Source organism: Microvirga sp. P4_A5 (assembly GCF_056402495.1).
This window is the reverse complement of the sequence record NZ_JBFUHH010000024.1, coordinates 1-46,555: the sequence shown is the minus strand read 5'-3', so window position 1 is coordinate 46,555 and position 46,555 is coordinate 1. Positions and strand designations below refer to the sequence as shown.

Here is a 46,555-nt window from a genome sequence, read left to right as displayed (position 1 = left end):
GGCCGGGGCAGCGGCCGGCGCGCCGAGCGCGTCGAGGAGCTTCTTGGCATCGAACATGGAATCCCCCACGAATCCCCAGGATGTCGCGAAAAACGGAAGGTCGCGAAAACGATAGTTAAAATCGCCGAAGCGGCAAGTTCTTTTGGGGCGCCTGCAGGTCTGGCGAAATTGGTGCCAGATTTGACGGGCAGGCTAGAAGATCATCCCGAGCATGCTCCAGACCATCATGGCGCCCATCATGTAATAGATCCATTTGGGCATGCCGGCGGAGGTCGCGCGCACGCTTTGTCCGTCCACCGCGTTGATGAGTTCGGCCTGCACCTGCTGGCCCTTGAGAACCAGGAGGGTCAGCCCCTGGATGGCCTCGGCCTGGGCGTTCAGAAGCGCCGTCGCGTGGGGATGCTGGGCCTGCGGCTCGCTCTCGTTGAGGTGGGAAAGCGACGTCCCGATCTTGCCGATCGCGCTGCGCATCACGTCGAAATTCTGGCTCTGCTCGGCCAGCAGCAGCCGCGCCTGCGTGATCGGGTCGTGGGTGTGCTTCTGCGCCGCCTGCGACAGGTGCTGCATGAGGCCGTCGGGCCCCTGCGCAATGACGCTGCGGACCGCCTTGCCGGCATCGGACGCGAGCGCGGCCTGCGTCATGCCGACGGCCTTGCCGACGAGTTTGCCGGCATCCGGGGTGAAGATGGGTTCGCGGGTCTGTTCCATGCTCGAGCCTCTGGCGATATCGCGTCGATGAAAGCGCTTCCTAGCCGTTTTATCGCCGAAAAGCTACACTCTATCGTTCGGCCCGATTATTCCTCTGCGGAAGGAGCTTGGCTGTGCGCTCGAACACGCCGCGAAAACTTGTTCGGGATCGTTCTATCCCAACAGTTTCCGGGCATGCCAGCGCAGATGATCTTCCATGAAGGTTGCGATGAAGTAGTACGAATGATCGTACGCCTCCTGCCGGCGAAGCCGGAGATCGATACCGGCCTTGCGGCAGGCTGCGTCGAGAAGCTCCGGCTTGAGCTGCTCCTTGAGAAATCCGTCGGCCGTTCCCTGATCGACCAGAATTTCCGGCACCCGCGCCCCGTCCTCGATCAACGCGCAGGCATCGTAGGAGCGCCATGCGGATTTGTCGGGGCCGAGATAGGCCGAGAGAGCCTTTTCACCCCAGGGGCAACGCATCGGCGACGCGATGGGCGCGAAAGCCGAGACGGCGGCGAAGCGGTCGGGATTGCGCAGCGCGATGGTGAGAGCGCCGTGCCCGCCCATGGAGTGTCCGGTGATTCCCTGCCGTTCCATGTTGGCCGGAAGATCCGCTTCCACCAAGGCCGGCAATTCCCGCTCCAGATAGGAGCACATGCGGTAATTCGCGGCCCATGGCGCGCGGGTCGCATCCAGGTAGAACCCTGCCCCAAGTCCGAGATCGTAAGCCCCGTCCGGATCGTCCGGAACGGCATCGCCGCGCGGGCTGGTGTCGGGGGCGATCACCATCAGGCCGAGTTCGGCCGCGACGCGCTGCGCGCCGGCCTTGGTGGTGAAATTCTCCTCCGTGCAGGTCAGCCCGGACAGGAACCACACCACCGGCACTTGCTTGTGCGCGGCCTGCGGGGGCACGAAGGCCGAGAAGCGCATCGGCGTTCCGGTCTCCAGCGATTGATGGCGATAGACGAATTGCGTGCCGCCGAAGCTTCGCGCCTGCGAGATAATTTCGAGGGGCAAATGTCTCTCCCGCTCAGTAGATGACGACGGAGCGGATCGACTTGCCCTCGTGCATGAGATCGAACGCGGTGTTGATTTCATCCAGCGGCATCGTATGGGTGATCAGGTCGTCGATGTTGATCTTGCCGTCCATGTACCAGTCGACGATCTTCGGCACGTCGGTGCGGCCCCGCGCGCCCCCGAAGGCGGTTCCCTTCCAAACGCGTCCGGTGACGAGCTGGAACGGCCGTGTCGAGATCTCCTTGCCGGCCTCGGCCACGCCGATGATGATGCTCTCGCCCCAGCCGCGATGGCAGCATTCCAGCGCCTGTCGCATCACATCGGTATTGCCGGTCGCATCGAACGAGAAATCGGCGCCGCCGCCGGTGAGATCCACGATCGCCTGAACCACCTTGTCGTTGCCGATCTCGCGCGGATTGATGAAATCCGTCATGCCGAACTTCTTCGCGATCTCCACCTTGGCGGGATTGATGTCGACTCCGATGATCTTGTCGGCCCCGACCATGCGGGCGCCCTGGATGACATTGAGGCCGATCCCGCCGAGGCCGAAGACCACAACGTTCGCGCCGGGCCACACCTTGGCCGTATAGATGACCGCGCCGATGCCGGTCGTGACGCCGCAGCCGATGTAACATATCTTGTCGAAGGGCGCGTCCTCGCGCACTTTTGCAAGGGCGATCTCCGGCAGCACGGTGAAATTCGCGAAGGTCGAGCAGCCCATATAGTGGAACACCGGCGCGTCGTCGCAGCGAAACCGGCTGGTTCCGTCGGGCATGACGCCCTGCCCCTGGGTGGCGCGGATGGCCGTGCAGAGATTGGTGCGACGGGACAGGCAGGATTTGCAGCTGCGGCATTCCGGCGTGTAGAGCGGGATCACGTGATCGCCGGGCTTCAGCGTGGTGACGCCCGCGCCCACTTCGCGCACGATGCCGGCTCCCTCATGTCCGAGAATGGCCGGAAACTTTCCCTCGGAATCGAGACCCGACAGAGTGTACGCATCCGTGTGGCAGACGCCCGTCGCCATGATCTCGACGAGCACTTCGCCGGCGCGCGGACCCTCCAACCGAACGGTCTCGATTGTCAGCGGCTTACCGGCCTCCCAGGCGACGGCGGCTCTGGTTTCCATGATGGCGTGCTCCTCGTGATTCTCCGCCGGACTATGAGAACCTGGGAGAAGCGCGGTCAAGGGACGCTGGCCGACGGGGAGGGGCTGCACATGGGACCGTGCTGCTGTATGTGGTCATCCAGCAGAATTGGTAAGGACCAGCATCGTGTCAGATCTCCGCGCCGCTATCATCCCGGTCACGCCCTTCCAGCAGAATTGCACCCTGCTGTGGTCCGACAGGACCAAGGTGGGAGCCGTGGTCGATCCGGGCGGCGATCTCGAACGCGTCCGCGACGCCATCGCCACGAACGGCGTCAAGGTCGAGAAAATCCTGCTGACGCACGGCCATATCGACCACGCGGGCGGCGCCGCGGAGCTGAGGGATGAGCTTGGCGTTCCGATTGAGGGTCCGCACGAGGCGGATCGTCCAATGCTCGATCATCTGACGGAGACCGGCCGCGCCTACGGCATCGCGAAGGCGCAAAATGTCATGCCCGATCGCTGGCTGGCGGAGGGTGACCAGGTCACGGTCGGCGATCTCACTCTGGATGTGCTGCATTGCCCTGGCCATTCGCCCGGCAGCGTCGTGTTCGTCGCGCCCGATCAGCGCTTCGCGCTCGTGGGCGACGTGCTGTTCAATGGTTCGGTGGGACGCTCCGACCTTCCCGGCGGCGACGGCGCCGCGCTGATCCGCTCCATCACCGACAAGCTCCTGCCCCTTGGCGACGACGTGGCGTTCATCTGCGGCCATGGACCCACCAGCACCATCGGGGCGGAGCGGAAAACAAATCCGTTCCTGCGGGGCGCTTAAGCGTCAGGCGGGATTTTCGGCGGCAGCACCCGGGCGAGATCCGACTCGCCCATGAGGCGATATTCGCCGGGACCGAGATCCTCCGGCAGGTCGAGCCCGCCGATGCGGTCGCGATGCAGAACCGTGACGTGATTTCCCATGGCGGCGAACATGCGCCGGACCTGATGGTAGCGTCCTTCGGTCAACGTCACGGCGACCTCCCTGTCCGACAGTTTTTCCATGATCACCGGCAGGAGCGGCTTGTCCTCGCCTTCCAGCATGAGCGTGCCGGATGCAAGAATGTCGGCCTCGTCGCCGCGCAACGGACGATCGAGCGTCACGCGATAGCGCTTCGACACATGATTGCGCGGTGCGATGATGCGATGCAGCAGCGCGCCGTCATCGGTAAGCAGCAGGAGACCCGAAGTTTCCTTGTCGAGGCGGCCGATCGTGGAAATGGCCGGGTCGCGGCGACGCCAACGCTCCGGCAGCAGATCGTAGACCAGCGGCCCGTTTTCCTTGTGCGAGCAGGTCACGCCGAGCGGCTTGTGGAGCATGAGGGCGAGGCCGGGCGGCGGATCTAGCGGCTTGCCGTTGATGCGGACCCGCGCCGTCAGCTCCGGCGCGATCGCCAGGCGTTGGTCGGGGTCGTCGAGCGCTTCACCGTCGAGGGTCACGCGGCCCGATTTCACCAAGTTCTGAACCTCGCGGCGCGACCCGTAGCCGAGATTGGCCAGAAGCCTGTCCAGGCGGAGCGTGGTGGGAAGCTTGCTCATTTGCGCGCCTCGAAGATCTTGTACCCTCCCGTCTCCGCAATCACGATGACGCGTTTGAAAAGAGGCTTCAATTCGGCCTCGTAGGGCAGGTGACGGTTGGCGACGAGCCAGCAGGAGCCGCCCGTGCGCAGCATCTCGGCGGCGCGGCGGATGAAGCTCACGCCGAGCGCCCGGTCCTCGGCGCCGCCATCGTGGAATGGCGGGTTCATCACCACGAAATTCAGCGATGCCAGACGCGGATCGGAGGCGCGGACGTCGCTCCAGCGGATCTCGGCGCGGGGGTCCTGCACGTTGCGCCGCGCCGCTTCCACCGCCCGCCGGTCGACATCGATGAGGGTGAGGTGCTGAACCTCCGGCGATCGCAGGATCGGTCCCGACAGATATCCGATGCCACAGCCGAGATCGGCGCCCCGTCCCGACAGGGCGGGGAGATGCTGCTCCAGCAACGCGCTTCCGGGATCGACGCGGTTCCAGCTGAAAATCCCAGGCTGCGACCACAGGCCGAGATCGGCGAGAAAACGCGGTGCGCCCTCTTCCATCGCCGCCTCGAGTCCGACCGGCGCTTGCGGGCGCTCCCCCGCACAGATCCGGTGATGGCGACGGGCGGTCTCGAAGACCTCGCAGCCGAAAGCCTTGAGCTCCTTGCCGAGCCGCGAACCGCCCTTGTCCTTGGGCGCCAGCACGGTCAGGCGTCCACCCGCCATCAGCGCCCGCAATGCGTGCGCAATGGCGTAGCGGCGCTCGATCGTCCCTGGAGGCGCCAGCATCGTCATGGCCGCAAGCGAACCGTCGGCCTGCGCCTCCAGGCTTTCCGACCCCGGCATCAGGGGGGAGAATTGGAGGGCTCCTGCGGGTCGTTCGGCGAGGTCGTCCGGCGGCACGCCATAGAGACCTTCGGGTCTTGCTTGGTCCACGATCATCCTGTCCACGGTGAATATCCGTGTCCCTATAGAACAGGACCGGGCGTCAGGGATACCGGGTTGGCGCGGTCCTCATCGTTCAGGAAACCGGCACCGACGCATAACGCGGATCGTCCACCTTCCGCATCCAGAGCGGCGTGGGGATGCTGTTCGCCCGGTAGAACGCCTCGATGCGCCGGCGGTTGGCCTCGCCCTGTCGCAGACCGAGAAACGACACCGCGTTCCAGCCGAAGAAGCGGTCGCTCACGGAGACAGGGTCTTTTTTCAGGTCAAGAAGGTCGAACACGGTCTCGAAGCGGGTCAGGTAGGTTTTGACCCGGTGGCCGAGCAGGCTTGTCATCGTCCAGTCGGTGCCGAACATCAGCCGGTCGTAGAGCGACGCCGAGCCCACTTTTAGCGAATAGCGCTGCAGGGTGCCAAGCCTCGTGCGCAACTCGTCGGGCTTGTCGAGGACCTCGCTGAAATAGCCCGAATCGGCATAGAGATTCTCGCCGGGCCGGCCCTTGCGCCGCATGAGGTCGATGTAGTGTTCGGCGGATTGCTGGCTCTGGTCCTCGACCGGATCGGTCTCGCCGAAATGCCCGAAATTGACGCGCAGACCCGGAAACAGGCGCAGCGCAGGTCTCCAGTGCCGCGCCGTGGCGAGTTCATCGTACTCGACGCAGGTGCCCATGGACTGGTTCGTGTGGGTCATGATGGGCACGTCGTCCCGCGCGCACCATTCATAGAGTTCCGCGAGCTTCTCATCGATCCGAAGACCGAGATTCGGCACCGACTTCAGATTGTCCGGAAGCCAGGTCCGTTGCCAGAAATCCGGATTCGCCTGCTGGATCTCCGCGTTCCCGTACGGTGCGAAACCCATCGGCGGATAGATCTTGACCCCGATAAAGCCTTGATGGTTCACGGCGTCCTGCACGATACCGAGCGGAGAGCGGCCTGACTCGCGCCTCTCCGCATGCATCACGGCGTGCATCGGGTCGAACGGCGCGAAGGCGTGGACTCGTCCCTGGGACAGCACGGTAATCTGCGACGTGAGGCCGATCTGTTGCTGGACGCTGGTCTTCGTCGGATTTCCTCCATCGAGCGGCCAATCGAAATCGAGAAGATGCGCGACGGCCAGATCGACATTCCGCTTCGGCCCCGTGCCGATGGTTCGCACATAGTCGATCCAGTTCACACACCGGTACTGGCCCTGCCGGATCATGAAGTAGAGGACGCCATTGAGGCTTCGGTCCCGCCCGCGGGAAATCGATGAGAGCATGCGCGGCGCCGGGCCGTCGAAATAGGTTTCGGCATCCGCCGGAAACGCGTCCAACTGGGCGTCGAAGTCGAAAAACCGCCGCGAGGCCGACGGCCCCATGAAGCGCCTGTTCGTATTGCGGAGGTCGAGAAGCGTGTCCCGGTAAGCTTCCTGCCGGAGTTCCCGGGCGACCGCCGCGACCTGGTCCTGCCCTGCTGCACTGGGCGTCGCGCAGGATGCCAGCGCCTCCCTGATCCGCGCCAGCGCCCGTGCTTCCTTGGCTTGGTCGGGCGTCAGCGTCCACAGCATGTTGTGCAGAACGTCGCTGAGGCCTTCGATGATCGCCCTGTATTTCGGATCGCGCACGATCACCTGCGTGAGGAGCTGTTTCACATGCACGTCCGACGCGTTGAACACATGCGCGTGGGCATCGATCGTCAGCGGCTGGTCCCGGTCGCCCTTGCGCGGATCGGGCGAGCACACGCTTTGGTCGGAGGGGAGATGGGCGCAGGAGGGAAGTCCCGCCAGGAGACTTCCGGACCCCAGAATGGCCAGTAGATCGCGGCGGCTGACCCCGTTGGCGAACATCAACCTACCCCAATTTTCCCTATCTATTTGGGCTGGTAAGTGATGGTATCATAACTTCCCGGCTTTGGGGATGACTTGATGAAACTTGATTCATCGTCAGTCAGTCTTACCCGTTTTGTTCCCGGTACACTTCTCGACTGGTCTGACGAATACGATCAACAAACGGACCAACCGTTACGTGAGGTGCATTCCGGCGCCCTGATGATTACTGACATCTCGGGCTTCACCCGGCTGACCGCGAAACTCTCACGCGACGGTGGCGGCGCGGGCGCCGAACATATCAGCGAAGTCCTGAATACATTCGTGACGCGGCTCGTGACGCTCATCGAGCAGCAGGGTGGCCACGTCCTCAGCTATGAGGGCGATTCCGTCGTCGCCGGCTGGAGGGTCGACCCGTCCCAGGACCTGGTCCTTGCGGCTTGGCGCGCCTGCTATTGCGCGCAGGTGCTGCACAAGCGGGCAGGCGGATACAAGGTCGGGAGCGATGTTCTGACGATCCGCTCCGGGGTGGCTGCCGGCACCACGCACCTGCTGCATGTGATGGCGAAAGCCGAAACCCGGCGTGTCATCCTCACAGGACCGGCCTACGATCAAGTTCTGCGATGCACGGCGCTCGCCGATAGCGGGGAGATCCTGGTTTCGGACGACACCTGGACGCATCTCGATTCCCACGCCGAGGGTGCCCCGACGGATCACGCCTCGGTGCGTCTCCTGACGGTCGACGTACCGCCCGCGACGCCCTCGTTCCAGGCGCCGGAGGCACGGCCGCCCCCGACGATCGATCCCGAACGTTACCTGTTGCCCGGATTGCGGACCCGTCTCGCATCGTCGCTCTCGCGCTGGCTCGGGGAATTGCGCACCATCACGGTCTCGTTCATCAGGCTCGGCGAGCCGGGCCTGATCGACGACCTTCCGCTGCTCGACCGGACCCTCGCCGGCCTTCATGCCGAAATCGACCGCTTCGACGGAGAGATTCTCAGGATCGACATATGTGACGGAGACCTGCGCGTACTCGTCGTCTTCGGCCTGCCCGGAAGCGCCCATCGGGACGATCCGAGACGGGCCGTGCTGTCGGCTCTTTCACTGAAATCCGGCCATCGACACGAAGGCATGCGGTTGTCGATCGGGATTGCCACCGGCGAGGCCTTTTGCGGCGCCATCGGTGCGCCCCATCGCGCCGAATACACGGTTATCGGCGAAGCGGTGAATCGCGGCGCCCGGCTCTCAGCCACCGCGGCCGGCCGCATCCTGACGGACGACACCACGGCGGCCGCGGCAGGCGATTTCGCGGTCTTCGAGGGGCCATGGCCCATCCAGGTTCCGGGCCTGCGCGTGGCCATCCGCAGCTTCGTGGCCCTTCATCCGGTCGAGGAGGGCCGCCGCCACGAGGCCAACGAGCTCGTAGGGCGGGCCACGGAACGAAAGGCCCTGGACGCCGTGCTCGACCGGATCGACCAGCCTCATCCGCGACCGTTGGTCATCGTGGGGGAAGCCGGAATCGGCAAATCCGCTCTCGTCGAGACTTTCATGGCGAGCTGCCGCGCGCGGGATGTCCGCGTCCTTTATGGCGCGGCCGACGACATCGAGCGGGCGAGTCCGTATTTTGCCTTCCGGTCGATCATCCGCAGCCAGCTCGGGCTGAAGGACGAAAAAGGCGCCGATGCGCTGGCGGCGATCAGTGAACGTCTGAGGGAACGAGAGGACTTGCTGCGGCTCACACCGCTGCTTCGCGATCTTCTCGACCTGGGTCCCGCCGAGAGCGCACCGATCGATCAATTGTCCGGCAGTTCCCGTTCCGACAGCCTGCGCCGCCTTCTGCGCGATATCCTTCTCGACCCGCATGTTTCCACTCGAACCGTGATGGTGATCGAGGACTTGCATTGGATCGACGGCGCCTCGCGCGCGCTGATCGCCGATCTCGTCCGCGATCCCGAGCGCATCGCCATCGTGCTGACGACGCGGGATCCGGCCGTGAGCGACGATATCCTGGGTTCCGAGGCTTATGCGCGACTCGATGTCCAGCCGCTCGACGAGCAGGATACCCTGGAGCTGGTGCGGCGTTCCCTGAAAGTCGCCGACGTGCCGGCCGCCACGCGCGAGCTCATCTGGGACCATACGGGCGGCAACCCGTTCTTCGTCGCGGAATTGTGCCGCGTCATCGATCAGCAGCAGCCCGCGATCCGCCGCGAGGTGCCGGTGCCCGATGAGCGTGCGATGGTGGCGTTGCCCCAATCGGCCCGGGCCGCGATCCTCAGCCGCACCGATGCGCTGCCGCCGGACGAGCAGGTTCTGCTCAAGATCGCGAGCGCGGCCGGGAGCGATTTTTCGGCGCGCGATCTGGGCATCATCGACATCGTGGGGGCGGCGAAGATCGACGTGGATGCCTGCATCCGCAGCCTGCTCGACCGTCAATTGCTGAAGCGGGCCGCCCACGCGCCCGACCGACTCGCCCTCGGCCACGCGATCATCCGCGATGTGGTGTATGAAAGCATGCTGCTCGAACATCGGCGCGAGGTTCATTCGGCGATTGCGCGCGCACACGAAGCGCAAGGGCCGCTCGAAACCGAGACCCTGTCCTACGTCCTGAGCCAGTGGCAGCGGGCCGGCAACCGGGCCAAGGTGTTCGATTACCTCGACCAGGTCGCCGAGCTGCGCCTGCGGCAGTTCGACAACGCCGCCACGATCGCCCACGCCGAGGAGTTCCTGAAGATCGCCGCCGAGGATCACGTGGCGATTCCGCCGCTTCGCCGGGCCATCGCCCACCTGCTGATCGGCGAAGCTCATGTGAATCTCGGCAGAGTCGATGCGGCCCTGGAGGGATACGAGAACGGCCTGCGGCTTCTCGACCTGCCGCTGCCCCGGACAGCGCCGGGGCTCGCGGCGGACCTCGTCCAGCAGATTTTTCGCCTGGCGATTCGGCGCCTGCGGCGGCCGGTCACCGCCTGGATCGACACCGCCGACGTCGCGCGCTCGATTCCCCCCGACGACCCGTTTCTTCGCGCCGCCAAGGCTCACCAGCACCTCACGCGGATCTATTACTTCCGGAGCGAGAAGGCCCGCCTGCTGCATGCGACCTTGCGCGCCACCAATCTCGCGGAACGCTATCCCCGCCTGACGCCGGTCTTGGCGGTGAATTACGCGAGCCTCGGCGCCATCTGCGGCGTGATCCCGCTGCGCCGCCAGGCCCGCACCTATCTGGGACTTGCTTCGCGCGTGGCAAAGCGCGTCGCAAGCCCGGCGACGGATTCGGAAGTCCGTCTTCTCACGGGTCTCTATGAGACCAGCGTGGCGGATTGGCGCGCGGCGCGGCAACATTTCGAGGCGGGACTCGACGACGCCACGCGCCTGGGGGACTGGCGCCGTTGGTCGGAGATCGCGGTCAGCCTGGAAACCATCACGAGCCCATGGTTCCTGACGCCGATCTATGCGGGCGAAGCGCCGTGGGTGGAACTCGTGGAATCCATCCGCTCGACGGGAAAAAGGCGCGATGACCTGCAGGTGCTCGGTTGCGGGCTCGTCGCCGGATTGCGCGGCTATTTGGTGTTGGGCAACACGCAAGCGGCGGGCGCGTGTCTCGCCGAGCTGCGCCAACTCGTGGAGGAGCATTCGTCCGGCCTCGAGATGATCCATCGGCTCGAGGCCGCCGCCTATCTGGCGGTCGATGCCTTCGCGCGCACCGACGACGCGGAGGCGCGAGACTGGCTCGACCGCGCCGGCTCCTATCTGGCAGCGATCAATCCGGCGATGAAGTCGCGCACCCTGCCGGCGCTCAGCGCGGTCTTCACGGCCGCGTCCGATCACGCGGGCGGCTCGGACGCGCCGCCGGTCCGCGACATCTGCGGAACGCTCGCCAAGACCGCGCATGCAAAACTGAAGCATTTTGCGCGCGTCTATCCGATCGGACGGCCGCGCGCATGCCTTTGCGGCGGCGATCTGGCCTTCGCACGCGGCCACCTGCCAAGGGCGGCGCATCTGTGGCGTCGCGCGCTTCAGGAAGCAATCCGGTGGGAGATGCCGGTCGATGGCTGCGAGGCGCTGAAACGCCTGCGGGCGACGGGCTCCCCGATCACCGGCGACGACCTCACGGCCGCCAGCCTGTTGCGGCGCATTCTTCCCGCGCGGGCGTCGGAATGGCGCGAATTGATGGAGGCGTCGCGTGTGGAAAGCGCGTGATCGCAGGCCTCGCGTTCTCGTTGTGCTGGCGCATTTCGACGAAACCCGCAATCCGCGCGGTCGTCCCCATTTCGTGCCGCAGGGCGTCGGCCACGCATTTCTCGCAGGCGCCTTCGACAGGCACAATGTCGAGGTGAGGATCTACAGCGAGTTCCACAGCGGACCGCTGCTGGACGAGAAAGCGCTCGGATGGCCCGACATGCTGGTGCTGACGGGCGTGACCTCGTCGTTCGATCGCATGAAGCAACTCACGGCTTATGTCCGAACGCTCTCGCCCGGCTGCGTGGTGGTGGCGGGCGGTCCTCCGGTGCGCAACCTGCCGGTCTTCGCAAAGCGTTATTTCGACTACGCCTGCCACGGGGATGTCGAGGAACTGAAAGACATCGCGGCCGCGGTGTTCGGCGAACAGGCGGTGTCGCCCCGCCATGAGCCGCGCTTCGATCTGCTGGCCTGGGGCGGGCCCGTGAATTACGTGGAATCGAGCCGCTACTGCAATTTCCGCTGCTCGTTCTGCGCGCTGACCGGAGAAGGCCGGGCCTACAGCCCCTACGATCTGGCGGCGATCGAGCGGCAGATCCGGTCCTATCGCCGCAAGAAGATCCTGCTGTTCGTCGACAACAATTTCTACGGCAACGACCGCGCGTTCTTCCGCCAGAAGCTCGATCTGTTGCGCGACCTGCGCCGCGAAGGCGTCGTGCCGGGATGGATCGCTCTCGTCACGGGCGATTTCTTCGCCGACAGCGACAACCTCGCGGCGGCCCGGGACGCCGGATGCCTCGGTCTGTTCTCGGGAATCGAGAGTCTCAGTTCGGATCAGATCAAGGTCTATAACAAGAAGCAGAATCTCATCCAGCCGCAGATCCGCATGATCGAGTCCTGCCTGGAGGCGGGGATCGTGTTCCAGTACGGGCTGATCTTCGACCCCTCGACGCAGCGCCTCGATGCGATGGGGCGCGAACTGGCGACCATCCTCGAGACCCCGTCGATTCCCTTGCCGGCCTTTCTCAGCCTCACCATCCCGCTCCTCGGCACGCCCTATTTCCAGAGCTGCGCCGACGAAGGTCGCTTCATGCCCCACGCCAAGCTGCGTGACATGGACGGCTTCACGCTGATGACCCGGCCGGTCGACGACCTGGAGGCAGTCGTGCCCTTCGTTCGCAACATGGAGAAGCTCGGAGGGCACAACCGGGATATCCTTCGCCACAGCCTCGGCTTCTACCGGACGTATCGCGCCGCGCTGTCGGCACGCCAGATGGTCGCCTCCCTGGCGAACGCCGCCCGTCTCTGCGTGCCGCACCTCGTCCACAACCGCCGCAACCTCGTGCCGCATCGGAACGAGACCCTGACCTACGTCACCACCACGCAACCGCTGGGGCCCCTCTACAGGCCCACGCTGCCGGTCGCCGAGCGCTATCGGGACCACTTCATGCCCACCATGGTGACGGATGAGCGGGGAGCTCTGCATCCGCACGTTCTGGCGAACGGCAGATCGGCCCGGGCGACGCCACCCCCCTCCGGCGCGCGGGCAGCCCTCTCCTGACGGGCGACGCCTCGATATCGCGCTTGAGGAAAGTCGCGTTTTCTTTATGGGTTGGCTCGGCTCCGCGAGGCCGCGATCGGACCCTGCCACGACACTCCCCCGAATGGGAGTATTCCGAAGGCCCGAATTGCGGCTAGATGGGCGCCGACCATGGCGACCCCTGGTCGCGAATGAAAATGCGCCGCGCGGTAAACCGTGCGCGGGGACCACACTCGGGAGACGGGAATGCGGGAGACGAGAATGAACCTGACCAACAAGACCCTCGGCATGGCGGCCGCCCTCGGCCTCGCAGCCTCGCCTGCCTTGGCGCAGGACAAGCTGAAAATCGGCCTTCTGCTGACCCTGTCGGGACCCTCCGCGGTGCTCGGCCAGCAGGCGCGCGACGGCTTCCAGCTCGCCGTCAAGGATCTCGGCGGCAAGCTCGGGGGACGGGACGTCGAGGTCATCGTCGTCGACGACGAACTCAAGCCCGACGTGGCGGTGACCAAGGTCAAGGGGCTTCTGGAACGCGATCAGGTGGATTTCGTGGTCGGCCCGATCTTCTCCAACGTGGCGGTGGCGGTCCACAAGCCCATCGTGGATTCGAAGACCTTCTACATCAGCACCAATGCGGGCCCGTCGAACCTCGCCGGCAAGAGCTGCAGCCCTTATTTCTTCGCAACCTCCTACCAGAACGACCAGAACCACGAGGTTCTGGGCAAGGTGGCGCAGGACCGCGGCTACAAGAAGGTCTACCTGCTGGCGCCGAACTATCAGGCCGGCAAGGATGCGCTCGCGGGCTTCAAGCGGCATTACAAGGGCGAGATCGTGGAGGAATCCTACGTTCCGCTCAACAATCTGGATTTCCAGTCCGAACTCGCGAAGATCGCCTCGCTGAAGCCGGATGCGATCTTCACCTTCATGCCGGGTGGCATGGGCGTGAACCTAGTCAAGCAATACCGCGCGGCGGGCCTTGCCGACCGCATCCCGTTCCTGTCGGCCTTCACGGTGGATGAATCGACCCTGCCGGCGCAGCAGGATGCGGCACTGGGCATGCTCGGCGGTTCCAACTGGGCACCGAACCTCGACACCCCGCAAAACAAGACATTCGTCGCAAGCTACGAGGCAGCATACAACGCGGTGCCGGGTTCGTATTCCATGCACGCCTACGATGCCGCCCTGTTGATCGACAGCGCGCTCAAGGCGACGGGCGGCAAGACCGACGACAAGGATGCGTTGCGCGCGGCCATCAAGAAGGCCGATTTCAAATCGCTTCGGGGCGATTTCAAGATCGGTCTCAACGGGTTCCCGGTCCAGAATTTCTATCTGGTGAAGGCCGCGAAACGCCCTGACGGCAAGTTCCAGACCGAGATCGTCGAAAAGGTCTTCGGTGATTATACCGACACCTACGCCAAGGAATGCACGACCAACTGACGATCAGCGGCCTCGCGGCCTCCGGCCCCGCCGGAGCCGCGCGGCCTTCGTCGATACGCCGTTTCGCCCATCACCAAGAGAACATCGGTTGGTGCGTTTGCCGCACTCGATCAAGCGCCAATGACACCGACACTTCTTCTCGTTCAGACCCTCAACGGTCTCCAGTTCGGCCTTATCCTGTTTCTCATCGCGGCGGGTCTCACGCTGGTGTTCGGCGTGATGGATTTCATCAACCTCGCGCACGGCGTCCAGTACATGGTGGGCGCGTATCTGATGGCGGGGTTCAGCGCGTGGACGGGGAATTTCGGCTTCGCGCTTCTGCTCGCCCTGCCCTCGGCGCTTGCGGTCGGCCTGCTGCTCGAGGCGTTGATTTTCCGCCATCTCTACGACCGCGATCATCTCGATCAGGTTCTTGCGACCTTCGGAATCATCCTGTTCCTGAACCAGGGCGTGAAGTTCGTCTGGGGCGCCGCGCCGCTCAACGTCCCCGTCCCCGAATGGCTGTCCGGCTCCGTCGAGATCGCCGATGGGCTGCTCTATCCCGTCTATCGCCTGGCCATCATCGCAGCGGGGCTCGCCGTCGCGGCGGTGCTTTACGGATTGGTGAATCACACCCGCGTGGGCATGCTGGTGCGCGCCGGCGCGTCGAACGCCCCCATGGTGTCGGCGCTGGGCGTCAATATCCGGCGGCTGTTCATGATCGTGTTCGGCTTCGGCGCGATGCTGGCAGGATTTGCGGGCGCCATGGTGGCGCCGATCCTGTCGGTCGAACCCGGCATGGGCGACAACATCCTGATCCTGGCTTTCGTGGTCATCGTCATCGGCGGCATCGGGTCGATCCGCGGGGCGTTTCTGGCAGCTCTCATGGTGGGTCTGGTGGATACGGTCGGCCGATCTTTCGCGCCCAATCTGCTGCGGCTGTTTCTCGATCCCGCCACCGCGAGCCAGACGGGGCGGGCGCTTGCTCCCATGCTGATCTACATCTTCATGGCCGCGATCCTGTTCTTATGGCCGTCCGGCCTTTTCCCGGCGAAACGCTAGGATGGCCATGTCCGACACCGCTCTCCCCCAAACGCCCCGCGCGCTCGCCTTCGTTCGGCGGTTCGACGTCGTGCCGGTCATTCTGTTCGGGCTTTTCGCCGCCGGGCCTTTCGTCGCCGCGGCGTCCGGTGCCGAGGGGTATGTGCTGTCGCTCCTGACCCGCGTGATGATCCTCGGTCTCGCCGCCCTGTCGCTCGATCTCATCCTTGGCTACGGCGCCCTGGTGAGTTTCGGCCATGCGGCCTTTCTCGGCATCGGCGCCTATGCGGTCGGAATTCTGTCGGCCCACGGATCGGAAGACCTGTTCGTGCAGGTCCCCGTCGCGCTGGCCGTCTCAGCGCTTTTCGCGCTTGTCACCGGGGCGCTCTCGCTGCGCACGCGGGGCGTCTATTTCATCATGATCACGCTTGCCTTCGGCCAGATGCTGTTCTTTCTCGCCACATCCCTCGCGGCCTATGGCGGCGACGACGGCATGACGTTGAGCGAGCGCAGCCGCGTCGCCGGAAGCGCGCTGATCGAGAACGACGCGGCTTTCTACTGGGTTTGTTTCGCGTCTCTGCTTGCCGCGTACGGACTTGCCCGCGCCATCGTGATTTCGCGCTTCGGCCGGGTTCTGCGCGGCACGCGCGACAACATGGTGCGGATGGAAGCGATCGGCTTTTCGCCTTTCCCATACCAGCTCGTCGCCTATGTCATCAGCGGCATGATGGCGGGCCTCGCCGGATGCCTGCTCGCCAATCAGAGCGAATTCGTCAGCCCCGCCTACATGACGTGGCAACGCTCGGGCGAACTGATCTTCATGGTGGTTCTGGGCGGGATCGGCACGCTTCATGGCGCCATCCTGGGCGCCGCGGCCTTCCTGCTGCTCGAGGAATTCCTGCCCGAAATCCTGCATGGAATCGGGTTCATGCTGCCGGACGAAGGCCGCGCGCATCTGGTGGAGAACTGGAAGATGATTTTCGGGCCCCTGTTGATCCTGATCGTGCTGTTTGCGCGGGGCGGCATCATGGGCCTGTGGCGGCGGCGCGCCTCATGACCGGCCCGGCGCTCGAACTGCGAACCTTGAGGAAATCGTTCGGCGCGCTCGTCGTCACCGACGACGTGAGCCTGTCGATCGAGGCGGGCGAGTTGCACGCCGTGATCGGCCCCAACGGTGCCGGCAAGACGACGCTGATCCACCAGATCTCGGGGCTTCTGCCGCCGGAATCCGGCGAAGTGCGCCTCGGCGGCGAGGACGTCACCAGCTTGACCGTCGATGAGCGCGTCCGGCGCGGACTGGCGCGCTCGTTCCAGATCACCTCGATCCTGCCGGGCTTCTCCGCGCTGGAGAACGTCGCCCTTGCCGTCCAGGCGCGCTCGGGTTCGAGCTTCCGGTTTTTCGGCGACGCGGCCGGGGAACGGCCATTGAACGAACCGGCGATGGAATGTCTCGATCAGGTCGGGCTCGCCCGACGCGCCTTGGTGAAAGCGGGCCTGCTGTCGCACGGGGAAAAGCGCCAGCTCGAACTTGCCATCGCGCTGGCGACCCGCCCCAAAGTGCTCCTCCTCGACGAACCGCTGGCGGGAACCGGCCATGACGAATCGCAGCGCGTGATCGAGATCCTGCGCGCCCTGAAAGGCCGCCTCACGATCCTGCTGATCGAGCATGACATGGAGGCGGTCTTCTCGCTGGCGGACCGCGTCAGCGTCCTGGTCTACGGCCGCGTCATCGCAACCGGGACGCCGCAGGCCATCCGCGCCAATGCGGAGGTTCGGCAGGCCTATCTCGGCGAGGAAGCGCTCTGATGCTCTCGGTCAGAGATCTCCAGGCGAGCTACGGCGCCGCGAAGGTTCTGTTCGGCGTCTCGCTCGACATTCAGGCCGGCGAGGTCGTGACGTTGCTGGGACGCAACGGGATGGGCAAGACCACGACGATCCGCGCCATCATGGGCCTTCTCCGGCCCCAGGGCGGAACGGTGGCGTTCGACGGCATCCCGCTGACCGGACGCGATCCTTACCGCGTGGCGCAGGCGGGGATCGGTCTCGTGCCCGAAGGCCGGCAGATTTTTCCCACCCTGAATGTCGAGGAAAACCTCATTGCGACGGCGTCGGCGCGGCATGGCACACGCCGTTGGGATCTCGATGCCGTGTACGACCTGTTCCCGCGCCTGCGGGAGCGCCGGGGCAATCTCGGATCACAATTGTCCGGCGGCGAACAGCAGATGCTCGCCATCGGACGCGCGCTGATGACCAATCCCAAGCTCATGATCCTCGACGAGGCCACCGAGGGCCTCGCGCCGCTGATCCGCGCCGAGATCTGGGATTGCCTCAAGAAGCTGAGGGACGAACGCCAGTCGATCCTCGTGATCGACAAGAACGTGGATGCGCTGGCGCGTTTCGCCGACCGGCATGTCATCATCGAAAAGGGCCGCTCGGTCTGGACCGGGACCAGCGCCGAACTCGCTGCCGACGCGAGCCTGAAAGACCGCTATCTCCACGTCTGAACGGATGCGCCACATGACCGAGCGGGACATCGATTTCGAGGCCCAGTACAACAACCGCGCGCGCGTTCCCGAGCACCCGACGCACATCGCCGCGTGGCACCGCGATGCGGCGGCGTACCGGGCCGGTGCGCGCTGCGAACTGGATCTCGCATATGGTCCCGGTGAACGGCAGCGGCTCGATCTCTTCCACCCGGATTCCGACAGCAAAGCGCCCGTGGTGTTCTTCATCCACGGCGGCTACTGGCAGGCGCTCGACAAATCCTCCGCCAGTCATCTGGCGCGGGGCGCCAATCTGCGCGGCTATTCGGTCGCGGTGCCGAGTTACGATCTGGCGCCGGGCTCGACCCTCGCTGAGATCGTCGCATGCATCGAGCGGGCCGCCGATTTCGTGGCCGAACGGACACGGCGCCCCCTCGTGGTGACAGGCCATTCGGCTGGCGGGCACCTGGCGGCCTGCCTGATGACGCGCCGCACCGGTTCACTCCGCCCGATCCGTGTCGGGATGCCGATTTCCGGCCTGTTCGATCTGGCGCCGCTGGTGTCGACATCGGTCAACAAGGCGCTCGGGCTAACGCCCGAGGAGGCTCGCCGGCAAAGTCCGCTTTTCAGGCCGCCGCAAGGCCGCCTTGTCGCGGTGGTGGGCGAGACCGAGAGCAGCGAGTATCACCGCCAGACATCCCAACTCGTCGAATCATGGAGCAAAGCCGGGATCGCCGCCCGCGTCGAAGTCGTCCCCGGCGCACACCATTTCGACGTCATCGCGGGCCTCGCCGATCCGGCGGACCCGCTCGTCGATATTCTGGTGGGCCTCGCAGCCGACGCCTGACGGGCCGCCGACCTATTTCAGCGCCTCCAGGCGCGCGCTCGCCGCGGCGATGCCGAGCGCCAGCGCACGGCCGTAGAGTTCCCGTGCACGCGCCGGGTCGCTGCGGATGCCGACGGCACCGATCGCCGCGAGCGCATTCGGGTCGAATGTCTCGGCCAGCAAGAAGATCGCCTGGGCGTTGCCGGCCTCCTGCGCCCGCTCGAGCAGCAAGCGCGCGCCGCTCACATCGCCGCCCCGAAAGAGCATGTCGGCGCGGGCCGTCAGGCGATCGTCCGCGGGAGACGGCGCCACAGGGCGAACCGGTGGCGGGGTCGCCGCGGGCGCGGCCAGAGTGCCGGTCGCCGGCGGCGCAGGGAGAGATTCCGACGGGGTGTCCGGGACACCGGTCGGCAAGGCGCGCTCGAACCCGAACATCCTCGGGGTCGCGCGGGTGCCCTGAAGCTTGCGCAGCGTTTCGATCTCGCGCTGCGCGTCCTCGGCGCGTGCCTTTTCGCGGGCAACGGCCTGCTGCAGATCGGCCATCGCGGTGGTGGTGGAGACGACGTCCCGCTCCCGCGCGGCGCGGAGCGTTTCGATTTCCTTCGTGGCCGTCATCAGATCACGCGCGCTCTTGCTCGCGCGCTCTTCCTCGGCTTTCAGCGATTTCGCCAGATCGGAAGCACCCGCCGCGGCCGTGCCGGCTTCCTTCTCCCGCTGCGATTTCAGCGCCGCGAGTTCCTGGCTGACTTGGGCGAGGTCGCGGGCGCTCGCATTCGCCCGTTCCTCCTGGGCTTTCAGGGCCTGCGCGAGGTTGCGGCTCTCGGCCGTGACGGACGCGGCCTGCTGCTCGCGCTGCGATTTCAGCGCGGCGAGTTCCTGCGAAACGCCGGCAAGTTCCCGGGTCGCCGCTTCGGCGCGCTCCGCCTGTTGCTTGACGCTGGCGGTGAGATCGTCCGTCGTGGCGGCGGCGGACGCGACCTCCTGCTCGCGCGAGGTTTTCAAGGCGAGAAAATCCGCCTTCATGGAGCTCAGTTCGTCGGAAAGCGCCGCCGATCGCCCGCGTTCCTGCTCCAGCGCCTCGGTCAGCGCCATCGTCGCGGCGGGGTCCGGACCCGCCGGAAGGGCCGCGTTCGGGACCGCAGCCGCGTCGCCGCCATCATCGGGCAGCGCCTGCAGCGCCGTCAGCAGAGCAGGAAATTTAAGCCAGTCGAGGAGGATCGACGCCAATGCGCCGACCTCCACGGCAACGGTCAGTTTCTGGGACGCGGCGTTGGTGTCGCCCTTTTCCAGAAGCCCCCGCAACTCGGCCGCGAGACGCTTCTGTTCGGGCATGGGCACGAGCAGCGGCATCAAGGAGGCGATCTCGTCCGGGTTCACGACAGGTTCGGCCTTGTCGGTGGGCGCCGTGGTCGTTGGCGTCTGCGCGCCCAATTCACCCGCGGCCAGAAACACGCTCAAACTTGCAATCAATGGGAAATGCAATGTCGAAGAGTTTCGTCCAATCATGCCGGACCTCTTAGTCGCTCAAACATGTCGTCGGCCTGTTTTTGAACGGCGCATTCTCTTGAGCAAAGCCGGAACACTCCTTCTCCCGAGAACGCTCTAGTTCTGACGCGCAGGTCCCCGCGCCGCTTTCTGTCGCTCCGTTTGCCAATTGAGAAAATCGCGGAACAGGATTTCGCGCTGCGCCGGCGTGACCGTTGCGCCACGCGCATTGAGAAATGCCTCGAAGGCCTGCGGCTGCGCACCGGTGGCGCCGGTGGCAATCTGATCGAGCCAATCCTGGGCGGGCTTCACCCGCTGCCACCCGGGAACCTCCGCCGCTAGGTTGACCTCTTTCCATTTCGGATGACGACCGGGTTGCAGAAACTCGTCGAAGCGCGAGAAGAACGCGTTGACGAGATTGCGAACCCGGTTGTAGCGCTCGGTGTTCTCCGGCCAGTTGAAGACCGCCAGCAGGCTTCCCACCGCCAGCGTCTCGACCGGCTTGTCGGCGTCGATCAGGCGCGGGTAATCGGCATTCGTCAGGCGGGCCGGGAAGTAGGTTTCGGCGATCTCGCCCTCGAACGGAATTGGCAGCAGATGAAACCGTCCGTCGGCCTGGAATTCCGCCATGGCGCGAACCGGGCGCCCCGCCACGTAAACCGCCGCCTGGATTTCGCCCGAGCGCAGGCGCTCGTAGGACGAGCCCTGGTCGAAGGTGGTGATCTCCGGTTTGACCCCGAGCTTCTCGAAGATGATCCGCGCCGTGAGATTCGTGCCGCTGCCCGCCTTGTCGATGTTGACCTTGCGCCCGGTCAATTGGCGGATATCGGTGATGTCGCGGCTCGTGAGGATGTGGACTTCCTCGTTGTAGAGGCGGGTGATGAAGCGCAGTTTCCGCACCGCGTCGTTCTGCAGGTTTTCGGCCTTCAGCTGTTCGCGCGCGTCCATCTGCACGATGCCGATATCGACGCCGCGCAGGAACATCACGTCGCGCAGGTTCTGCAGCGAGCCGCGCCCGATCATCGGAAGCACCCGCAGATCATCCCCGTCGAGCACGTTGGCGAGATCCGCCGCGATGCGGATATAGGTCCCGTCCGCGCCGCCCGAAATGATCCCCACCGTGCCGGCATTGATGCGGGCGGAATTCGAAACGGCAGCCGTCTGCGCCGTCGCTGCCACGCTGCCGCCCAGAAGCAGCAAGGCCGCCAACATCACGCGCCCGATGCCCAGTCTCAAGGATTCGCAGGCGGCGCGCCCTGTCGTTGAACGGAACCGACCGGGATCTTTCTTCGACATCACATTCTCCCAAACTGCGCCGGCGGTCGGCCTCATGAAGGGAACGGCTTCGACTTGCCTGGCGTACTCTTTCGAACGCTAAGAATAAAAACTGACGAACTCTACGGTAAACCCCTGAATTGAGCGGTCAATACGCGTCGATTGCCAATGCAATACCCCGAAAGAGCTATCAAATTGTCCGAAATCAAACGGTCTCATGACGTAAATTCCTGAGAACCGAAGACTTGCTTACGATCTGCATCGGTGGGGAGAACAATCTCACAAGCATCATCGCCGCCCCCGGGCATCGTCGCGCGGTCGGAGGTTGCCCTTCGCGCCTCAATCAGGTAGTGAAATCGACAGGCCCTGCGCCTCAAGCACCCGTAGCTCAGCTGGATAGAGCGTTGCCCTCCGAAGGCAAAGGTCACACGTTCGAATCGTGTCGGGTGCGCCAAATCTCATTGAAAAAGCAGTTAAATTTCCTCGCCAGCCAGTCGATCTATGACGGCTGCAAGGTCGTAGAGCCGCCACATCGCCACCCAGCAGATTCTTGGCGTTATCTCGTCGAAAGGCGCGGCGTGAGGGTGAGCGCCTTGTCTCGCGCGCCCCGGCGGGTTACCGGGAAGATGATCAATTCAGGTTCGGGCCGGTCATGACTCAAAAAATCCTGAGCGGCATTTTGGCAATCTGCGCTCTTGCGTTCTGCTTTTTTGCGCTCCGGCCGATCATTGAGACTTTTTTGCCGAACGTCCCGCGTGAAGCCACTTTGAGCATCGCCGGTGGACTGGTCGGAATCGCGACCTTTGCGGCTATTCGCGAGTTGCGGAAGCGGATGGGCTGAGGACACGCCCTCCGGCTTGGAGAAACGGGCCAGACCGCTCCCATCCACGGTCAAACCACGGCGCGAGAACGCGCGTCACGTCAGGCGGGGCCCATCCCCGCGCCTCGTCATTCGCGATCGACCACCAAGCCGAAACCGGCCCCTCGGAAAGTCCGTTGYAGGCCCTCCCTTCGCGCCGAAACGGCGACGCTTGTATGGAAGCGGAGGAARAAGGCCGCTATCGTCTGTTGGCGACGCGGGGGAAGGCAATGGCCGATACGGAACTGACGCAGAGCGACCCGACCGAGATCGTGGCGCGGCTGGAGGAAGCCAGTGGATTGCTCGAACGCGGCCTGTCAGGCCGCTGGACGGCCTTGCGCGCGATCGGCCAGGAATGGTCGGCCTTCCAGGCCGCCATCGACGCCAGGGGACTTTCGCTGGGCTCAGTCGCTCTCCTGGCTGTGGGCACCGCGCTTGCGACCTACCTCTTGATCGTCATGTTCCGGGCGATCCTCCATGCGCGCAAACCCGATACGGGAAGCTGGAAACGGGGCGTCGTGATCCTCGCCTCCATCGCGCTCACCCTTCTGGTGATGGCAATCGTCACGCGCTTCGCCGTCAGCGATCTCGACCTTCGGCGGGTRCTCAGGACATGGGTCTTCGCCATCGCGATCTTCTACCTGATGCGGTCTGCCTTGCTGGCGCTGTTTCCTGGGCCGACGCCGGTGAGCGGGACCATTCCGGCAAGCGCGCCCGCCGAGCCGGCGACGCCGCGCTTTCGCGACCTCCTCTCGCTCGCGATCCTCTGGGCGTTCGTCGGCATCGCCATCAGCGCGACCGCGCGCATTTATCAGGCGGGCCCGGGATTGCGGGATTTCGTCGGCAGCGTGATCGTCGCCGCTCCCGTCACGGCCCTTCTTGCCTATGCATATTGGCGGCATCGGTTTGTCGTTCGCCGCCTCATCGCGACCCCCGGATCCGGCTCTCGCGTCCGCCAGCGTGTCGCGGCGAGCTGGCCCTTTATCGCCATCACGATCCTGATCCTGACGGTGGTGGTGCTTCAGATCGGGCTCACCCTCGGCCGACAACTCCCGCCGCTGGCGATTCTCCTGACGCTGGTGCTCGTGCTGGTCGCGCCGCATCTCGACGGGATCGTGGCGCGATGGAGCGAGCGCGGAACCCTGTCGCCCGACGTCTCCATCGTGGCGCTGGCCTTGCGCCGGACGGTCCGCTTCATCATCGGCATCGGCATCTTCTGCCTGCTCATCTTTCTCTGGGGCGTTCCTCTCCTGACGGCTTTCGGCATCGAGGCGCGCGCCGTTGCCCGCGCCATCGTCGAAATCGGCCTGATCGCGCTGGCGGCGGCGTTTTTGTGGAACGCCGTGGGAGCGTTCGCCAGTCGCGTGGCCCAGAGCGAGGGCGTGACCGTATCGGCAGAGGAGGCGGAAGCGCCGCGCACCCGCATCGGCACGCTGCTCCCATTGATCACWGGCGTCGTGAAGGTGAGCATCGTTGCCATTACGCTCCTGACGATCCTCGTCGCCATCGGCATCAACGTGTGGCCGATCATCGGCGGCCTGAGCATTTTCGGCATCGCCATCGGGTTCGGGTCGCAAACCCTGGTCAAGGACGTGGTGTCGGGCCTGTTCTTCCTGATCGACGACGCATTCCGGCTCGGTGAATACATCGAAACGCCCGGAGCCAAAGGCACTGTCGAGAAGATCTCCGTTCGCTCGGTGAGCCTGCGCAACGCGCGCGGCGCGCTGGCGAGCGTGCCCTACGGCCAGATCGGCAAGGTGATCAATTTCAGCCGCGGCTGGGTCATCGAGAAAATGGTGTTCCGGGTGGCGTTCGACACCGACGTGGACCTCGTCCGCAAGCTGTTCAAAAAGATCGGTCAGGAGATCGCGGACGATCCGGAGCTCAAGGTCGATCTGCTGGAGACCTTCAAGAGCCAGGGCATTTCGGCGGTCGAGGACGGCACGCTGATCATTCGCGGCAAGTTCAAGGCCCGCGCCGGCAAACAATTCGGCATCAAGAAAGCGGTTTTGACCGCCGTCCAGAAGGCATTCCGCGAGAACGACATCCACGCGGTGCCAAGGCCCCTGGGACCGGTTCCTAGCACCTGACGCGCCGCCGCCCCTCTTGGTGTTTCCTTAACGAGGCTGTGGGACGTTCGCCTCCCGGCGAAGACCCGCCGGCTGATGGCCGGAGCTCTATCGACGATGTCCACTTGGCGAGACGAGAGGAACGACAGATCCCGCGCACGCCTCGCGCGCCGGCTGACGGACGTGTTTCCCCCTTGCGTCCTCGCCCACGCGATGCGCCAGCCCTTCACTCCCCCGACACAGCGACTGGCCGTCGAATCCTATTGGCGCCACCGTCCCTTGCTGGCGGACCGCCTGTGTCGGGCGTTGGCCTCCCGAAGCGGTGCGCCGGACGGCTGGGTGTGGCGACTGGGCACGAAGGAAGCCGATCTCGCGACCTCGTTTCGCGCTCCCCCCGCGCCCTATCGCGAGAAGAAATATGCTCTGGGACCCGGCCATTGCTGCGTTTGCGGACAGCCGGTCTACCGCCTCGGCTGGCACGCGGATCTGTGGGGCGACGGCGCGCCGAACAAGAACGCGACCTGGCACTCCGCCTGTGTGGCCGCCTGGAAGCTATGGGCCGCGCCCACCGCCTATCTGCGCATTCTCAAGCGGCGCCAGCAGCACAAATGCCTGGGCACCGGAAAGCGGCTCCTGAAGACCTCCGAAGTCGATCATCGCGTGCCGCTCTTCGCCGTCTGGGCGGAGCATCGCGACCGTCCATGGCCCGAGTTGCTGGCGTTCTGGGGCGGGCCGAACCTTCAGGTGATCAACAAGACGGCCCATTCGGACAAGTGCGCGGCCGAAGCTGGACTCCGCGCGCAGAAACGCGCCGAGCTTGCAYGCATGGACGGATCGGCGCAGTCTCCGCCGTTGGTCGGAGACCCGGTCTCATGATGTCGGTGTTCCTGTGCGGATTGATCGGCGGCGCGGCAGCGGCTTATTTCGCATGGCCCTATGGCTGGGTCGCGGCGATCGCCGCCTATGCGTTCGGCGGTGCGCTCTGTGCGATGGTCCCGGCTGCGATCGAATGGCGGCAGGAAATCCTGCGGGGACGTGACGGGTCGGATGCGAGACCGCGCAACGCCGTCCCGCGGGACGACCCGCATCCGGGCTGAGCCTGCCCCGAGAGACAGCGCTCAGTAATGGGGAGGCGGCGGCTCGGGGGCTGCCGGTCCGCCCGCATTGTCGGCCGCCTCCTGCACCCGCTCGCCGAGACTGGCGAGCCGCCGGGTCAGGTGATCGATCTGCTTCCACTGCTCGGTGATGGTGCGATTCAAATCCTCGATGACCTGATCCTGATAGGCGAACCGCATCTCCAGCGTGTCGATCCGGGCGGTCAGCTCGTCGATCTCACTCATCGCGCTGCCGCCCTGCCTGGACATTGCGCTCCACGAGCCCGTGAGCCAGCGCGACGCGCTCGTCGAACACGAAGCATTCGCCCTGCCAGCGGCTCTCGCTCTCGGACACGGTTTCGAGATATTTCAGGATGCCGCCCTTGAGGTGATAGACCTCCTCGAACCCTTGCGACAGCATGTAGGAGCTGGCCTTTTCGCAGCGGATGCCGCCGGTGCAGAACATCGCCACCTTCTTGTGCGTCTTCGGATCGAGTCTCGCCGCGACGAATTCGCGAAAATCGCTGAACCGGGGAATTTCGGGATCGATGGCGCCCGCGAACGTGCCCATCTCGACCTCGAACTGATTGCGCGTGTCGACGAGAACCAGGCCGGGCGTTTCGAGCAACGCGTTCCACTCCCCGGCCGCCACATAGGTCCCGACCCGCCGCGTCGGATCGGTCGCAGGATCGCCCAGGGTCACGATTTCCTTCTTGAGGCGGATCTTCAGGCGCCGGAACGGCATCTCGGCCGCGGAGGAGAATTTGAGCTCCAGATTGTCGAGCCGCCCCCCGAAGAGCGGCCCCGAAAGGCACTCTTCCACGAAGCTGTCGATCGCCTCGGGACGTCCGGCGAGCGTGCCGTTGAGGCCCTCGCTCGCCAGCAGGAGCGAGCCCTTGATGCCGAGATCGGCACAGAACCGCTCGACCGGAACCTTGAGCTCACGGAAGTCTGGCAGGGGCACGAATTGGTAGAGGGCGGCGACCTTGTACGTCATCGCGGTGCTTTATCAGGCGGTGGCGGGTGAGGAAAGCACGGCACGCAGGCTCACCAGGTCGGCTCGTGGGCAGATGCCGCCGCGCAAGGGGGCTCGCCGGGTCGGCCGCCGCCGCACGCGATCGCGCCGCCCCAGTCGCTGCTTCGCACGGTGACCGCATCGCCTTCCGCCGTCACGCTGGCGGTGCTCACGCCCCCGGATACGGCACAGCCGGCCTGGAGAAGGGCGAACAGGCCGGCGACGAGAAGGGCAAGACGGGGCATGGTAGTATCCTGAACTGACGCGATGCGCGCTTTCGGGGCGCGGACCCTCCGACAGGATCGTGTCCAAACTGCGAAGCGCGACGGCGCGACGGTTCAGGCCCGCATCAGCCATTCGTGGTCGGGGTCGTTGTGGAATTTCCACACCCGCTTCGGTCCCGCCATCACGTTGAGATAATAGAGCTCGTAGCCGTGCGGCGCGCCGACCGGGTGGTAGCCGCGCGGCACCAGCACCACGTCGCCGTCGCTCGCCGCCAGCGTCTCGTCGAGCGAGCGGTCGTCCGTATAAACCCGCTGGAGCGCAAAGCCGGAAGGCGGGTTGAGGCGATGGTAATAGGTCTCTTCGAGGAAGGATTCGTCCGGCAGCGCATCACGGTCGTGCTTGTGGGGCGGATAGCTCGACCAATGGCCCGAGGGCGTGATCACCTCGACCACCAGCAGGCTCTCGGCCGGCTCGGTTTCGGGCAGGATGTTGCGGACATGGCGGATATTGGTGCCTTTGCCGCGGGTTTCCTGTCCCACCTGCTCGGGGCGAATGACCCGGGCCGGTAGCTTGCCCTCTGCCGGCGAGGTGCAGACCGCGATCTCGCAATCGGTCTCCGCCGTCAGCGACCATTCGGACCGCGCGGGCGCATAAAGCGACCAGGGATCGGGCTCGAACGGCGAGGCGCGCCCGCCGATGGCGCCGAAATCCTGACCCGATGCCGAGACCCGCGCCTTGCCCGACAGCATGACAATGCAGGCCTCACGGTCTTTCGTTTCCTCATGGGCGGATTGCCCGGCTTTGAGGCGGTAGACATCGAAGCCCACATAGGTCCAACCCGCCGAGGCCGGCGTGATGGAATGCACGCGCCCCTTCGCATCGGGAGCGCTCGGTTTGACGAGGAGCTTCGACATCGACATTCCCTTCACTTCAGGCCGGCTTCCTTGAGGAAACGGGTCAGATTCGCATAGCCCATCTTGGCATATTGCAGCGGATTGGCCTTCTTCGGGTCCTGTTCGGCTTCGATCACCACCCAGCCGCGATAGTCGGGCAGTTCGCGGAACACGGACACGAAATCCACCATGCCGTCGCCGGGCACCGTATAGACGCCTTCGAGCACCGAATCGAGGAAGCTCCAGTTCTCGGCCTTGGCCTTTTCCATCACGGCCTTGCGCACGTCCTTGGTGTGCACATGGCTGATGCGCGAGCGATAGCGTCGTGCGAGCGCTGCCGGATCGGCGCCGCCCCAGGTGGCGTGGCCGGTATCGAGCAACAGATGCGCCGCCTCGCCGGTTGATTGCATGAAGGCGTCGATATCCTGCTCGGATTCGACGATCGTTCCCATGTGGTGATGGTAGACGACGCGGATTCCCTCTTTCAGCGTCTGCTCGGCGACCTGCGTGACGCGCCGGCCGTATTCGGCCCAGTCGCCGCTCTTCATGACCGGGCGTTGCGCCAGAGGCCTGGAACGGTCGCCGTGGATTGCGTTCGAGGTCTCGGCGAAGACGAGCACGTTCGAGCCCATGGCCTTGAGAAGATCGAGATGCAGCCGCAGGGCCTTCATTTCCTGCTCGGCGTCGCGCCGCAGAAGCTCGGCTGAGTACCAGCCCGAGATGCACGCCATGCCGAAGGGCGCCAGCGCCTTCTTCAGCGCCTCGGGCTCGCGCGGAAACTTGTTGCCGAGCTCCATGCCCTCGAAGCCTGCTTCCCGGGCTTCGGCAAGGCACACTTCCAGCGGCGTCTCCCCGCCGAGTTCCAGCATGTCGTCATTGGACCAGCCGATGGGGTTGGCGCCGATACGGATCGTCATGTTGTCGTTCTTTCCTTGTGATCAATCGCCCACGCGCTGCGCGCCGAGGGCCTTTTCGTAAGATTTGCGGGCGTCGTTCACCTGTGGGCGCACCGACACTTCCGGCACTGCCACATCCCACCAATGGCCGCCCGCATCGGTGGCGATGAGCGGATCGGTGTCGATGACGATGACGGTTGTCACATCCGCCTGCCGCGATGCCTTCAGGGCGGCCTCGAGCTCGGCGATGCTGCCGACCTTCATGGCATTCGCCCCGAGGCTTGCCGCATGGGCGGCAAAATCGATCGTCGGCAGCGCCACGTGTTTCGTGTGCTGCAGCAGATTGTTGAAGCTTTCCGAACCGGTCGCCCGCTGCAGGCGGTTGATGCAGCCATAACCGCGATTGTCCAGCAGCACGATGGTGAGCTTGAGACCGAGCATCACCGAGGTGGCAAGCTCGGAATTCATCATCAGGTAGGAGCCGTCGCCCACCATCACGATCACTTCGCGGTCCGGATCCGCCATCTTGACGCCGAGGCCGCCGGCGATCTCGTAGCCCATGCACGAATAGCCGTATTCCATGTGGTAGCCGAGCGCCGTCGACGCCTTCCAGTGCTTGTGCAATTCGCCCGGAAGCCCGCCCGCTGCGCACACCACCACGTCGCTCGGCGAGGCATTGCGCTGAACCGCGCCGACGACCTGCGCGTCGGAGGGCAATTCGGCATTGGTGGGATCGGTATAGCGCGCCGACTCAACAAACCACCGGGTCTTCTCGTCGCGCGCCCGGGTGGTCCACCCGTCGGGCGCTTTCCAGCCCTGCAAAGCGCGGCCGAGCTCCTCCATGCCGACCTTGGCGTCGGATACCAGCGGCATCGCATTATGCTTGGATGCGTCGAACGTCTGGACGTTCAGCCCGATGATGCGGCGGTTGGGATTCTTGAACAGCGCCCATGAGCCGGTGGTGAAATCCTGCAGGCGCGTGCCGACCGCCAGCACCACATCGGCGTCTTCGGCCAGCGCATTCGCCGCCGCGGCGCCGGTGACGCCGATGGCGCCCAGATTGGCCGGATGATCGTGCGACAGAGAGGATTTGCCCGCCTGCGTCTCGCCCACCGGAATGCCGTGCTTGGCTGCGAAATCCGCCAGCGTTCCGTCGGCGCCCGAAAACAAGACGCCGCCGCCCGCGACGATGAACGGCTTGGCGGCGCCCTTGAGCAACGCCGCCGCGTTCGCCAGTTCGTCGACATCCGGACGAATGCGGCGCTGCGTCCAGATCTTCTCCGCGAAGAAACTTTCCGGATAATCGTAGGCCTCGGCCTGCGTGTCCTGGCACAGGGCCAGCGTGACGGGGCCGCATTCGGCCGGATCGGTCAGCACATTCATGGCGCGCTGCAGCGCCGGCACGATCTGCTCGGGCCGCGCGATGCGGTCGAAATAGCGGGACACCGGCCGGAAGCAATCGTTGGCCGAGATCGTGCCGTCGGAGAAATCCTCGATCTGCTGCAAGACCGGGTCGGGCCGGCGATTGGCGAACACGTCGCCCGGCAGCAGCAGCACCGGCAGGCGGTTGACATGGGCCACCGCCGCCGCCGTCACCATGTTGGTGGCGCCGGGGCCGATGGATGTGGTGCAGGCCATCATGCGCCGCCGCCGCGAGGCCTTGGCGAAGGCGATGGCCGCGTGCGCCATGCCCTGTTCGTTATGGCCGCGGAAGGTCGGAAGCGCGTCTTGCATGCCGTGGAGGGCTTCGCCCATGCCGGCCACATTGCCGTGGCCGAAGATGGCCCAGACGCCGGCGAAGAGAGGCAGAATCTCGCCATCGATGTCGGTCTTCTGCGCCGCGAGAAACCGGACAATCGCTTGCGCCATGGTGAGGCGGATCGTGCTCATGCGTGCTCCAATCGTGTGGCGCCGCCGGCCTGTGGCGGGCGCAGCCTCTTGAGGGGTGCGGGCAAACTGTCGGCCATCCAGGCGGAGAGTTTGGGGCGGTTGCGATGCAGCGCAAGCCCGGCTCCGATGATGCCGAGGCCGATGAACGACAGGGCAAAGGGAAACAGGAGCGAATCCTCGAACACCTTGCTGGCGAGGTGCCCGAGATAGATCGACACGCCGACGGCGCCGAAGACCGCATAAGCACGCCGCATCAGGAAGACCGAGAGGAGAATCAGCCCCACATTGATGAGGCAGTACACGGCCTTGCCGAATTCGGTGGAACTCTCGGCGAAGGTCAGGCCGCCCCAGAAGGCCATGAGGCCGAACAGGTGCAGCCAAAAGCCGAAATCGCCGCGCTGGTTGCGCCGCAGATCGACGAACCACGCGAGCGCGATCATCAAAAGCCCGAACGCCATCGAGACGACACGCCGCGCCGTCCAGGTTTCCGACCAGGACATGTCGCGCCCGTGGGTGATCCAGGGCGTGAGATCCATCGACATGAACCACAACGCCAACGCCATCACGGCGACGATGAAGGGGAAAGGATAGAAGCGCAGGGCCACGACACACGCCGCGATGGTGGCGATCTCCATCGGCAGCCAGCTGCTTTTTACCCAGAGGTAGAAGCCCTGATAACGCCCAGGGCGCCCGGCAGCGTCCCACCACCCGAACGTATCTTGAAGACCGAAGACCGCGAGCGGAATCATGGCGATCGCCACCGTGATCATCAGCCCGCCGGGGGTCGGGAGGGAACGCCGATGCCAAAGATAATGACCGCCGGCGGTGAACAGGGCCGCATAGACCATGGCTGTCACGGTGAGCGCCGGTCCGCCCATCTGCTCGAACGCGAGCGTCGAGAAAAGGCCCATGGCCCCCATGATGATGAGCGCGCCCGCATACCAGAGAAGGTGCACGAGGTCGAAGCGCACGCGCTCGTAGGCGCGCGGGGCGACGGGGGCGGGGGCGGGCGCCGGATTCTGCGCCCGCATCACGACGAGCAGGGCCTCGACCTGTTCGTCGCGAAGGGCGATGGCACGGCCGGCGCTGCGCAGATCGGCATCGGTGAAGGACATGGGGCGATCCACGCTAGCGGCCCTTCGTGCCAGCGACGTTCTGCCAGGCTTCGACCAGATTGCGGAAGCGGCCCGCCATGTCGGCGATCGCCGCCTCGTCCGTCATGTCGCCTTTCAGCCACGACCGCGCCGCGTCGTTGAAGATCGTGCGGCCGACCGCGAAGCCCTTGACCAGCGTCTCGCTGACCGCGGCCGCGAAGGCCGCCTGCAATTCCGCCTCAGGAGCTTCGAGCCCCAAGAGCACGATGCCGCGGCAATAGGGGTCGTTCTTGCGGATCACGTCGCCGATGGCGCGCCATGCCGATGCGTCGGTCTGCGGCTCGAGCTTCCACCAATCCGGCTTGATGCCGAGATCGTAGAGACGCTGGACCACGATGGCCACCGTGTCGCGTTTGAGCGGACCGTTCTTGCCGGCGATGATCTCGACCAGCAATTCTCGCCCGACCTTTCGCGCCGCATCGTAAAGGCGCAGCAATTCGCGCTCCTGGCGCTCCTTCATCTCCGCCGGGTCGTCCGGATGGTAGAAGCAGAGGCACTTGATGGTGTGGCCGACCGGCCATTCGATGAGCTGCGCGCCGAGACTGCCGCCGCCCTCGAAATCGAGCGGCCGCGAGCCCGGCAATTCCACCGGTCGGCCGATCCAGAATGGGTGGTCGGCGGCGCGGAAGAGAGCCTCGCGTCCATAGGTGCCGTCGAGCAGCATCCCGAAGCCCGGCCGTCCATCCGCCACGCGGGCCGCGGCCTCCACGGCCAGCACCTTGAAGTCGCGGATGCGCTCGACCGCCGCGCCGACCTCCTTCGCCATCGCTTCGAGCTGCATCCGGTGATCGATGGCGAGCGCCATCAGGGTATCGGGCCCCGGCCTGCGGGTCGTCGCCCAATGGATGTGGTTGATGTCCTGGTCGAACCGGAGCGCCTTGTGGCGGCTGCCATGCCGGAGGAAATGCTGCAATTCAGGGAAAGTCGGAATTTCCGGCGAGCAGAGAAGGCGCGACACCGCGAAGGCGCCGCTCGCATTGGCATAGGCGCAGCACGTCTCCAGCGGCTCGTCCTTCAGCCAGCCGCGCAGGAACCCCGACAGGAACGCATCGCCGGCGCCGAGCACATTATAGACCTCGACGGGAAAGCCTGGACCCTTCACGCCCGAATCGAGCGAATCCGGGATGTCGCCGGGAAACACCACGCAGCCCATGGGGCCGCGCTTGCACACGATGGTGCCCTTCGATGCCGCGCGGACATTGCTGATGGCCTGAAGCGTGTCCTCCGAGCCGCCCGCGATATGCAGTTCTTCCTCGGTGCCGACGATGAGGTCGCAATCGGCGAGGATCGGCCGCAGGTGTTCGGTGACGGCGTCCGAGCGCACATRGCGCGAATCGCCCGCCGCATGGCCGAGCAGGCCCCACAGGTTGGGGCGGTAATCCACGTCGAACACCACCTTGCGGCCATTGGCCTTGGCGATGCGGATCGCCTTCTTCTGCGCCGCCGCGGTGTTGGGGCGGGAGAAATGCGTGCCGGTGACCACGACCGCTCCCGCCGAGGCCACGAAGCTTTCGTCGATGTCCTCCTCGCAGAGTGCCATGTCGGCGCAATTGTCGCGGTAGAAGATGAGCGGGAACGAATCCTCGTCGCGCACGCCGAGAATCACCAGCGCGGTCAGCCGCTCCGCATCCGTCACGATGCCTTGCGTGGCCACGCCCTCGCGCACCATCTGCTCGCGGATGAAACGTCCCATCTGCTCGTCGCCGACGCGGGTGATGAGGCCGGACCGCAGCCCGAGCCTCGCGGTGCCGATGGCGATATTGGCGGGGCATCCGCCGACCGCTTTGGAGAACGACGCCATGTGCTCGAGCCGACCGCCGACCTGCTGGCCGTAAAGATCGACCGACGAGCGGCCGATGGTGACGACATCCAGTGCAGGCTTCATGCTATCTCTCCCGGAACCGGCCTCGGGGGCCAGATTCGAGCCTTATCGTGGCGCTTGATGCTGTAGAATGTTTATTCTATTAGCATTTCGTACTGGAACATCAATTCTAAACTTGCCGCTGAGCCGGCGAAAGATATCGGGGAACACATGATCAGGATCGCCGTTCTGGGCGCCGGCCGCATCGGCCGCATTCATGGCCGCAACGCCGCCAACCATCCGGATGCCCGTCTCGTTGCCGTGGCGGACCCGCATGCGCCGGCCGCGCAGGAATTGGCGGCCGCCACCGGCGCCGCGGTCGCGTCCCTCGATGACATCGTCGAGCGCTCCGACGTCGACGCCATCCTGATCTGCACCCCGACCACCACCCATGCGGATCTGATCGAGCGCGGCGCACGCGCCGGCAAGGCGGTGTTCTGCGAAAAGCCCGTCGACCTGTCGAGCCCGCGCATCGAGGCCTGCCTCGGCGTCGTCGACAAAGCCGGCACGCCGCTGATGATCGGTTTCAACCGCCGCTTCGACCCGAATTTCGCCAGCCTGCGCCGCCGCCTGGCCGACGGCGAAGTAGGCGAGGTCGAGCTGGTGACGATCCTGTCGCGCGATCCCGGCCCGCCCCCGGTCAGCTACATCGCGACCTCCGGCGGCCTGTTCCGCGACATGATGATCCACGATCTCGACATGGCGCGGTTTCTTTTGCTCGGTGACGAACCGGTCGAGGTCCATGCGGTGGGCTCATCCCTGGTCGATCCGGAAATCGGCAAGGCGGGCGATGTGGATACGGCCGCCGTTCTGTTGAAAACCGCCAAGGGCCGCATCGTCCAGATCTCGAATTCCCGCCGCGCGACCTACGGCTACGACCAGCGCGTCGAAGTTCACGGCTCGAAGGGCATGATCCGCGCGGGCAACATCCACCGCACGACCGTCGAAGTGGCGAATGCCGCCGGAATCACCGCCGATCCGGTTCAGGATTTCTTCCTTGAGCGCTATGCGGATGCCTATCGCGCGGAACTCGGCGCATTCCTAGACGCGGTCAAGGCCGGCAAGCCTTGCGAGCCCACGGGCCGTGACGGGCTGATGGCGCAGCGTCTCGCCGATGCTGCGACCGAATCGGCGCAGAGCGGCAAGCCTGTGCGGGTCTGATCGTTGACGCCGCGCGGCGTCACTGCGCCGCGCGCTTCTCCGCCGTGCCGACCGCCAGCGCCATGGCAAGGGCAAACGATGCCGACAGGGAGCGGAAGGCGCCGAAATCGGATTCGGCGACTTCGAGCCACACATCGGCGCTCGCCACCAGCGGCGAGAAGGTCGAATCGGTGATCGCCACCACCGGGATGCCGCGTCGCGCGGCGGCTGCCGCGAGTTCCGCCGTCACCGGGGCGTAGGGCGTGAAGCTGATCGCCAGCACCGCATCGCGCTTGGTCGCGGTGCCGAGCTGCTCCGGGCCCAGTTGGGCGATGTGGTCGATCAGCATGGCGCGCACGCCGAGCTTGCCGAACGCATAGGCGCAATAGGCCGAAATAGGGAAAACCCGGCGGGCGGCGAGCAAGTAGATCGTATCGGCGTTGGCGAGCGTCTCGATGGCTCGCGACAGTTCCTCGGGCCGCACCGAATCCCGCATCCGCTCCAGCGACACGCTGGCGGCCTCGGTGAATCCTTCCAGCAGCGACACCGCGTGAACGTGGTGCCCTTCGGCCTCGCGCAGCCCGCGAAGGCGCTCGCGATAATCGGGAAAACGCTCGCGCAGGCGATCGCGGAAGAGCTGTTGCAGATGCGAGAAGCCGTCATAGCCGAGGCTCTTGGCGAAGCGCACCAGGGTCGAGGGCTGCACGCCCGCATGCTCGGCGATGCCCGCCACCGTGCCGAACGCCATCTCCTCGGGATGCGCGAGGGCGAAGGCTGCGAGCTGCTTCAGCCGTTTCGGCATGGCCTCGCGCCGGCTCAGCAGCAAATTCCGAAAGCCTTCGTAATCGTCCGGGATGGCATCAACCGCCATTTCCGAGCCGTCCCCCATGGTGCCGGTCTCCCATTCGCCCTATTTTCAGCCAGAAGCACGGACCTTGACACCGATCGCCCAAAAATGGAATAAAAATTCCAAAGAGAGACGTAAAAGGCTGGGTCATTCTGTTTTGCTCGGCCGCAGAGGAACGCCACTTCGCCGGGGCCAACGCGTCCCGGCCATCCTCTGCCACCTCAACGACGCGGCGCTTTGAATGCCGCGCAGTTCGCCGGAACCGGAAACCTCCGGACGGCGACGACACGCCAGACCCATCTCGGGAGGAAAAACCATGAAGTCACTCGTCAGAGGCCTGATCGCCGCCGCAGCGGTGTCGGTGCCCTTCGCTCTCGCATCCGCCGTGCCGGCCTCGGCCCAGCAGGGCGGCCGCATCATCGTCGTCAGCCACGGACAGGCCAACGACCCGTTCTGGTCCGTGGTCAAGAACGGCGTCACCGCTGCCGGCCAGGACATGAAGGTGCAGGTGGATTACCGCGCGCCCGAAACCTTCGACATGGTCGCCATGAGCCAGCTCATCGACGCCGCCGTCAACCAGAAGCCCGCCGGGCTCATCGTTTCGATCCCCGATTCCTCGGCGCTCGGCCCGGCGATCCAGAAGGCGGTCGCGGCCGGTATTCCGGTGATCTCGATGAATTCCGGCTCCGATGTCTCGAAGAAGCTCGGCGCATTGCTCCATGTGGGCCAGGACGAGATCGATGCGGGCCGCATCGCCGGCGCGAAGCTCAAGGAAATGGGCGGCAAGGTCGGCATCTGCGTCAACCAGGAGGTCGGCAACGTCTCGCTCGACCTGCGCTGCAAGGGCTTTGCCGAAGGCTTCGGCGGCAAGGTGACGGTGCTGCCGGTCTCGAACGATCCGACCGACATCCGCGCCAAGGTCAAGGCGGCGCTCACCTCCGACACCGCCATCGACACGATCCTGGCGCTCGGCGCGGGAACCGCCGGCGAACCCTCGGTCGCGGCTGTCAAGGATGCGGGCAAGTCCGGCGTGCGCGTGGCCTCGTTCGACCTCTCGGCCAATTTCCTGAAATCGGTCGCGGCGGGCGAAGCGGCTTTCGCCATCGACCAGCAGCAATACCTGCAGGGCTATCTGCCGGTCGTGTTCCTGGCGCTGAACGCCAAATACGGTCTCGTTCCCGGCGGCAACGTTCCCTCGGGCCCGAACCYGATCACCAAGGAGAAAGCCGCGCAGGTCGTGGACCTGTCGGCCAAGGGCATCCGCTAACACCGGCGCATGACGGCAGCCCGCGGGTCGTCCGCGGGCTGCGTTTTCCCGAACGCGATGGAGGCGGGCATGGCGCATCTCGAACAGCCGGTGGACGCGCCCGAAGCCGCGATGGCAACGGCGCCGGATGAGCGGCTGAAAAAAGTTTCTCTGGCCACCCGCCTGATGCGACGGCCGGAGCTCGGCGCCGCGGCGGGTCTGATCCTCGTCACGCTCTTCTTCCTGTCCACCGCCGACCCGTCGATGTTCACCCTCGCGGGGATCATGAACATTCTCACCCCGTCTTCGCAGCTCGGCATTCTGGCAATCGCCGCGGCGCTGCTGATGATCGGCGGCGAATTCGATCTGTCGATCGGCTCCATGGTGGCCTTCTCGGGCTTGATTTTCGGCGCCTTTCTGCTGCTAGCCGGCCTCCCGCTCCTTCCCGCGATCCTCGCCACCTTCGTGGCGGCGGCTTTGCTTGGCGGGATCAACGGGCAGATCGTCATCCGCACGCGGCTGCCCTCCTTCATCGTCACCTTGGCGTTCCTGTTCATCCTGCGCGGCCTTTCGCTGGTGGGCCTGAAATGGGCGACCGGCGGCTCGACGCAGATGCGCGGCATCGGCGAACAGGCGGGCGAGGGCATCGTGCGCGAGATGTTCTCCGGAACCGCCCTCGAGGGACTTTTCGCGTGGCTTGCCGCCCACGACATCATCGGCAAATTTCCCAACGGAACGCCAACGGTGACGGGGGTTCCCGTCTCCATCGTGTGGTTCGTGCTGTTCACCGCCGTCGCCACCTGGGTGCTGTTGCGCACCAAGGCCGGCAACTGGATCTTCGCGGCAGGCGGCGACGCCAATTCGGCGCGCAATTCCGGTGTGCCGGTCGACCGGGTGAAGACCAGCCTGTTCATGCTGACCGCCTGCGCGGCGACGCTGGTGGCGGTGCTGACCGTCCTCGATGCCGGCTCGACCGATGCGCGGCGCGGCTTCCAGAAGGAATTCGAGGCCATCATCGCGGCGGTGATCGGCGGCTGCCTGCTCACCGGCGGCTACGGCTCGGCCATCGGCGCCTTCTTCGGCGCCATCATCTTCGGCATGGTGTCGATCGGCCTCACCTACACGCGGTTCGATTCCGACTGGTTCCAGGTGTTCCTGGGCGCGATGCTGCTGCTCGCCGTCCTGTTCAACAACTTCATCCGCAAGAAAGTGACGGGAGAGCGCTGATGGCCACGACCGACACGCTGATCGACGTTCGCAATCTGGTGAAGCATTTCGGCTCCGTCATCGCCCTGTCGGGCATCTCGATGACGGTGCGGCGCGGCGAGGTGATGTGCCTGCTGGGCGATAACGGCGCCGGAAAATCGACACTCATCAAAACCCTGTCGGGCGTGCACAAGCCCAGCGACGGGGAGTTTCTGGTCGAGGGCGAGCACGTCAACTTCACGTCTCCGCGCGACGCCCTCGATGCGGGCATCGCCACCGTCTACCAGGACCTGGCGATGATCCCGCTGATGTCCGTGACCCGCAACTTCTTCATGGGACGCGAACCCACCAAGGGAATCTGGCCGTTTCGCTACGTCGATTTCGATCATTGCGACGGGGTGACCCGCGAAGAGATGAAGCGGATCGGCATCGACGTGCGCGACCCGCACCAGGCGGTCGGCACCCTGTCGGGCGGCGAGCGGCAATGCGTGGCGATCGCGCGCGCGGTCTATTTCGGCGCCAAGGTGCTGATCCTCGACGAACCGACCTCGGCCCTCGGAGTCGCGCAGACCTCCATGGTGCTGAAATATATTCATCAGGTCCGCCAGAAGGGCCTCGGCGTCATCTTCATCACCCACAACGTGCGCCATGCCTATGCGGTCGGCGACCGCTTCACGGTTCTCAACCGCGGCAAGACGCTCGGCACCTACGACAAGTCCGGCATCCAGATCGACGATCTGCAGAACCTGATGGCGGGCGGCAAGGAACTGCAATCGCTCTCGGCCGAACTCGGCGGCATGGTCTGAGGCAACCCAAATGGCGCCCCTCCGCATCGGCCTGATCGGCACCGGCTATATGGGCAAATGCCATGCGCTGGCGTGGAACGCCGTGGCGTCGGTGTTCGGCGATGTGGAGCGGCCGCATCTGGCCGTGCTCGCCGAGACCTCGCAGGCGCTTGCAGACGAGAAGGCGCGGGAGCTCGGTTTCGAACGCGCCACCGGCGATTGGTTGTCGGTGGTGAACGACCCTGCGGTGGATGTGGTGTCGATCACCACCCCCAACGCGTTCCACCCCGACATGGCGATCGCGGCTTTGGATGCGGGCAAGCATGTGTGGTGCGAAAAGCCCATGGCGACGACGCTTGCCGATGCCGAGCGGATGCTGCACGCCGCCCGTGCCGCCCGCAAGGTCGCGGCGCTCGGCTACAATTACATCCAGAACCCGATGATCCGCCTGATCCGCAAGCTGATCGACGACGGACGGATCGGCGACGTGAACCATGTGCGCGTCGAGATGGACGAGGATTTCATGGCCGATCCGGAGGCGCTCTTCTATTGGAAGAGCGAAGCCTCCTCGGGCCACGGGGCGCTCGACGATTTCGGCGTTCACCCCTTGAGCCTGATCTGGGTCCTGCTTGGTGGCGTCAGCCGGGTTTGCGCCCACATGTCGCGCCCCTACGCGGATCGCCCGCTGGCGGGCGGCGGGCGACGCCGGGTTGAGACTCACGACATTGCCACCGCGCTGATCGAGCTGGAGAGCGGCGCATCGGGCGTCATCGCGCTCAATCGCTCCGCCTGGGGCCGCAAAGGGCGCCTGTTCGTGCAGGTATTCGGCGCGAAGGGCATGATCGTGTTCGATCAGGAGCGCATGAACGAGGTGCAGCTCTACACCGCCGAGAGCGGCGAGACGCAAGGGTTCCGCACCATCCTGGCATCGCCCCAGCATCCGCCCTACGACCGGTTCATTCCGGCGCCCGGCCACGGCCTCGGGTTCAACGATCTCAAGGTCATCGAATGCCGCGAATTGATCGGACGGATCCGCGGTGAATCGGCGCTCCTGATCGATTTCGAGGACGGCATCCGCATCGAGCGCATTGTCGACGCCATGGCGCGCAGCGCCCATGAGGGCCGGTGGATCGAGGTGGAGTAGGAACGTCAACTCATAAGTACGGTGAGCGGCTGACGAAAGTCTGCATTGGGGGCGGAAGTCCGATACTCAATGAGGAATTGTCCCCTCGACGTCCTAAAGTTCCCGGTGACATTTCTTACCCCGCGCGGTTCCTGTCGGTCGCGTTCAGGGCTTTGACGGTGACAGCGGCAACGAGGCCAGTCAGCACAATCCCCGCAAAACCGATCACCGATGCCAATACCCGCGCGGAGACATGCTTGGGCGTAAAGTCGCCATAGCCGATGGTAAGTCCTGTTACGAAGGTGAAATAGAGGGCTTCGTCAATCCGCCAATTTTCTATGCGCCAAATTGCAAGCCCGGATCCAACCATTGCCAAGAGTATCCCTGACAGGATTGGCCAGACCACACGAAGCTGCTGAACGAGCGCGATGAAGAACAGGCGCCTCATTTGCTTCGAGTGCAGCTTGCTGCCTGTCTCTTCTGGCACGACTTACGACCTTTCTGCGTTTCAGCGACTGGAGAGCCGTGGAGGTGAGGTCGGAAAATTTCCGGTCTTCGTCCGGCCGCCGACAGACGCTAATGCGTCCCTGCCATCCTTGGGCGATGGCCCTTGCTCCAGGACGCGGGACTCTATCGCAGGTCGACCTCACCGCGCTGCCGGGGGCAAGACATACAGCGTCATGGCGAAGATCATATAAACCATCAACACCAATACGCCGACGAACCATGCCGACCGCCCGCTGTTGGTGACGAACATCGCGGTGAGGGTCGCAAGGAGCACCATCACCACGGCACCCGGCCAGAACTGCAAGTCCATCGGTGACGGGCCGACGACGTAGCTCAGCAGGACCAGGACGGGAGCAACGAACAATGCGATCTGGGAGGCGCTCCCCAGTGCGATGCTCACGCTCAGGTCGAGCCGATTTTTCCGTGCGCCGGAAAACGCCGAGGCCATTTCGGCGGCGCCGCCAACCAGTGCGACGACGATAAAACCCACAAAGGCGGGGGTCATTCCGAAAGCTTCGGCTGCCTTTTGCACCGACTCGACGAAGATCTCGCTCACCAGCGCCACGAGTATGGTGACACCGACCAATGTGGCCAGGGCCAGACCGATCGGCCAGGGTACTTCACCTGCTTGGGCATGCTCCGCTCCGGAGAAAACCTCACGGTGCGTCCGGAGGGTGAACAACAGCCCTAGTCCGTATCCGACGATGAGGAGAACCGCCAGGCAAAGGCTGAGCTTTTGCGTGACTGCTGCGGCTGATGACGAGTCCACTTCAGCAACCGCCGAAGGCATCAGCAGGGCGATCGTGGCCAGAAAAAGCAGGCCCGATTGTATGCGCGCGCTTGATCGGTTGAACTCCTGTATGTGGTGTTTTAGGCCGCCAAGCAGAAATGAGGCCCCCAGCATGAAAAGCGTGTTGGTGACTATTGCGCCGGCGATGGATGCCTTCACCAATGTGTATTCTCCGGCGCGCAGGGCGGCCAACGCAATGACCAGTTCGGTAAGATTTCCCAAGGTGGCATTAAGCAGCCCGCCGGCGGCGTCACCCGTCTTGGCGGCAACGGCCTCGGTAGCATGACTTAACAATACGGCCAGCGGCACGATGGCAAGCACCGAAAGCACAAAGAGCGCCGTGTAGGCTTTGGGGGCGAGTTTCGCGGCGGCGAATACCAGTGGCACAGCGACCAGCAGCCATAGCATGGGGCTGTGGCGAATCTCTTTCAGAAGGGGGCTCAATTGTTCATTCCTGATCGACCACCGGACGGAAGATTCTTCGCCCGACAATGTAATGGTTGCGGGAACCGTTGATTTCTTTTAGCGACCGATATCAATGATCCGCACCTCACAGCGCGTAGCCGAAAAGTACGCGGGAGCCGGATTGACGCCACCGATGGTACCAGCGTTCGCGACGATCGCAAACTGCATCGCGCGCCGCCGTCAGACTCGCGCCTATCCGTGTGTGGCTGCGCGTTTTTTAGCCCACGCCCGAGCCCCCGTCATTCCGGGGTGGCTAAGCGTAGCCCGGAAGCCCTATCCGCCGACACTTCCGAACCAAGCGAGGCGCGGTCAGGCGTTGAGCTACCGGCGAGCGCTCTCGCCAGACCAATTACGCCGCATGCTCGCGAATGACCGGGATGAACGCGTCCGCGTAGCGATCGAGCTTCGCCTGACCGACGCCGTGGATTTCGCCGAACGCACCGATGGAGGTAGGTTTTTTCACCGCCATGTCGATGAGCGAACGGTCGGAGAAGATCACATAGGCGGGCACCGCCTCCTCCTTGGCCAGACGAGTGCGGAGCACCTTCAGCGCGACCAGCAGCGGATCGTCGTTGGGAATGACGGACTCGGCCACCATCGCGCCGCGCCTTCCCTTCCGCTCGCGCGGTTTCATCAGCACGTCGGCGCGCAACTCCACCCGCTCCCGGCCCTTCAACACGGCGACGCCGCGCTCGGTGATGGTCCAGCGACCGTATTCGGACAATTCGAGGGCGATCAGGCCAAGCGCGTAGATCTGGCGCAGAAGCGAGCGCCACTCGGTCTTGGAGCGGTCCTTGCCGATGCCGAAGGTCTTGAGGCCCTGATGCCCGAGGCGGAGGATGGCGTCGGTCTCGTCTCCCATCAGGATGCTGATGATGTGCTCGGTGCCGAAGCGCTCGCCCGTGCGCACGATGGCCGACAGCAATTTCTGCGCCTCGATGGTGCCGTCGAACGACACCACGCCGTCGATGCAGAGATCGCAATTGCCGCACGGCGCCGTCGTCTCGCCGAAATAGGCGAGCAGCGTCTGGCGGCGGCAGCGGGGCGCTTCGCATAACGCCACCAGCGCGTTGAGCCGCTGGCGTTCCACGCGCTTCTGTTCCTCCGACGCATCGCCGTCCTCGATCTGCGAGCGGCGCAACCGCATGTCGTCGAGGCCGTAGAGCGTCAACGTGTCGGCCGGCTCGCCGTCGCGCCCGGCGCGGCCGATCTCCTGATAATAGGCCTCGATGGATTTCGGCAGGGCCGCGTGAGCCACGAAGCGCACGTCCGGCTTGTCGATGCCCATGCCGAACGCCACCGTCGCCACCATCACGACGCCATCCTCCTGCAGGAAGATGTCCTGGTTCTTGGCGCGATCCACTTGGGCCATCCCGGCATGGTACGGCATGGCCCGATAGCCGGCCTGACAGAGCGAATCCGCCAGCTTTTCGGTGGCGTTGCGCGACGCGCAATAGACGATGCCGCTCTCGTGCCGGTGCTTGTCGAGAAATGCGAAGAGCTGGCGCTTGGTCTGGTCCTTGGATTGCATGGCGAGGCGCAGGTTCGGGCGGTCGAAGCCGTGGATGAAGATGCGCGGCTCGGAATCGAACAGCCGGTGCATGATGTCCTGCCGCGTCGCCACGTCGGCGGTGGCGGTGAGCGCGATGGTCTGGACGCCGCCGAGCCTGCGCCGGACCTCGCCGAGAAGCGCGTATTCGGGCCTGAAATCGTGCCCCCATTGCGAAACGCAATGGGCCTCGTCGATGGCAAGCAGGCTCACGCCCGACCGGGCCAGCCATTCGGTGGCGTTGGAATTCGCCAGCCTTTCGGGCGACGCATAGAGCAGGCGCATGCGGCCGTCCCGCACCGCATCGGCAACCCGGCGGTTTTCCTCCGGGTCGTTGGCGGAATTCAGGCTTCCGGCTTCGACGCCGAAATGACGCAAGGCCGCCACCTGGTCGCGCATGAGCGCGATCAGCGGGGAAACTACGAGGGTCAGGCCTTCTCGCACCAGGGTGGGGAGCTGAAAACAGAGGGACTTGCCAGACCCGGTCGGCATCACCGCGAGCACGTCCTCGCCGGCGAGGACGGAGCGCACGATATCCTCCTGACCGTCGCGGAAGGTCGAGAAGCCGAAGACATCGTGGAGGATTTTGAGCGGGTCGGTCACGGTTCCGGTGTGGGCGAGGGGCCGGATTCGGTCAATGCGGCATTGGGAATCCGCAGGAACGCCAGAACGCCCTTGGCGGCAGCGACCCCGGTCGAGAGGCTCGCCTGCAACAGATAGCCGCCGGTCGGGGCTTCCCAATCCAGCATCTCGCCGGCCACGAACACGCCGGGCGCCTTCGACAGCATCAGGTGCTCGTCGACCTCCGAGAACGGCACGCCGCCGGCGGTTGAGATCGCCCGATCGAGGGGCTTGAGGCCGGTCAACCGCAAGGGTGCCGCCTTGATGAGGCCCGCGAGGGCGTCGGGATCGGTCGGCAGGTTCGTCTCCCCTTCCCGCAGCAGCGCGATGGCGACCGGCGACAGGCCGGCCGCCTTGCGGAGAAACGTCGAGGTGGATTGCCCGTTGCGGGGCACCGCCAGCCGGTTGATGAGGGATTGGAGGGTGATATCGGGGCGAAGATCGACGCTGAGGGTGGCCTCTCCATCCCGCTCGATGGCATCGCGCAAGGGCGCCGACAGCGCATAGACGGCGCCGCCTTCGAGCCCATCCTCAGTGACCACCGCCTCGCCCCGCACCGTGATGCCCTCGAAGGTCAGCGCGATGCGCTTGAGCGGCTGCCCCTCGAACCGGCTGCGCAGCAGGTCCGACCACGCAACCTTGACGCCCATATTGGACGGCCGCAGGCGGGAAACGGACACGCCGCGCGCTTCGAGGTGCGGCACCCACGCTCCATCGGAGCCCAGACGCGGCCAGCTCGCGCCGCCGAGCGCGAGGACGACGGCATCGGCGCGATCCGTCACGCTCCCCGAGGGGCCTTCGAAAACGAGGTCGCCGGCCGCGTTCCAGCCCTGCCAGCGGTGCTGCAGGGCAAACACCACCCCGAGCGATTCGAGCCGGCGCAGCCATGCCCGCAGGAGCGGCGAGGCTTTGAAGGCCTTTGGAAAAACCCGGCCGCTGGAGCCCACGAAGGTCTCCTCGCCGAGGCTCTCGCTCCATCGGCGCAGCGCATCGGGGGGAAACGCCTCGAGGGCCGGGCGCAGATGCGGAACCGCCGCGCCGAACCGCTCGACGAATTGTGCCAAATCCTCGCTATGGGTCAGATTGAGCCCGCCTCGCCCGGCCATGAGCATCTTGCGGCCGAAGGTGGGCATCCGGTCGTAGAGCGAGACCGCGAGGCCCGCCTCTGCCAGTCGTTCGGCCGCCATCAGACCGGCGGGGCCGCCGCCGATGACGGCGACACGATAGGGGGAAAGGGTCATGGGCATGCGATGAGCTGACGCGGGAGGCGTTATGGACCCGACGCGCACGGCATGTCATGCAGCGGCCTCGGATCGGCGGCCCGTCCACATGACCGCCATTCGGTTTTTTATCAAGCGAAATGCCGTCCTGGCGGTATTCGGGCGCGGTTCGGCCCTCGCCATCGACAACCCCGCCCCAGAGGATTCCCATGAAAGTTTTCTCCGTCGCCCTGATGATGGCCGTCTTGCTCGCCGGCTGCGCGAGCCAGCCGCTCGCCAATCGCCATGAGGTCACCGGAAGCACCACCGGCGACGCCGCTCAGGCCGCATCGCTGATTTCCGCCTACCGCACGTCCCGGGGGTTGAGCCCGGTCTCCGTCGATTCGCGCCTCAACGATGCCGCCGAGCATCAGGCTCGCGTTGTCGCATCCGCGGGCCAGCTCAGCCATGGCAGCTTCGGCAATCGGATGGGCGATTTCGGCATCATGGGCTACGCGGCCGAGAACCTGTCGGCCGGATCGCCCACCGTCGACGGCGCCATCTCGCGCTGGAAGGCTTCGCCCGGCCATAACGGCAATCTCTTGATGCCGGAGGCCCGCCGGATCGGGCTGGCGCGCGCGGATGCCAAAGGCGGCTACGGCCGTTACTGGGCCCTCGTGCTAGGGCAGTAAATTCCCCGCGGCACTAACTTGACCATGAGGCGTTCAAGCATGACGCCGATCGAGGTGACGCGGTTTCGCGGCGCGTCACGCTTTTGGTGTTCGTCGCGATCCCCTCCTGTAGGATGGTGGTCGGCAGCCCTGGTTCTCGAGTGCGGTCCCCATGACATACCCCCAGATGCTCGCCTTTGCCGTGGTCGCCGGGATGATGGGGCTCTTCGTCTGGGGGCGGCTGCGCTACGATCTGGTGGCGGCGCTCGCCTTGCTGACGGCGGTACTCGTCGGCATCGTGCCGGCCGACAAGGCCTTCACGGGATTCAGCGACGACATCGTCATCATCGTGGCGAGCGCGCTTCTGGTCAGCGCCGCGGTGGCGAAATCCGCCGTGCTGGAGGCCGGACTTAATCGAATCGCGCCTTATCTGCGCACCACCCAGCTCCAGATCATCGTGCTGGTCGGCGTCGTCACCGTGCTGTCGGCCTTCGTGAAGAATATCGGGGCGCTGGCGATGATGATCCCGGTGGCGTTTCAGATCGCGCGCCGCACCAACACGCCTCCGTCGCGTTTTCTCATGCCGATGGCGTTCGGGTCGCTGCTCGGCGGCATCGTCACGCTCATCGGAACGTCCCCCAACATCATCGTGTCGCGCGTTCGCGCCGAGACGATGGGCGAACCTTTCCAGATGTTCGATTTCGCCCCGGTGGGAATCGGCATCGCCGTGGTGGGGGTGATTTTTCTGGCCTTCGGCTACCGGCTCCTGCCGAAGGACCGCAAGGGCGCGGCAAATCTCGACGAGGCGCTGAATATCAAAGATTATGTGACGGAAGCGCGCGTCCCGAAAGATTCGGAGATCGCCGGCAAGACCGTGGCGGACATGCTGCGCATGGGGAACGGCGATGTCAGGATCGCGGCGATCATCCGCGACGAGACCCGCTCGTCGAGCCCGTTCCCGGATGCGCCGATCCGGGAAAACGACCTCCTTCTGCTCGAGGGCGAGCCGGATGCGCTCGAGAGCATCGTGGCGCGCTCCGGCCTGAAGCTCAGCGGCGAGCATCGCCGGCCGGACACGGAGCAGACCGACGAAGTGGGCGTGATCGAAG

The 46,555-nt window shown here is 65.2% G+C and carries 41 protein-coding genes and 1 tRNA gene; 21 read left to right on the top strand and 21 right to left on the bottom strand.

The features are described from left to right. Positions 1–192: 192 nt before the first annotated feature. From AC1DVM_RS09290 to AC1DVM_RS09280, 3 genes are all read right to left on the bottom strand, one after another. Positions 193–708 (bottom strand): hypothetical protein, encoded by a 516-nt coding sequence (locus tag AC1DVM_RS09290; RefSeq protein WP_477253912.1) that lies wholly within the window; start codon positions 706–708, stop codon positions 193–195. Between the two features lie 153 nt (positions 709–861). Next, positions 862–1,707 (bottom strand): S-formylglutathione hydrolase, encoded by an 846-nt coding sequence (gene fghA / locus AC1DVM_RS09285; protein WP_477253910.1) that lies wholly within the window; start codon positions 1,705–1,707, stop codon positions 862–864. A 13-nt stretch (positions 1,708–1,720) separates the two neighbouring features. Beyond that, the gene (locus AC1DVM_RS09280; protein ID WP_477253908.1) at positions 1,721–2,833 is read right to left on the bottom strand and encodes an S-(hydroxymethyl)glutathione dehydrogenase/class III alcohol dehydrogenase; all 1,113 of its coding nucleotides are present in this window, start codon (positions 2,831–2,833) and stop codon (positions 1,721–1,723) included. 142 nt (positions 2,834–2,975) lie between these two features. Between AC1DVM_RS09280 and AC1DVM_RS09275 the strand changes: the two genes are divergently transcribed. Beyond that, entirely contained in the window at positions 2,976–3,623 is a 648-nt protein-coding gene (locus tag AC1DVM_RS09275) for an MBL fold metallo-hydrolase (RefSeq protein WP_477253917.1), read from the top strand. Here AC1DVM_RS09275 and AC1DVM_RS09270 read toward each other — a convergent pair. The 3 genes from AC1DVM_RS09270 to AC1DVM_RS09260 all read right to left on the bottom strand — a co-directional run bounded on the left by AC1DVM_RS09270 (position 3,620) and on the right by AC1DVM_RS09260 (position 7,126). After that, positions 3,620–4,378, bottom strand: a complete 759-nt coding sequence (locus tag AC1DVM_RS09270) for a pseudouridine synthase (RefSeq protein WP_477253906.1) — start codon at positions 4,376–4,378, stop codon at positions 3,620–3,622. The two genes, AC1DVM_RS09275 and AC1DVM_RS09270, sit on opposite strands and share 4 nt — an antisense overlap. Next, entirely contained in the window at positions 4,375–5,298 is a 924-nt protein-coding gene (locus AC1DVM_RS09265; RefSeq protein WP_477253916.1) for a class I SAM-dependent methyltransferase, read from the bottom strand. The genes AC1DVM_RS09270 and AC1DVM_RS09265 overlap by 4 nt, the downstream gene beginning before the upstream one ends. A gap of 79 nt (positions 5,299–5,377) precedes the next feature. Next, positions 5,378–7,126 (bottom strand): amidohydrolase family protein, encoded by a 1,749-nt coding sequence (locus AC1DVM_RS09260; protein WP_477253905.1) that lies wholly within the window; start codon positions 7,124–7,126, stop codon positions 5,378–5,380. Between the two features lie 201 nt (positions 7,127–7,327). On the opposite strand from AC1DVM_RS09260, the gene AC1DVM_RS09255 reads away from it, so the two are divergent. The 8 genes from AC1DVM_RS09255 (at position 7,328) to AC1DVM_RS09220 (ending at position 18,602) form a co-directional block, all read left to right on the top strand. Then, positions 7,328–11,299, top strand: a complete 3,972-nt coding sequence (locus tag AC1DVM_RS09255; protein WP_477253904.1) for an AAA family ATPase — start codon at positions 7,328–7,330, stop codon at positions 11,297–11,299. After that, complete coding sequence (locus tag AC1DVM_RS09250; RefSeq protein WP_477253902.1) at positions 11,283–12,839, top strand: B12-binding domain-containing radical SAM protein; 1,557 nt, start codon at positions 11,283–11,285, stop codon at positions 12,837–12,839. The genes AC1DVM_RS09255 and AC1DVM_RS09250 overlap by 17 nt, the downstream gene beginning before the upstream one ends. Positions 12,840–13,064: 225 nt before the next feature. Beyond that, positions 13,065–14,252 (top strand): ABC transporter substrate-binding protein, encoded by a 1,188-nt coding sequence (locus tag AC1DVM_RS09245; protein ID WP_477253900.1) that lies wholly within the window; start codon positions 13,065–13,067, stop codon positions 14,250–14,252. Between the two features lie 120 nt (positions 14,253–14,372). Beyond that, positions 14,373–15,293 (top strand): branched-chain amino acid ABC transporter permease, encoded by a 921-nt coding sequence (locus tag AC1DVM_RS09240; RefSeq protein ID WP_477253898.1) that lies wholly within the window; start codon positions 14,373–14,375, stop codon positions 15,291–15,293. Between the two features lie 7 nt (positions 15,294–15,300). Further along, entirely contained in the window at positions 15,301–16,329 is a 1,029-nt protein-coding gene (locus AC1DVM_RS09235) for a branched-chain amino acid ABC transporter permease (protein ID WP_477253896.1), read from the top strand. Then, complete coding sequence (locus AC1DVM_RS09230; protein ID WP_477253894.1) at positions 16,326–17,078, top strand: ABC transporter ATP-binding protein; 753 nt, start codon at positions 16,326–16,328, stop codon at positions 17,076–17,078. The genes AC1DVM_RS09235 and AC1DVM_RS09230 overlap by 4 nt, the downstream gene beginning before the upstream one ends. After that, positions 17,078–17,776: an ABC transporter ATP-binding protein gene (locus AC1DVM_RS09225; RefSeq protein ID WP_477253892.1), complete on the top strand. Its 699-nt coding sequence runs from the start codon at positions 17,078–17,080 to the stop codon at positions 17,774–17,776. The genes AC1DVM_RS09230 and AC1DVM_RS09225 overlap by 1 nt, the downstream gene beginning before the upstream one ends. Before the next feature lie 13 nt (positions 17,777–17,789). Beyond that, positions 17,790–18,602 carry an alpha/beta hydrolase gene (locus AC1DVM_RS09220; protein WP_477253891.1) on the top strand — a complete coding sequence of 271 codons (813 nt, stop codon included), beginning with the start codon at positions 17,790–17,792 and terminating at the stop codon, positions 18,600–18,602. 12 nt (positions 18,603–18,614) lie between these two features. Here AC1DVM_RS09220 and AC1DVM_RS09215 read toward each other — a convergent pair whose 3' ends face one another. Then, positions 18,615–20,039 carry a hypothetical protein gene (locus AC1DVM_RS09215; RefSeq protein ID WP_477253890.1) on the bottom strand — a complete coding sequence of 475 codons (1,425 nt, stop codon included), beginning with the start codon at positions 20,037–20,039 and terminating at the stop codon, positions 18,615–18,617. Between the two features lie 144 nt (positions 20,040–20,183). After that, positions 20,184–21,362 carry a TAXI family TRAP transporter solute-binding subunit gene (locus AC1DVM_RS09210; protein WP_477253889.1) on the bottom strand — a complete coding sequence of 393 codons (1,179 nt, stop codon included), beginning with the start codon at positions 21,360–21,362 and terminating at the stop codon, positions 20,184–20,186. 356 nt (positions 21,363–21,718) lie between these two features. Between AC1DVM_RS09210 and AC1DVM_RS09205 the strand changes: the two genes are divergently transcribed. The 5 genes from AC1DVM_RS09205 to AC1DVM_RS09185 all read left to right on the top strand — a co-directional run bounded on the left by AC1DVM_RS09205 (position 21,719) and on the right by AC1DVM_RS09185 (position 25,366). After that, positions 21,719–21,795, top strand: a tRNA-Arg gene (locus AC1DVM_RS09205). A 96-nt stretch (positions 21,796–21,891) separates the two neighbouring features. Next, positions 21,892–22,182, top strand: a complete 291-nt coding sequence (locus AC1DVM_RS09200) for a hypothetical protein (protein ID WP_477253887.1) — start codon at positions 21,892–21,894, stop codon at positions 22,180–22,182. A 248-nt stretch (positions 22,183–22,430) separates the two neighbouring features. Further along, the gene (locus tag AC1DVM_RS09195; RefSeq protein WP_477253885.1) at positions 22,431–24,290 is read left to right on the top strand and encodes a mechanosensitive ion channel family protein; all 1,860 of its coding nucleotides are present in this window, start codon (positions 22,431–22,433) and stop codon (positions 24,288–24,290) included. A 96-nt stretch (positions 24,291–24,386) separates the two neighbouring features. Next, complete coding sequence (locus AC1DVM_RS09190; protein WP_477253884.1) at positions 24,387–25,145, top strand: hypothetical protein; 759 nt, start codon at positions 24,387–24,389, stop codon at positions 25,143–25,145. Further along, on the top strand, positions 25,142–25,366 hold the full coding sequence (locus tag AC1DVM_RS09185; RefSeq protein WP_477253883.1) for a hypothetical protein: 225 nt from the start codon (positions 25,142–25,144) through the stop codon (positions 25,364–25,366). The genes AC1DVM_RS09190 and AC1DVM_RS09185 overlap by 4 nt, the downstream gene beginning before the upstream one ends. A gap of 21 nt (positions 25,367–25,387) precedes the next feature. Here the strand turns inward: AC1DVM_RS09185 and AC1DVM_RS09180 are convergent, their stop codons facing one another. The 8 genes from AC1DVM_RS09180 to AC1DVM_RS09145 all read right to left on the bottom strand — a co-directional run bounded on the left by AC1DVM_RS09180 (position 25,388) and on the right by AC1DVM_RS09145 (position 33,321). After that, positions 25,388–25,609 carry a SlyX family protein gene (locus AC1DVM_RS09180; protein ID WP_477253882.1) on the bottom strand — a complete coding sequence of 74 codons (222 nt, stop codon included), beginning with the start codon at positions 25,607–25,609 and terminating at the stop codon, positions 25,388–25,390. Beyond that, a complete protein-coding gene (trhO, locus tag AC1DVM_RS09175; RefSeq protein ID WP_477253881.1) occupies positions 25,602–26,360 on the bottom strand; it encodes an oxygen-dependent tRNA uridine(34) hydroxylase TrhO in 759 nt (252 codons plus the stop codon). The genes AC1DVM_RS09180 and trhO overlap by 8 nt, the downstream gene beginning before the upstream one ends. A gap of 50 nt (positions 26,361–26,410) precedes the next feature. Then, positions 26,411–26,623, bottom strand: a complete 213-nt coding sequence (locus tag AC1DVM_RS09170) for a hypothetical protein (protein WP_477253879.1) — start codon at positions 26,621–26,623, stop codon at positions 26,411–26,413. A gap of 93 nt (positions 26,624–26,716) precedes the next feature. Further along, a complete protein-coding gene (gene iolB / locus AC1DVM_RS09165) occupies positions 26,717–27,517 on the bottom strand; it encodes a 5-deoxy-glucuronate isomerase (protein ID WP_477253877.1) in 801 nt (266 codons plus the stop codon). Between the two features lie 11 nt (positions 27,518–27,528). Next, on the bottom strand, positions 27,529–28,413 hold the full coding sequence (gene iolE, locus AC1DVM_RS09160; RefSeq protein WP_477253876.1) for a myo-inosose-2 dehydratase: 885 nt from the start codon (positions 28,411–28,413) through the stop codon (positions 27,529–27,531). A 21-nt stretch (positions 28,414–28,434) separates the two neighbouring features. Continuing rightward, on the bottom strand, positions 28,435–30,282 hold the full coding sequence (gene iolD / locus AC1DVM_RS09155; RefSeq protein WP_477253874.1) for a 3D-(3,5/4)-trihydroxycyclohexane-1,2-dione acylhydrolase (decyclizing): 1,848 nt from the start codon (positions 30,280–30,282) through the stop codon (positions 28,435–28,437). Continuing rightward, positions 30,279–31,397 carry a hypothetical protein gene (locus AC1DVM_RS09150; protein WP_477253872.1) on the bottom strand — a complete coding sequence of 373 codons (1,119 nt, stop codon included), beginning with the start codon at positions 31,395–31,397 and terminating at the stop codon, positions 30,279–30,281. Before AC1DVM_RS09150 ends, iolD begins: the two co-directional genes overlap by 4 nt. A gap of 13 nt (positions 31,398–31,410) precedes the next feature. Further along, entirely contained in the window at positions 31,411–33,321 is a 1,911-nt protein-coding gene (locus tag AC1DVM_RS09145; protein WP_477253871.1) for a bifunctional 5-dehydro-2-deoxygluconokinase/5-dehydro-2-deoxyphosphogluconate aldolase, read from the bottom strand. A gap of 147 nt (positions 33,322–33,468) precedes the next feature. Between AC1DVM_RS09145 and iolG the strand changes: the two genes are divergently transcribed. Further along, the gene (iolG, locus tag AC1DVM_RS09140; RefSeq protein WP_477253869.1) at positions 33,469–34,458 is read left to right on the top strand and encodes an inositol 2-dehydrogenase; all 990 of its coding nucleotides are present in this window, start codon (positions 33,469–33,471) and stop codon (positions 34,456–34,458) included. A 19-nt stretch (positions 34,459–34,477) separates the two neighbouring features. Here iolG and AC1DVM_RS09135 read toward each other — a convergent pair whose 3' ends face one another. Beyond that, complete coding sequence (locus tag AC1DVM_RS09135; RefSeq protein WP_477253867.1) at positions 34,478–35,326, bottom strand: MurR/RpiR family transcriptional regulator; 849 nt, start codon at positions 35,324–35,326, stop codon at positions 34,478–34,480. A gap of 274 nt (positions 35,327–35,600) precedes the next feature. Here AC1DVM_RS09135 and AC1DVM_RS09130 point away from each other — a divergent pair, with 274 nt between their 5' ends. The 4 genes from AC1DVM_RS09130 to AC1DVM_RS09115 all read left to right on the top strand — a co-directional run bounded on the left by AC1DVM_RS09130 (position 35,601) and on the right by AC1DVM_RS09115 (position 39,665). Continuing rightward, positions 35,601–36,551, top strand: coding sequence for a sugar ABC transporter substrate-binding protein (locus AC1DVM_RS09130; RefSeq protein WP_477253866.1), 951 nt, complete (start codon positions 35,601–35,603; stop codon positions 36,549–36,551). Between the two features lie 69 nt (positions 36,552–36,620). Then, a complete protein-coding gene (locus AC1DVM_RS09125) occupies positions 36,621–37,757 on the top strand; it encodes an ABC transporter permease (protein ID WP_477253865.1) in 1,137 nt (378 codons plus the stop codon). Continuing rightward, positions 37,757–38,542: an ATP-binding cassette domain-containing protein gene (locus AC1DVM_RS09120; RefSeq protein WP_477253863.1), complete on the top strand. Its 786-nt coding sequence runs from the start codon at positions 37,757–37,759 to the stop codon at positions 38,540–38,542. Before AC1DVM_RS09125 ends, AC1DVM_RS09120 begins: the two co-directional genes overlap by 1 nt. Positions 38,543–38,552: 10 nt before the next feature. Continuing rightward, complete coding sequence (locus AC1DVM_RS09115; protein ID WP_477253861.1) at positions 38,553–39,665, top strand: Gfo/Idh/MocA family protein; 1,113 nt, start codon at positions 38,553–38,555, stop codon at positions 39,663–39,665. A 115-nt stretch (positions 39,666–39,780) separates the two neighbouring features. Here AC1DVM_RS09115 and AC1DVM_RS09110 read toward each other — a convergent pair whose 3' ends face one another. The 4 genes from AC1DVM_RS09110 to AC1DVM_RS09095 form a co-directional block, all read right to left on the bottom strand. Further along, positions 39,781–40,092, bottom strand: coding sequence for a potassium channel family protein (locus tag AC1DVM_RS09110; RefSeq protein ID WP_477253915.1), 312 nt, complete (start codon positions 40,090–40,092; stop codon positions 39,781–39,783). 198 nt (positions 40,093–40,290) lie between these two features. Then, a complete protein-coding gene (gene cax, locus AC1DVM_RS09105) occupies positions 40,291–41,385 on the bottom strand; it encodes a calcium/proton exchanger (protein ID WP_477253860.1) in 1,095 nt (364 codons plus the stop codon). Between the two features lie 370 nt (positions 41,386–41,755). Beyond that, positions 41,756–43,558, bottom strand: a complete 1,803-nt coding sequence (gene recQ, locus AC1DVM_RS09100; RefSeq protein WP_477253858.1) for a DNA helicase RecQ — start codon at positions 43,556–43,558, stop codon at positions 41,756–41,758. After that, the gene (locus tag AC1DVM_RS09095; RefSeq protein WP_477253913.1) at positions 43,555–44,817 is read right to left on the bottom strand and encodes a TIGR03862 family flavoprotein; all 1,263 of its coding nucleotides are present in this window, start codon (positions 44,815–44,817) and stop codon (positions 43,555–43,557) included. The genes recQ and AC1DVM_RS09095 overlap by 4 nt, the downstream gene beginning before the upstream one ends. 188 nt (positions 44,818–45,005) lie before the next feature. On the opposite strand from AC1DVM_RS09095, the gene AC1DVM_RS09090 reads away from it, so the two are divergent. Then, positions 45,006–45,467 carry a CAP domain-containing protein gene (locus tag AC1DVM_RS09090; protein WP_477253857.1) on the top strand — a complete coding sequence of 154 codons (462 nt, stop codon included), beginning with the start codon at positions 45,006–45,008 and terminating at the stop codon, positions 45,465–45,467. A 151-nt stretch (positions 45,468–45,618) separates the two neighbouring features. Beyond that, positions 45,619–46,555: SLC13 family permease (locus tag AC1DVM_RS09085; RefSeq protein ID WP_477253856.1), on the top strand; the 937-nt coding region annotated here is incomplete at its 3' end.

What these genes read in the sequence shown, in the direction of transcription:
- AC1DVM_RS09290 (WP_477253912.1), bottom strand. Translation starts at nt 708, where the DNA reads ATGGAACAGACCCGCGAACCCATCTTCACCCCGGATGCCGGCAAACTC.
- AC1DVM_RS09280 (WP_477253908.1), bottom strand. Translation starts at nt 2,833, where the DNA reads ATGGAAACCAGAGCCGCCGTCGCCTGGGAGGCCGGTAAGCCGCTGACA.
- AC1DVM_RS09270 (WP_477253906.1), bottom strand. Translation starts at nt 4,378, where the DNA reads ATGAGCAAGCTTCCCACCACGCTCCGCCTGGACAGGCTTCTGGCCAAT.
- AC1DVM_RS09265 (WP_477253916.1), bottom strand. Translation starts at nt 5,298, where the DNA reads ATGATCGTGGACCAAGCAAGACCCGAAGGTCTCTATGGCGTGCCGCCG.
- AC1DVM_RS09260 (WP_477253905.1), bottom strand. Translation starts at nt 7,126, where the DNA reads ATGTTCGCCAACGGGGTCAGCCGCCGCGATCTACTGGCCATTCTGGGG.
- AC1DVM_RS09255 (WP_477253904.1), top strand. Translation starts at nt 7,328, where the DNA reads ATGATTACTGACATCTCGGGCTTCACCCGGCTGACCGCGAAACTCTCA.
- AC1DVM_RS09245 (WP_477253900.1), top strand. Translation starts at nt 13,065, where the DNA reads ATGCGGGAGACGAGAATGAACCTGACCAACAAGACCCTCGGCATGGCG.
- AC1DVM_RS09240 (WP_477253898.1), top strand. Translation starts at nt 14,373, where the DNA reads ATGACACCGACACTTCTTCTCGTTCAGACCCTCAACGGTCTCCAGTTC.
- AC1DVM_RS09235 (WP_477253896.1), top strand. Translation starts at nt 15,301, where the DNA reads ATGTCCGACACCGCTCTCCCCCAAACGCCCCGCGCGCTCGCCTTCGTT.
- AC1DVM_RS09230 (WP_477253894.1), top strand. Translation starts at nt 16,326, where the DNA reads ATGACCGGCCCGGCGCTCGAACTGCGAACCTTGAGGAAATCGTTCGGC.
- AC1DVM_RS09225 (WP_477253892.1), top strand. Translation starts at nt 17,078, where the DNA reads ATGCTCTCGGTCAGAGATCTCCAGGCGAGCTACGGCGCCGCGAAGGTT.
- AC1DVM_RS09220 (WP_477253891.1), top strand. Translation starts at nt 17,790, where the DNA reads ATGACCGAGCGGGACATCGATTTCGAGGCCCAGTACAACAACCGCGCG.
- AC1DVM_RS09210 (WP_477253889.1), bottom strand. Translation starts at nt 21,362, where the DNA reads ATGTCGAAGAAAGATCCCGGTCGGTTCCGTTCAACGACAGGGCGCGCC.
- AC1DVM_RS09185 (WP_477253883.1), top strand. Translation starts at nt 25,142, where the DNA reads ATGATGTCGGTGTTCCTGTGCGGATTGATCGGCGGCGCGGCAGCGGCT.
- AC1DVM_RS09180 (WP_477253882.1), bottom strand. Translation starts at nt 25,609, where the DNA reads ATGAGTGAGATCGACGAGCTGACCGCCCGGATCGACACGCTGGAGATG.
- trhO (WP_477253881.1), bottom strand. Translation starts at nt 26,360, where the DNA reads ATGACGTACAAGGTCGCCGCCCTCTACCAATTCGTGCCCCTGCCAGAC.
- AC1DVM_RS09170 (WP_477253879.1), bottom strand. Translation starts at nt 26,623, where the DNA reads ATGCCCCGTCTTGCCCTTCTCGTCGCCGGCCTGTTCGCCCTTCTCCAG.
- iolB (WP_477253877.1), bottom strand. Translation starts at nt 27,517, where the DNA reads ATGTCGAAGCTCCTCGTCAAACCGAGCGCTCCCGATGCGAAGGGGCGC.
- iolE (WP_477253876.1), bottom strand. Translation starts at nt 28,413, where the DNA reads ATGACGATCCGTATCGGCGCCAACCCCATCGGCTGGTCCAATGACGAC.
- iolD (WP_477253874.1), bottom strand. Translation starts at nt 30,282, where the DNA reads ATGAGCACGATCCGCCTCACCATGGCGCAAGCGATTGTCCGGTTTCTC.
- AC1DVM_RS09150 (WP_477253872.1), bottom strand. Translation starts at nt 31,397, where the DNA reads ATGTCCTTCACCGATGCCGATCTGCGCAGCGCCGGCCGTGCCATCGCC.
- iolG (WP_477253869.1), top strand. Translation starts at nt 33,469, where the DNA reads ATGATCAGGATCGCCGTTCTGGGCGCCGGCCGCATCGGCCGCATTCAT.
- AC1DVM_RS09135 (WP_477253867.1), bottom strand. Translation starts at nt 35,326, where the DNA reads ATGGGGGACGGCTCGGAAATGGCGGTTGATGCCATCCCGGACGATTAC.
- AC1DVM_RS09125 (WP_477253865.1), top strand. Translation starts at nt 36,621, where the DNA reads ATGGCGCATCTCGAACAGCCGGTGGACGCGCCCGAAGCCGCGATGGCA.
- AC1DVM_RS09120 (WP_477253863.1), top strand. Translation starts at nt 37,757, where the DNA reads ATGGCCACGACCGACACGCTGATCGACGTTCGCAATCTGGTGAAGCAT.
- AC1DVM_RS09115 (WP_477253861.1), top strand. Translation starts at nt 38,553, where the DNA reads ATGGCGCCCCTCCGCATCGGCCTGATCGGCACCGGCTATATGGGCAAA.
- AC1DVM_RS09110 (WP_477253915.1), bottom strand. Translation starts at nt 40,092, where the DNA reads ATGAGGCGCCTGTTCTTCATCGCGCTCGTTCAGCAGCTTCGTGTGGTC.
- AC1DVM_RS09095 (WP_477253913.1), bottom strand. Translation starts at nt 44,817, where the DNA reads ATGACCCTTTCCCCCTATCGTGTCGCCGTCATCGGCGGCGGCCCCGCC.
- AC1DVM_RS09090 (WP_477253857.1), top strand. Translation starts at nt 45,006, where the DNA reads ATGAAAGTTTTCTCCGTCGCCCTGATGATGGCCGTCTTGCTCGCCGGC.